This is a genomic window from Nonomuraea fuscirosea, from assembly GCF_003001935.1.
In the GTDB taxonomy this organism is placed as follows: domain Bacteria; phylum Actinomycetota; class Actinomycetes; order Streptosporangiales; family Streptosporangiaceae; genus Nonomuraea; species Nonomuraea fuscirosea.
This window is the reverse complement of sequence record NZ_PVNG01000031.1, coordinates 1-57671: the sequence shown is the minus strand read 5'-3', so window position 1 is coordinate 57671 and position 57671 is coordinate 1. Positions and strand designations below refer to the sequence as shown.

Annotated in this window: 40 protein-coding genes (1 of these 40 running past the window's edge); 14 read left to right on the top strand and 26 right to left on the bottom strand. The window is 64.7% G+C overall.

Annotation, left to right across the window (positions count from 1 at the left end; genetic code table 11):
* A protein-coding gene (locus tag B0I32_RS49415) for a PQQ-dependent sugar dehydrogenase (protein ID WP_106251654.1) crosses the window boundary here: on the top strand, positions 1-86 show its 3' portion. It extends 1036 nt beyond the left edge of the window; 86 of the gene's 1122 nt are visible here — the last part of the coding sequence; its start codon lies beyond the left edge, outside the window; the stop codon is at positions 84-86.
* 85 nt (positions 87-171) lie between these two features.
* Here the strand turns inward: B0I32_RS49415 and B0I32_RS49410 are convergent, their stop codons facing one another.
* Positions 172-1131, bottom strand: a complete 960-nt coding sequence (locus tag B0I32_RS49410; protein WP_106251653.1) for a fructosamine kinase family protein — start codon at positions 1129-1131, stop codon at positions 172-174.
* Positions 1132-1205: 74 nt separating this feature from the next.
* Positions 1206-2102, bottom strand: a complete 897-nt coding sequence (locus B0I32_RS49405; protein WP_106251651.1) for a helix-turn-helix domain-containing protein — start codon at positions 2100-2102, stop codon at positions 1206-1208.
* Positions 2103-2202: 100 nt separating this feature from the next.
* Here B0I32_RS49405 and B0I32_RS49400 point away from each other — a divergent pair, with 100 nt between their 5' ends.
* Entirely contained in the window at positions 2203-2985 is a 783-nt protein-coding gene (locus tag B0I32_RS49400) for a phytanoyl-CoA dioxygenase family protein (protein ID WP_106251649.1), read from the top strand.
* A 31-nt stretch (positions 2986-3016) separates the two neighbouring features.
* Here B0I32_RS49400 and B0I32_RS49395 read toward each other — a convergent pair whose 3' ends face one another.
* From B0I32_RS49395 to B0I32_RS59250, 6 genes are read right to left on the bottom strand one after another with little or no spacing between them, the layout of a single operon-like run.
* A complete protein-coding gene (locus B0I32_RS49395) occupies positions 3017-4948 on the bottom strand; it encodes a hypothetical protein (protein WP_106251648.1) in 1932 nt (643 codons plus the stop codon).
* Positions 4945-6066: a VWA domain-containing protein gene (locus tag B0I32_RS49390; RefSeq protein WP_106251646.1), complete on the bottom strand. Its 1122-nt coding sequence runs from the start codon at positions 6064-6066 to the stop codon at positions 4945-4947. The genes B0I32_RS49395 and B0I32_RS49390 overlap by 4 nt, the downstream gene beginning before the upstream one ends.
* Complete coding sequence (locus B0I32_RS49385) at positions 6063-8297, bottom strand: DUF5682 family protein (RefSeq protein ID WP_106251644.1); 2235 nt, start codon at positions 8295-8297, stop codon at positions 6063-6065. The genes B0I32_RS49390 and B0I32_RS49385 overlap by 4 nt, the downstream gene beginning before the upstream one ends.
* A gap of 3 nt (positions 8298-8300) precedes the next feature.
* Positions 8301-9377, bottom strand: coding sequence for an ATP-binding protein (locus B0I32_RS49380; RefSeq protein WP_106251642.1), 1077 nt, complete (start codon positions 9375-9377; stop codon positions 8301-8303).
* Complete coding sequence (locus tag B0I32_RS49375; RefSeq protein WP_219912420.1) at positions 9374-12106, bottom strand: DUF4132 domain-containing protein; 2733 nt, start codon at positions 12104-12106, stop codon at positions 9374-9376. The genes B0I32_RS49380 and B0I32_RS49375 overlap by 4 nt, the downstream gene beginning before the upstream one ends.
* Positions 12049-12843: a WGR domain-containing protein gene (locus B0I32_RS59250; protein ID WP_219912419.1), complete on the bottom strand. Its 795-nt coding sequence runs from the start codon at positions 12841-12843 to the stop codon at positions 12049-12051. The genes B0I32_RS49375 and B0I32_RS59250 overlap by 58 nt, the downstream gene beginning before the upstream one ends.
* 179 nt (positions 12844-13022) lie before the next feature.
* On the opposite strand from B0I32_RS59250, the gene B0I32_RS49370 reads away from it, so the two are divergent.
* Positions 13023-13316 carry a hypothetical protein gene (locus B0I32_RS49370; RefSeq protein WP_106251641.1) on the top strand — a complete coding sequence of 98 codons (294 nt, stop codon included), beginning with the start codon at positions 13023-13025 and terminating at the stop codon, positions 13314-13316.
* A 300-nt stretch (positions 13317-13616) separates the two neighbouring features.
* Positions 13617-14237: a hypothetical protein gene (locus B0I32_RS49360; protein ID WP_245956638.1), complete on the top strand. Its 621-nt coding sequence runs from the start codon at positions 13617-13619 to the stop codon at positions 14235-14237.
* A gap of 165 nt (positions 14238-14402) precedes the next feature.
* Here B0I32_RS49360 and B0I32_RS49355 read toward each other — a convergent pair whose 3' ends face one another.
* On the bottom strand, positions 14403-15374 hold the full coding sequence (locus tag B0I32_RS49355) for a hypothetical protein (RefSeq protein ID WP_106251636.1): 972 nt from the start codon (positions 15372-15374) through the stop codon (positions 14403-14405).
* Between the two features lie 501 nt (positions 15375-15875).
* On the opposite strand from B0I32_RS49355, the gene B0I32_RS58425 reads away from it, so the two are divergent.
* Positions 15876-16052 (top strand): hypothetical protein, encoded by a 177-nt coding sequence (locus B0I32_RS58425; protein ID WP_181308646.1) that lies wholly within the window; start codon positions 15876-15878, stop codon positions 16050-16052.
* Positions 16049-16981: a hypothetical protein gene (locus B0I32_RS49350; protein WP_146178598.1), complete on the top strand. Its 933-nt coding sequence runs from the start codon at positions 16049-16051 to the stop codon at positions 16979-16981. Before B0I32_RS58425 ends, B0I32_RS49350 begins: the two co-directional genes overlap by 4 nt.
* 36 nt (positions 16982-17017) lie before the next feature.
* On the opposite strand, the gene B0I32_RS58420 is transcribed toward B0I32_RS49350, so the two are convergent.
* The 5 genes from B0I32_RS58420 to B0I32_RS49330 all read right to left on the bottom strand — a co-directional run bounded on the left by B0I32_RS58420 (position 17018) and on the right by B0I32_RS49330 (position 22708).
* Positions 17018-17194 (bottom strand): hypothetical protein, encoded by a 177-nt coding sequence (locus tag B0I32_RS58420; protein ID WP_181308644.1) that lies wholly within the window; start codon positions 17192-17194, stop codon positions 17018-17020.
* 211 nt (positions 17195-17405) lie between these two features.
* Positions 17406-18179 carry a maleylpyruvate isomerase family mycothiol-dependent enzyme gene (locus B0I32_RS49345; protein ID WP_106251633.1) on the bottom strand — a complete coding sequence of 258 codons (774 nt, stop codon included), beginning with the start codon at positions 18177-18179 and terminating at the stop codon, positions 17406-17408.
* A gap of 208 nt (positions 18180-18387) precedes the next feature.
* Positions 18388-19257 carry an alpha/beta fold hydrolase gene (locus B0I32_RS49340; protein ID WP_106251631.1) on the bottom strand — a complete coding sequence of 290 codons (870 nt, stop codon included), beginning with the start codon at positions 19255-19257 and terminating at the stop codon, positions 18388-18390.
* Between the two features lie 180 nt (positions 19258-19437).
* On the bottom strand, positions 19438-19746 hold the full coding sequence (locus B0I32_RS49335) for a YciI family protein (protein WP_219912418.1): 309 nt from the start codon (positions 19744-19746) through the stop codon (positions 19438-19440).
* A complete protein-coding gene (locus B0I32_RS49330) occupies positions 19682-22708 on the bottom strand; it encodes an ATP-binding protein (RefSeq protein ID WP_219912417.1) in 3027 nt (1008 codons plus the stop codon). Before B0I32_RS49330 ends, B0I32_RS49335 begins: the two co-directional genes overlap by 65 nt.
* Positions 22709-23187: 479 nt before the next feature.
* Here B0I32_RS49330 and B0I32_RS57010 point away from each other — a divergent pair, with 479 nt between their 5' ends.
* A complete protein-coding gene (locus B0I32_RS57010) occupies positions 23188-23826 on the top strand; it encodes a hypothetical protein (RefSeq protein ID WP_146178597.1) in 639 nt (212 codons plus the stop codon).
* 130 nt (positions 23827-23956) lie between these two features.
* Here B0I32_RS57010 and B0I32_RS49320 read toward each other — a convergent pair whose 3' ends face one another.
* From B0I32_RS49320 to B0I32_RS49295, 5 genes are all read right to left on the bottom strand, one after another.
* A complete protein-coding gene (locus B0I32_RS49320) occupies positions 23957-24802 on the bottom strand; it encodes a hypothetical protein (RefSeq protein WP_219912416.1) in 846 nt (281 codons plus the stop codon).
* Positions 24802-29073, bottom strand: coding sequence for a P-loop domain-containing protein (locus tag B0I32_RS57005; protein WP_146178596.1), 4272 nt, complete (start codon positions 29071-29073; stop codon positions 24802-24804). The genes B0I32_RS49320 and B0I32_RS57005 overlap by 1 nt, the downstream gene beginning before the upstream one ends.
* Before the next feature lie 600 nt (positions 29074-29673).
* Positions 29674-31434 (bottom strand): hypothetical protein, encoded by a 1761-nt coding sequence (locus tag B0I32_RS57000; RefSeq protein ID WP_146178595.1) that lies wholly within the window; start codon positions 31432-31434, stop codon positions 29674-29676.
* A gap of 160 nt (positions 31435-31594) precedes the next feature.
* The gene (locus tag B0I32_RS49305; RefSeq protein ID WP_146178594.1) at positions 31595-32491 is read right to left on the bottom strand and encodes a hypothetical protein; all 897 of its coding nucleotides are present in this window, start codon (positions 32489-32491) and stop codon (positions 31595-31597) included.
* 883 nt (positions 32492-33374) lie between these two features.
* The gene (locus tag B0I32_RS49295) at positions 33375-37061 is read right to left on the bottom strand and encodes an nSTAND1 domain-containing NTPase (RefSeq protein ID WP_181308642.1); all 3687 of its coding nucleotides are present in this window, start codon (positions 37059-37061) and stop codon (positions 33375-33377) included.
* A 1001-nt stretch (positions 37062-38062) separates the two neighbouring features.
* Here B0I32_RS49295 and B0I32_RS49290 point away from each other — a divergent pair.
* Positions 38063-38704: an abortive infection system antitoxin AbiGi family protein gene (locus B0I32_RS49290; RefSeq protein ID WP_181308640.1), complete on the top strand. Its 642-nt coding sequence runs from the start codon at positions 38063-38065 to the stop codon at positions 38702-38704.
* Between the two features lie 531 nt (positions 38705-39235).
* On the opposite strand, the gene B0I32_RS49285 is transcribed toward B0I32_RS49290, so the two are convergent.
* A complete protein-coding gene (locus tag B0I32_RS49285; protein WP_106251614.1) occupies positions 39236-39577 on the bottom strand; it encodes a nucleoside triphosphate pyrophosphohydrolase in 342 nt (113 codons plus the stop codon).
* A 30-nt stretch (positions 39578-39607) separates the two neighbouring features.
* Here B0I32_RS49285 and B0I32_RS49280 point away from each other — a divergent pair, with 30 nt between their 5' ends.
* Positions 39608-40624: an HNH endonuclease gene (locus B0I32_RS49280; protein ID WP_106251613.1), complete on the top strand. Its 1017-nt coding sequence runs from the start codon at positions 39608-39610 to the stop codon at positions 40622-40624.
* A gap of 243 nt (positions 40625-40867) precedes the next feature.
* Here B0I32_RS49280 and B0I32_RS49275 read toward each other — a convergent pair whose 3' ends face one another.
* From B0I32_RS49275 to B0I32_RS56995, 3 genes are all read right to left on the bottom strand, one after another.
* Entirely contained in the window at positions 40868-42730 is a 1863-nt protein-coding gene (locus B0I32_RS49275; protein ID WP_245956637.1) for a DUF2075 domain-containing protein, read from the bottom strand.
* Between the two features lie 191 nt (positions 42731-42921).
* Positions 42922-44823: a DUF2075 domain-containing protein gene (locus tag B0I32_RS49270; RefSeq protein ID WP_106251784.1), complete on the bottom strand. Its 1902-nt coding sequence runs from the start codon at positions 44821-44823 to the stop codon at positions 42922-42924.
* 81 nt (positions 44824-44904) lie between these two features.
* Positions 44905-45891, bottom strand: coding sequence for a hypothetical protein (locus B0I32_RS56995; RefSeq protein WP_146178592.1), 987 nt, complete (start codon positions 45889-45891; stop codon positions 44905-44907).
* 291 nt (positions 45892-46182) lie between these two features.
* On the opposite strand from B0I32_RS56995, the gene B0I32_RS49265 reads away from it, so the two are divergent.
* Positions 46183-46728 (top strand): GIY-YIG nuclease family protein, encoded by a 546-nt coding sequence (locus tag B0I32_RS49265; protein WP_106251611.1) that lies wholly within the window; start codon positions 46183-46185, stop codon positions 46726-46728.
* A gap of 315 nt (positions 46729-47043) precedes the next feature.
* Complete coding sequence (locus tag B0I32_RS49260) at positions 47044-48345, top strand: EVE domain-containing protein (protein ID WP_219912415.1); 1302 nt, start codon at positions 47044-47046, stop codon at positions 48343-48345.
* Between the two features lie 173 nt (positions 48346-48518).
* On the opposite strand, the gene B0I32_RS49255 is transcribed toward B0I32_RS49260, so the two are convergent.
* Complete coding sequence (locus B0I32_RS49255) at positions 48519-50123, bottom strand: exonuclease domain-containing protein (protein ID WP_106251608.1); 1605 nt, start codon at positions 50121-50123, stop codon at positions 48519-48521.
* Positions 50124-50811: 688 nt separating this feature from the next.
* On the opposite strand from B0I32_RS49255, the gene B0I32_RS49250 reads away from it, so the two are divergent.
* From B0I32_RS49250 to B0I32_RS61880, 3 genes are all read left to right on the top strand, one after another.
* The gene (locus B0I32_RS49250) at positions 50812-51747 is read left to right on the top strand and encodes an SRA domain-containing endonuclease (protein ID WP_106251606.1); all 936 of its coding nucleotides are present in this window, start codon (positions 50812-50814) and stop codon (positions 51745-51747) included.
* A 1015-nt stretch (positions 51748-52762) separates the two neighbouring features.
* Positions 52763-53287 carry a hypothetical protein gene (locus tag B0I32_RS49240; protein WP_219912414.1) on the top strand — a complete coding sequence of 175 codons (525 nt, stop codon included), beginning with the start codon at positions 52763-52765 and terminating at the stop codon, positions 53285-53287.
* A gap of 711 nt (positions 53288-53998) precedes the next feature.
* Positions 53999-55003, top strand: a complete 1005-nt coding sequence (locus tag B0I32_RS61880) for an HNH endonuclease (RefSeq protein WP_106251603.1) — start codon at positions 53999-54001, stop codon at positions 55001-55003.
* A gap of 56 nt (positions 55004-55059) precedes the next feature.
* On the opposite strand, the gene B0I32_RS56990 is transcribed toward B0I32_RS61880, so the two are convergent.
* A complete protein-coding gene (locus B0I32_RS56990) occupies positions 55060-55734 on the bottom strand; it encodes a GxxExxY protein (protein WP_146178591.1) in 675 nt (224 codons plus the stop codon).
* Positions 55731-57341, bottom strand: coding sequence for an RNA-directed DNA polymerase (locus tag B0I32_RS49230; RefSeq protein WP_181308637.1), 1611 nt, complete (start codon positions 57339-57341; stop codon positions 55731-55733). Before B0I32_RS49230 ends, B0I32_RS56990 begins: the two co-directional genes overlap by 4 nt.
* Positions 57342-57671: the final 330 nt, after the last annotated feature.

Here is a 57671-nt window from a genome sequence, read left to right as displayed (position 1 = left end):
CGAACACCGACCGCGCGACCTGGGGCGGCACGGACCCGCGCCCGGGCGACGACCGGATTCTCCGGGTAGAGGTGAACAAGGCCTGACACCGTTCCGAAGAGCGCCGACACACTGTTCGTGACCGAATCGCGACGACAGGCCCCCGAGCAGGCCACGCTCGACGCCAGATGGCTAAGTTGCCGGCTTGTGGAGCCTTTCGGGCGCTGATTCCGCAGGTGGTGTCGTGTGGCGTCTGCTCGGCCGGTCTTTGGGCCGCTGCCGGAAGGGGGCGAGCGTGGCGCGCACGATGTCGGCGGCTCCCCAGTCGGGGTCGAACTGGGCGATCACTGCCAGGTGCTGGCGCAGTTGGAGGATGGGCATGCGTTCGCGCCAGCCGCGGTCGAGCCCGGTCAGTTCGGCGTACAGCTCGAAGAGCACGTGCGCCTCGGGCGGCGGTGCCGTCGTCCACAAGTGGGCCAGGTCGACCTCGGCCCATGTGTACGAAACGGCCGGATCGATCAGCGCGGGCCGCCCGCCGGGGGTGGCCATGACATTCTGCGCCCACAGGTCGCCGTGCGTCAGGCACGCGGGCCTGACCGGCAGGAGCTCGGGCAGCCGGTCGCACAGCCGTTCGAGTGCCGCTCGGTCCGCGGCGTCGAGCGTTTCCCAGACGCGCGGCTCGCTGAGCCAGCGCAGGAGGCGACGCTGGGCGAAGAACTCGTATCCGTCGCCGTTCCAGGTGTTGACCTGCCGGCGACGGCCGAGCCAGTTGTCGCGGTGCCATCCGAATCGGGGGTGCCGCGTGCTGGTGTGCAGGTGGGCGAGCGCGTGAGCGAACTGCTCCCAGAAGGCCTCGGTCGCCGGCCGGGGTTGCAGCGTGGACAGCACGAGCAGGTCGCGGTCGGCGAGGATGACTTCGGGCGTGACGACGCCGCCCGCCTCGCGCAGTACGGTGAGCCCTTCGGCCTCCGCGGCGAAGACATCGTCCGACGGCGGCTCGCCGAACGCCTTGACGAACACCGACGTGCCGTCGCCGCGGCGCGCGAGCCCTGCGGTCGCGGCGAGGCCTCCAGCGACTGGTTCGACTGCGGCGATGTCGGTCAGACCGATCGCGTGCAGGCGTTCGAGCAAGAAGGACGTCGCGTCAATCACGGGTGCGCTCTTTTCTGCTGGTCACGTGTCCTGGGTATCAGTGCCGAGCCGGCGGTGGCACGCTGCCGGGGCGATCACCGGGTTTCCGGCCGGCCGATTCGGCTCCGGTGGGTCGCTGATCGGGTGCGTCGCCGGTATTCGGTGGGGGTCAGGCCGACCAGGGTACGGAAGCGGCGGGCGAAGTACGTCGGGTCGGGCCAGCCGACGGCGGCGCCCACCCGGGCGGTCGGCAAGGTCGTGTGGGCCAGGAGTGTGGCGGCGCGTTCGGCTCGCAGGCGGGCCAGGTAGCGCAGCGGCGTCAGGCCGACGTGCCGGACGAACAGCCGGCCGAGGTGGTCGGGGTCCAGGTTGACCGCTCGGGCGAGATCGTCCAACCGCCACGGATGGGCGGGTTCCGCCTCGAAGCGGGCGATGGTGGCGGCGACCGCGGGGGAGACGGCGGGTTCGGGCGCCTCCTGCACGAGGTCGCGGCCGTCGGCCAGGATGCCGAGGACGGTGACCAGCCGGCCCAGCACCCGGCCAGGGCGGCCCCGATCAGCCCCGAGGTCCCGTTCGAGCAGGGCGATCTCGGCGATGGCCTCCTCGGCGGCAGCGGGGTCGACGGTCGTGACCGCGACGCCGTGCGTACCGGATGCCACCGGATCGGTCCACAACATCGCGCGCAGCATCGGGATGCCGTACAGGAGCGCCAGTTCGGCCCGCAACGCCTGGGCGGACAGGCAGCAGTTGGCGACGGTCAGGCCGGCGCAGTCCCGGAACCCGTGCCAGGCACCGGGGCGCAGCACGATGACCTGCCCGAGCCGCAGCGGGCGTTCGCCCTGGCTGGTCAGGTGCCGCCCGTCGCCGGGTCCGATCACGGCGATCTCGAGGAAGTCGTGCGCGTGCGGCTCGATGCCGAGGTCCAGGTGGTGGACGCCGGCCAGGACGGGGCTTCCGGCGAACAGCGCGTGCTCGTGCAGGGTGGCGGGCATGTCGGGATCGTACGACTACGCGTCGGGATCGGCCTAGCCCCGCGCGGCCTGCCACGACGACGCTTGGAGTGTTCGACGGCGACAACCTTGGAGGTCAGTGATGACGATCGAGCACTCCGTCAGCGACGTCGACGCGGACGGCCGGGTGCCGGAGGAGCTGGTGGCGGCCTACCGTGAGTATGGTTTCGTCCGAGTACGCGGCGTCCTCGAACCCGGCCGGATCGAGCGCTTCCGAGCCGGCGCGGCGGCGTTCCTGGCGGCGCATCGCACGGAGAGCCTGGAGCGGCAGGGCGTCTTCAGCCAGCTCGTCAACGTCTGGCAACGCGACCGGACGCTGCGCGAGCTCACGTTCGACCACCGGCTCGGCCGGATCGCCGAACAGCTCGCCGGGTTCCCGCTCCGGCTCTGGCACGACCAGATGCTGGTCAAGGAGCCGCACAACAACGCCGCCACGGAGTTTCACCAGGACCGCCCGTACTGGCCGCACGCGGCTGACCGACTGCCGCTGTCGGCGTGGATCGCGCTGGTCGACGTGCCGCCGGAGCGGGGCTGCATGACCTTCCTGCCCAGCACCCAGGATCGCACCGGCCTGCGCCCGCAGGACCTCCACCACGAGGAGGACCTGTTCGAGACGGACCCGTCGCTGCGCTGGATCCCGCGCGTCACCGTGCCGCTCCGGGCCGGAGACTGCACCTTCCACAGCGGCTACACCGGCCACATGGCGCTGCCCAACCGCACCGACCAGGCCCGGTTCGCGCACGTCGTCATCTACATGGACGAGGAGACCCGCTATGGCGGGACCTCGCATGTCGTGACCGATCCGCTCGGACTCGCCGTGGGCGATCGGCTGGACGGTGCCACCTTTCCCCGTCCCTGGGCTTAGATCCTCCATCACATGAGCAGGGCAGGTCAGGTCAGGTCAGTTCCAGGGCCACCTCCAGGCGCAGGTACGCGTCGATCCAGGTCTGCTCGACCGCCGAGTCCAGGTCCTTGGACCGCGACGTCGCGAACGCCGTGACGGCCTGGGCGATGCGATGGAGCCCGAGCGTGGTCAGCCGGCGCGCGGCGGTGCCGAGGCGGGCGTCGTAGGTCGGCGGCAGGTGGGACAGGCCGTGGTGGGCCGCTTCCGCGAGCAGTGCGCGGGTGTCGATCAGTACGGCCGTCAGCGGGTCGTGCCGGTCGTCCTCGGCGACCGCGAGCGGGCCGCCGCCGACGGCGGGACGCAGGTCGGGTACGACGACCCGGCCGCCGGCGGCCAGGCCGATGGGGTCGATGACGACACCACCGGCGGTACGGCCCACCACTCCGCTGACGAAACGCAGCTCGCCCTCCTCCCCGGCGAGCACGGCGGCCAGCGCGTCGAGTCGGCCGGGAGCGGCAGCGGTGTGGGTGGCGGTGACGGTGGCGAAGTTGCCCGCCTGGTCGGCGACGAGGGCGTCGAGCCGCTGGTCGCCGGCCGCGTACGTCATGGACACCACCTCGGAGACGGCGACGACGCGTACCAGCTCCGCCTCGACGCGCGGGCGGATGGGCCGCAGCGTGAGAGCGTCGAGTTCGCGGCCGAGCGCGGCGAGGTCGGTCACCACCAGGGACGGCGAGAGCTCACCCCACTCGCCCCGCGACGCGCTGACCGTCGTCCTGGAGATCCGCCCGGTGGCCAGCCGCACGGTACGGCTGGCGCTGCGGACGGCGGATTCCGTGACGAGGTTGCCCGTGGCCAGGGCGGCCAGCGTGGAGCCGGCGACGCGTCGCCGTGCCAAGGCGTCGTCGCCGTCGCCGTCCCATTCGCGGCGGAGCACCAGGACCATCGCGCTGTCGCTGTGGGCCAGGTAGATCTCGGCGATCCGCCGGTCGCCGAGGCCGCGGATCCGGCAGCCGAGGCTGTCCAGCCGGGCCCGGCGCAGCGGGGTCTCGGCGGCCTCGGCGGTGCCGAGCACGCTGCTGCGGAGGGTGGCGCCGGGGCGGGTCACGGCCCGGTGCCGGGCGTGCAGCTCGGCGAGGTGGCTCGCGAGTTGCTCGGGACGGTAGTGGGCGCCGCGCTCGCGGTAGGCGGCGAGCTGCTCGGCGAGGTCGCCGACGGCCAGCAGCGGCCAGCGCGATCCGGCGGCGTCGAGCTGTCGCTGTACGTCGGCGATGGTGACGTCGAATCCCTGACCGAGGTGCGCCGCGCCTTCGCGCAGGACCGTGCCGGCCAGCCCCAGGGCCCGCTCCAGCCCGGATCCGGTGGCCGTTCCCGCTTCGCCGCCGACGTCGACCCGTACCTCCCGTACCCCCGGATGCAGCTCGTCGGCCACCCGGAACGCCCACACGGCGAGCGCGATGACGTCGTCGCGGCTGCCCGCGACGGCGTCGGTGTGGACGAAGCCGAGGTCGCCGGGGATCAGGAACCGTACGGTCGCGGTGGCGAGCTCGACCTGCGGCGCGGGATCGGTGGGGGTGGCGCGGCGGACCCGGGCGGTATATCCGGCTTCTTCGGTACGGCGGGCGGCGGTCATCAGGCGGGCGCCGATCCTGGCGGTCAGCTCGTCGTCGCTCACCCGCCCAGGCGACCATTCGCCGACCTCAGCAGACGGTCCAGCGTCGGTCTCGGCGTGCCGACGTTGGTACGCGAGCACGACCCCGACGACATGCCGGCACACCCCGGCAGCACCGCACGTGCACCGCGCCGATTCGAGCCCGCCGACCGGCAGACTCGCGCTCGGTCCGCCCGCGAAGTCCCCGTGCACGGTCCCATCAGCGTCGGTACGCAGCTCCGGTGCGGCCTCCTTGCCCGCTCGCTTCACCAGCCCCCGGTTGGTGAGCGCGGCGAGAGCATCCGTGGTGAGCCCGAGCAGATCCGTCCTCATCGGCCCACATGCTCCGCGACGAAGGACGCCAGCTCCCCGGGAGTCATAGCCCCCACGTACGCCCCGACATCGGCCAGGCGCTGCCCGAGCTCCCGGTCATAGGCGGGATCGGCCTGCTCGTCGAGGGCGGCCAGGCCGAGCACCTTGCTGCCCTGCTCGACCAGGTCACGCACGATCCGTACCAGCCGATGCGCATCACCCCCCTCGTAGAAGTCCGAGATCAGCACGACGATGGCCCGCCGCGGCCGGTCCACCAGCCCGGCGCCGTACGAAGCCGCGCGGGCGATGTCGGTGCCGCCGCCGAGCTGGACCTTCATCAGCAGTTCCACGGGATCGTCCACGTCGGAGGTCAGGTCCACCACGTCGGTGTCGAAGGCGACCAGGTGGGTGCGTACGCCGGGCAGGCCCCACAGGCAGGCCGCGGTGACCGCCGAGTGGATCACCGAGTCGGTCATCGAGCCGGACTGGTCGACGAGCAGGATCACCTGCCACTGTTCTAGGTGGCGGCGGGTGCGGGTGAAGAACAGCGGGTTCTCGATCACGACCTTGCCGGTGTCCGGCTGGTAGTGGCCGAGGTTGGCGCGCAGGGTCCTGACCATGTCGAAGTTGCGCGCCAGCCGCAGCCGGCCCGGCCGCCGTACCTTGGCGCCCGAGAAGGCGCTGCGCACCTCGGTGGCGAGCTTGTCCATGAGCTGCCGGACGACCTGCTCCACGATGCGCCTGGCCAGCCGCAGCACCTGCGGGTTCATCAGGTGTTTGGTGTGCAGGACCGCCTTGAGCAGGGCCGGGTTGGGCTCGATGCGCGCGAGCACGTCGGGGTCGGTGACGAGGTCATGGATCTCGTAGCGTTCGATCGCGTCGCGTTGCAGGCGTTCGATGGTCTCCTTGGGGAACAGGCGGGTGATGTCGTCGAGCCAGTCGAAGGTGGTCAGGCTCGACGGGTCGCTCCCTGCCTGGCGCCGTACGCCGCGTTTGCGCAGGTCCTCGTCGCGGCCGTACAGCCACTCCATGGCGGCGTCGCGGCCGGCGGCCTCCTCGCCGAGCTGCCCGCCGCCGAGGCAGGGGCCGCCGGCCTCGCCGAGCAGCAGGCGCCACCGTACGAGGGTGGGGTCGGTCATATCAGTCCTTCCCGGCGCAGTGCCGCGTCGACGCGGCTGTCCAGTGCCATCCCCGCGGCCACCAGTTCCGGCGCCGCCTCCAGGCGGGTCAGGTCCCACGCGGACCCGCCGGAGCGCAGCTCGACCAGGCGGGTGGCGATGAGGTGCCGCTCGCGCGGCGGGAAGTAGCCGAACGCCTGGCGCAACGCCGGCAGGGCCACCAGGAAGTCCTGGTCGCTCATCGCCGCGACCAGCTCGTCGAGCAGCTCCAGCATGCCGCCGGTGTGCAGGACCTCCTCCCGGGCGAGCGCGAACAGCCCGGCCAGCCAGTCGCCGGCCGACGCGGGGACGAACGCGCCGCGTACCGCCCAGGCCGGGTCCGTGGCGGCGGCACCGCGCAGGGACCAGCCCAGCCCGAGTGAGGCTCCGCGCAGGTCGGGCGGCGCGTCCTGGCAGGCGGCGACACGGTCGGCGACGCCCAGCGCCGCGTCCACGTCGAGGCCGAGCGGCGGGCCGGCGTGCCTGAGCGCGTCGCGTACGGCGGCCATGGCGCCGATGCGCCGCGGATCGGCGGGTACGGCCCCGCCACGCACGCCTTCGGCCAGCCACAACGCCCGCAGGGTGGCGGCCCGGACGACGGCGCCCGAAGTGGTGCTGCCCCTGGTGCCGAACAGGTCGTCGTGACGCCACATCGCCAGGGTGACGGCGAGGGTGCGGCCCAGCGCGCCCAGGTCGGCCGCCGCGGCGACCACCCGCGCGAGGTCGTCCAGCACCCGCCCCGCCAGCTCGCCGATGCCGCACAGCGCGGCGTCGAACAGCACGTCGGCGAGCTGGTCCAGGCCGGCGGCCCTGATCCGCCCGGCGAGGACGGAGGCCGCCGCCTCCTGCGGGTCCACGCCGTACCCGCCGGCCTCGATCAGGGCGGGCAGGCGGTCGTCGGTCTCGGTCAGGGTCCACTCCTCGACCAGCTCGGCGCCGCCCTCGGGGCGGGGCCCCGAGGTGCGGACCACGCCCGGGATGCCCAGGACGCGCAGCCGGTGCAGGAAACGGCTGCGCTCGCGACCGGTCTGCCCGCCGAGGTCGAGCCGTTCGTCGCCGGGGCCGCCCAGCTCGGCGAGCACCGCGTGGACCAGCGGCGGCAGCGGGGTCGAAGGGTGCAGACGGCCGGTCTGGTCACCGCTGAGCGCCGCGATCATCTCCACGACGACCGGATGGGAGCCCGCCTGGAGACGTCCGCGGGACGCCCAGGGCAGTGGGGTCTCGATCGCCTCGCTGACCAGTGCCGTGGCCAGGCCGTCGAGCACGTCGACCCGGGCCGGATGCGGGTGGCCGCGCATCAGCGCGATCCCGTCGGCGGCGGCGCGCGCGGCGATCAGGTCGGCGGTGGACACCGGCTGGCGCCTGGCGCGCAGCCTGGCCGTCCCCGCCTCGGTGAGCCTGCGGGCGGCGCCGTCGGGGCCGTGCTCCCACAGGTCCTGGTAGTAGCCGGGTGACGGCATGCCCGACTGGTAACCGTCGAAGGCGTCCAGCCGGCGGAACGAGTACGGCACCAGGTAGCTACCGACCACCGCCCCCTCGGGCGGTCGCGGCACCTCAGGCCAGCTCCGCTCGCCCCGCGAGGCCAGCCGGATCAGCGCGGGACGGTGGAAGCCGCCCGTGACCACGACCACCGGCCGCTCGCCCGCCTCCCAGGCGGCCGCGCGGATCCATCCAGCCATGTACGCCTCGCGCGCCGCGTCGTCAGGACCGGTCTCGGTGTCGCCGCGGACCAGGTCGAAGTAGGTGTTCAGCCGTTCGGCCAGCCCGGCGGCCGGTTCGATCTCGAACAGGTGGTCCCACAACGCGTCCACGTTGTCCACGGCGAAGGCGCGGCAGAGCCGTCCGGTCACCTCGTCGTAGCGGGCCTCGGCGTCGGCGTACCGGTTGCTGAGGTCCGCCAGCGCGGGATGCCAGGCGGGCAGGTCGATGAAGCGCAGCTCGGCGCCGGTCTCGCGGCCCGCGGTCAGCGCCGCCCACTCAGGGGAGTAGTCGCACAGCGGTGTCCACGAACCGTGGCGCCGCTCGTCGTCGCGGTAGCTGGTGTGGACGGCGATCGGCAGCTCGTGGCCGAGCAGGAGCTCGTCCATCCGGTGGTTCATGTCCGAAGGGCCTTCGACCAGCACGTACGCGGGCCGTACGGCATGGATGGTGTCGGCGACCAGCCGGGCGCAGGCGGGACTGTGGTGCCGCACGCCGAGGAAGACGACCGTCATCGCTCAGCCCGGCAGCAGGTGGCGGGCCTCGTACAGGGCCTGCCACTGGTCGCCGTGCCGCCTGCGCTCCAGGTACCTGCGCAGTTTGGCCAGATCCTCCGGGTTGTCCTTGGCGGCCGTACCGGCGAGGCAGGAGACCAGGTCGGCCGCGGTGCCCGGCTCGCCGCGCAGGAACCAGCCGCGCAGCCCGACGGCGTGGGCGACCGAGACGGCCTCCGCGGTGCTCATCACCCCCGACAGCCGGTCGGTGGCGTCGCCGCGCGCCGTCTGCCCCTGGCGCAGCTCGCGGAAGGCGGTGACCAGCACCTCCAGCACGTCGCGGCGCGGCGGCGCGCTGACGCCCGAGCGTTGGAGCAGCGCCCCCGCCTCCGCCTCCACCAGCGCCAGCTCGGTGTCGAAGTCGGCGATCGGGAAGACGGTCTCGAAGTTGAAGCGGCGCTTGAGCGCGGCGCTCATCTCGTTGACACCGCGGTCGCGGGTGTTGGCGGTGGCGATGACGGTGAAACCCTCCTGCGCGAACACCATCGACTCGGGACCGCTCAGCTCCGGTACGGCGAGCACCCGGTCCGACAGCGGTGACAGCAGGCAGTCCTGCACCTCCAGCGGGCACCGGGTGATCTCCTCGAAACGCACCACCTTGCCCTCGGCCATGCCGCGCAGCAGCGGCGCGGCCACCAGCGACCGGGTGGAGGGGCCCTCGGCCACCAGCAGCGCGTAGTTCCAGGAGTACTTGATCTGGTCTTCGGTGGTGGCCGCGCCGCCCTGGATGGTGAGCGTCGATGCGCCGCTCACGGCCGCGGCGAGCAGCTCGGACAGCAGCGACTTCGCCGTGCCCGGCTCGCCCACCAGCATCAGGCCGCGGTTGGTCGCGAGCGTCACCAGGGACCGGTCGATCAGCGAGGGATCACCCACGAACTTGCGGCTGATGCCCAGCGTCTCGTCCCCGAGGACGAAACGGCGGGCGGCCCGCAGGCTGAGCGCCCAGCCGGGCGGCCGGTCGTCGGTGTCGTGCTCGCGCAGCCTGGCCAGCTCGCCGGCGTAGCGGATCTCGGCCGGGGGCCGCTGGGCGTGTTCGTTCATCGGGCGATGTCCCTCAGCTCACGCAGGATCTCGGAGGTGGTGATCGGATCGAGGCCGTCGAGCCCCAGCTCCACCAGGGTCTGCTCGTCGGCGAAGTCGGGGTCGCCGATCACGATGCCCGGATCGAGCCCGATCGTGATGGTCCTGCCGCCGGGCACGTCCCGCTCGATCCAGCCCTGCCAGCCGGCGTCCTGCGGCGTGCCGCGCCGCCAGCCGCGCCGCTCCAGGCCGATCACCGCCCGGGTGGGGATCTTCGCGGCCTCGATCTCGGCCACCAGCGCCGGGTCCGGCTCGTACGTCTCCCTGCCGAGCTGCGGGAACGGCTGCAGGATCTCGTAGTCGGCGAACACCTCGGACCAGGCGGCCAGCTCCTCGCCCAGCTCCAGCGGATGCACCACGCCGACGAGGGCGTTCTCCGGCAACGTCAGGGTCTCGTCCTCGGCGTCGGCGAAGCTGCGGTCCTCGGCCACCCGCAGGGTGCCCGTGAGCTTGCCCGACGGGTCGTACAGGCCCCAGACGAGCCGCCGTACGATGTGCCAGAGCAGCGGATGACCGGCCAGCAGCCTGGCGAAGTCGCCGACGCTCCAGCGACGCCGGTTCACCATGGCCTGCTCCAGGCGGTGGATGGCGTCCCCCGCCACGGAGCGCACGTCCTTCTTCAGCCCGGCGAAGCGCCGGTGGGCGGCGGGCGCGAGCTCAGGATCGTCGTTGACGCCCGGCTTGGGCAGGTTCTTCAGCCGCTTGCCCGAGGCGTCGGCCACGTACGGCTTGAGCTGCTCGTCGAAGCCCACCACGAACCGCCTGCGGCCGTAGTCGAGGGTCAGGCTGCCGTCGGCGGACAGCCCGAAGTCGGGCACCAGCCGGTCGGCCAGCTCCTGCGGCGTCAGGCCGAGCCCGGCGGCGACCTCGTCCATCTTCAGCCTGGCCTGGTTCTTCAGCCCGCTGAACTTGACCTTCTCGGCGATGCCGTACAGGTGCATCAGCGCGACCTCGGAACCGATGGAGGCCAGCAGGTCCAGCCCGGCGACCGCGCGCGCGTGCCCGCCCTCGCCCGGCCAGGTCCTGATCAGCGGGGTCAGCCGCCGTACGGTCTCGTCGTCGCCGAGCAGCGCCTGCGCGTCCATCACCCAGCGCTCCTTCGACGGGTAGCCGGCCGCCTGCCAGCGCTGGAACAGCGTCCAGGCGAAGTCGGCCAGGCTGCGCCCGTCGCAGGCCTCCTTTACCAGGGCGAGCCCGGCGTAGGGGGCGCCCGGCTTGGAGATCGCCAGCATCGTCATCACGTGGCGATGCGCCTCGGGAGGCAGCGCGCCCGCGTCGCCGCGCAGGTGGATCGGGGTCATGATCGCGACCTCCGTCCACTCGGGCAGTACGGGGATCTTCGCGGGCGTCACGTCGAGCGGATCGGCCACGAGCAGGCCGGCGACCGCGGCCTCGGCGGCGGCTCCGTACCCGGCGGCGGCCTCCGCCACGGCGTCGCGATGGCCGCCCGCGACCAGCGCCGCCAGCGCCTGCTCGGCCCGGAGCCTGGCCGTGCCGGGCTGCCCGAGAGCCGCCGGGATCAGCGCCCTGGCGGCCGCTCCCGGGTGGCGGTTCAGCCAGGCCAGCGCGGTGGCGCGGACGGACTTCAGCCGGCTCAGCCAGTCGGCCATCAGCACGGCGACCTCCGGCGCCGCGACCGGCAGCAGCGACGCGGCGACCGAGCTGGGACCGCGCCGGGCGCTGTCGAGCACCATGGGCAGCGCCGCCAGTTCGAACCTGGCCAATACCCTCGGCATCCAGTCGCCCGCCCCCCACAGATCGCCAGGACGCCACTCCCCGAGCAGCGGCGCGGCCAGGTCGTCGGGCCCGGCGACGAACAGGGCGATCTCGTCGGACCAGTAGCCGTCGCGGCCCTCGGCGATCTGGCGGGCGATGTCCTTCCAGCTCCGGCGCCAGGACCGATCCCACGAACCGTCATCCGCCCGCGAACGCCAGTTGTCCTGCTCGCCCGGCGCCCACACGAGGGCCGGTGCGTCGGCGCACACCAGGCCGTTCACCACGACCGTCTTGCGCTCCTTGTGCTCACGGGTCCAGGGCGGGCTGACCAGCACCTCGGGCAGGGCCTCCGGCGGAGCGACGGCGACGGTCGCGGCGGTCGCGATCTCCTTGATGCGCTCGCCGGCCTCGCCCACCAGGTCGGGATGGGCCGCCACGTGGGTGCGTAGCAGCAGGTCCACGATCTTGCCGCCGTACTCGGGCAGGAGCCGCATCGCGCGGCGGGGGAAGCGGGCGGCCGCGCGCAGGAAGGCCGGCTGCACGTACTTCTGCTCGATGCGGTCGAGCAGCGCCCGCATCGCCGTCTCGTACGGCAGGTCGGCGAGCAGGTCCAGCAGCCGCTTCCTGCCGTCCGCACCGGAGGCCTGGTCCACCCAAACGGTCAGCAGCGGCACGGCCGCCTCGCCCATGGCGTCGACGACCGTGGCGGGCAGGGCGACGGAGTCCCCGATGTAGTGACCCCGCACCTGGCCCATGATCGGCTCGGCGTGCTCCGGCGCGCTGATGGCGGCGATCAGGCGGTGGCCGAGCTGGGGGAGGACCTGACTCACCTCGGCGCAGTCGGCCGCGACCCAGCCGGTCTCGGTGGGCGCCAGGTAGGAGGCCGCCACACGGTGGTGCAGCCCGCGTTCGCGGCTCACCGCCAGCGCCGCGACGACCTCGGCGTACGCGGCGTCGGACGCGACGGCCAGCACGGCGCGGACCCGGCGTCGATCTGCCCCGTGGGACTCCAGTGGTCGGGGACCTCGCCGTCGTCCAGCCGCCGGACCACCCAGGCGTCCTCGTCGTAGACGTGATTCAGCGAGGCCAGCTCGGTCACGGCCACCGCCGCGAACACGGGGCCGCGTTCGATCAGCCAGGTGTCGGCGAACAGGTCCAGGATCGCGCTCTCGTTCCACGGCAGCAGCCCGGCCACCGCCATGGCGACCACCGCCGCGCCCAGGGGCGTGCTGTCGGGCTCTCCTGCCAGGTACGCCTCAGCCCCGGCCGCCAGCTCCCTTTCCCGGCACTTCGCCACCGTGTCGGCGAGCACTTTCCGGCGATTGTCCAGCTCGGCGGCCAGTTTCGCCGGCGCGCTCGCGTCCGGCGGCGGCACGGAGACCTTCGCTCCGCCTCGGCGGGGGTGGAGCACACGCAACCAGGCGGGCGGAAACGTCAGCCGGTTTTCGTCCTCGGCGCTACCGGCGACGACGGGTGACTTCGCCACCTGTGGCGAGGAGGTCGTCTCCGTGTAGCCCTTGCGTAACTTCTCCGCCACCAGCTTCTCCGCGGCCGTCGTCGCGGCGGCATCCGAGCCGAACGACTTGACCTGCGCCTGACCGGCCGCCCCCAGCCGCCCATACCGGATATGCAGCTCCGCGCCGTCCTGACGCACTTCCCAGAACTTGGCCGAACCTCCGCCGACGAACGTCAACGCACGCTCCACGCCCATCCCGATACCTCCACCCTGCATCCCGCCAGCTCTTGATCGACAGCGGCGAGTATGGCGCGACCGACCGACAAACTTGCACAGAACCAGATCAGGGATCGTTCGCCGGGAGCGGCCTCGGGCGGCACGAACCAAACGTCGCGACCGCCTGTCCAACAGGGCATGGCGAGGGGAGGGCCTCCATGACCGTCGGAGTGCTGATCACCGGGTTCATGGCCGTGGCGCTGACGATGACCGGCGTCCAACCGGCGAGCGCGAAGGAGCCGGACACGCTCACCACGAACGTGCGGGCCGCGGAGCCGAAACAGTGGCCGACCGTGTTCCCCGGCTGGTCAAAGCAGGACCTCGCCACACCATCACCCACTGGTCGGATCGCCGTCTACGACCTGCTGGGAAAGCTACGCAGGTACTACACCGGGGTCGGTCTGGTCAGTGGGTCGAGACTTTACCTGCGACTACTTTTCGATTGCGATTAATTACAATTAGTGACATGATGCGGCGTAGTGATCGGAAGGGAGAAGCGACGTTGCGCTGTGTGACCGCCTCGATGATGCGAACAAGGTGGCCGTGGAGTGCCGGACGACGATCGGCCGGACGATTCTCCCGCAGGCCGGGCCGAAGCGTGGATGCGTACTCGATTCGGTGTTCTTCGGCTTCATTGAGCGGGCCACATTCTGCTACGGCCCGGACGTCGACCCTGAGGGCGGCTCGCTGCGCTGGTGTAATTCGGCACGCGTTTTCTGAGCCCCAGGCCCTTTCGTGGAGGAGGTGCGGGTGTGCTGACGGGAGCCGCTTCCCGTGGACTGCCGCAGTGGTCGCGCCGGCGCAGCCCGGGGCTTGCGGCGCTCGCTGTGCTGCTGGTGCTCGGGGGTGCGCTGGCCACGGCTCTGTTGGTGAAGCGGGCGGAGGAGCGTACGTCTGTCGTCCGTGTTAGCGGGCGGGTCGGCGCCGGTCAGCCTTTCGGCAGTGGCGTGTTGCAGGAGGCGCGGATCGCCGATGATGGGGCCGCGTATTGGCCGTGGTCGCAGCGTGATCAGGTGGCGAGGGGCGTGGCGACGGTGACGGTGCTGCCGGGGACGTTGCTCACCCGTCCGATGGTGGCGGGTGGAGCGGTCGCAGGGAGGCCGGTCAGGGTAGGGCTGTCACTCAGGCCGGGCCAGGCCCCTTATGACCTGCAACGAGGGGAACGGGTGCAACTCATCCACGTCCCCGGCCGCAGGAACGGTTCCGACGGGCCGGTGGTCGTCGCGGAGGAGGCGGTGATCGACAGCGTGAGCTACAGATCCGGATCAGCCGACCAGGCCACGGTCATCGTCGACAGCGTCGTGGCGCCCATGGTCGCTGCCCACGCCGTCAGCGGCGAGATCGCCATCGCCGCCATACGCGCCCAACCCTGATAACGGAGAGTCCGAGGAGCGCCGTCGCGATGTGGTGACACCGACGACTACGCCGTCCAGGACAGTCCACCCCCGCTCTGGACTCGCGTACGGAAGATGAGCAAGGGCTTCACCGAGGACCCGTGCCGTCAGCAAGGCATGACCGCGGTCGGGTCACCGAGCGAATCACCCGGTGCGGCCCGGCGAACCGCCCGCGACGACAACCGCCCAGCCCGCCGCCGTCGTGGCGGCGATGAGCAGAGCCAGTGCGCCCAGCGTCTGTCCGTCGGGGTGAATCAGCGCCTGACCACGCACCGCCTGCCACGTCACCAGCACGATCAGCCCCGCGTACGCCGCTGCGGCCACGATCATCAGACCCGCCCGGATCCGCTCGTCACGCAGCCGGGCGACCCGGCCGGCCAGGAGCCCGAGTACCAGCGCCACGACCAGCATGACCTGCAGTCCATGCAGGCCGACGAAGTGCGGGATGCGCAGGTCGCCGCCGACCGTGCTCCAGCCGGTCAGCGGCAGCCCGGGACCGCCGTCCGGGACGCCCACGTTGTGCCGAGCGCCCAGGGGGATCGCATGCCCGGCCGCGTCCACCGCCGTCCACACCTCGCTGGACCGCGCCGGTATCCAGAACCCGAGTCCGATCCCCGCGACGACGAAAGCCAGCCCCGCGCGAATCGCCCACGTGAGCACCCGATCGCCGACCCGCTGGAAGATCAGCAGCCCGGCGAGAACGAAGTTCGCCAGCATGAGTAGTTGCACACCCACGCCGAAGATCAACGAGATGCCGTCGGTGAACGGGTCGTCCGCCTGGTTGAAATGGCTGAACGTGCCACGCGCCGCCTGCACCACGACGACGCCGACGTCGACCATCCCGGTGACGGCCAGCAACGTCGCCATCCACCAGGTCCAGCGACTCGCCCGGTGCGGCAGCGTCAGCATCCAGGCCAGGGTGAGGCCGTACACGATGAACGACACCGCGAACTTCAGCGGCTTCCCCCAGACCGGCGCGCCGAGCAGCACCCGGTCGTCGACGACCATGCCCACGGCCGAGACGACCAGCAGCAGCACCATCGAGGCGACCATCAGCAGGAGCGGGCGGTGCAGGCGCCGGACCGGCGTACGCACGGGCTCGAGAACCTCGGACATCGGCACGCCCTTTCCAGCGAAAGCCGCCACGGAGGAACAGCCCCAACGGTAGAAATCGACCCGCTTCCGCCCCACCCCGACGACCCCCCCAACCAGGGGACGGCCAGCCCTCCCACAGGCGGTAGGGCCAGCCGTACCAAGAGGTCCGGTTGATAGATCGAGCAGGTGCCCGACGGCGCTGACGGCCTGATGGCGAGACGGTGACCCTGGAGGATGGGACGCTTGGAGCGCGCGTACCTGGTTCGGGCCCGATGAGGCCGAGGAGTTCGAGGCCGCTAAGGATCTGCTGGTTCGGCGGTGGGTCGCCTGGGCGGAGGAGCGCGGGCAGTCGGTCGCCAACGCCCTTGAGGTGTCGGCCCTGCTGGGCACCGGCGAGGACCGCCTGACCGTCCGCAGCGCCACCGATCTGCCGCAGCTCAACTTGCTGCTCGCCGGGGCCAGGAAGCTGCGCCTGACCCGCATCAGCAAGGGCCGGCTCCTCCGCGTGCCAAAGCGGCGCCGTTGCTGCGCGACCCGGAGGCGCTGTGGCGGCGCGCGTTCGAGGTGCTGCCGGAGCTGGGCCAGGTGGTCACCATGCCCGTCGCGACGTGGCGGCCCGAGCCCGTTCCGGCAGAGGTCTTCGACGAGATCCTGCCGGACGTGCTCACACCATTGGCGGGCTGGACGAGATGCCGGTGATCCGGCTTGAAGAGACGGTGTGGCTGGCCTGCCAGGAGTACTTCGTCCTCGACCAGGAGGACGACCGCCTGCGCGATTTCTGGCGCCGCGAGGCCGCCCGGGACCTGGCGCGCATGTTCGAGGTCCTGTCCGACCTCGGAGCCGTGGAGCTCACCCGCGGCCCCGCCGACCCCCTCTACACGAGCGACCTCGACCACGACGACCAGCTCTTGCCGCCGGACGCGGTCGAACGCCTGCGCACCGCCCTCGCCGAACCCGACCTCCCGCTGGTCCGCCTCACCCCGCTCGGCGTGCGCGGCGTCCGCGAACGCCTCCTCGCCGAGGGCCGCGACGCTCCCCTCCTCGGCGAACTGGCCACCGCCCCGCTGGCCGAGCTGCTGGGGGTGCTCGCCCAGCACTATCCGCCGGAGGACGCCGTCGCGGAGCTCCGGGGGTGGCTGGCCCGGCCGGGGCAGGACCTCGAGAGGCTGCTGCAGGCCGTGCGGGACTGCCCGTTCCGTACGTGGGCCGGGGCGATGCTGCGCGTGCTGGCCGACGCCCTTCCCCCCGAACGGCGGCTGCTGCACGACCTGCGTCACGACCCGGTCCTCGGCCCCGTCGTGTGGACGCAGCTCATCGAGGCCGGGAAGCTGGAGCCCGGGCCGTTGAGTGAGCGGGAGAACCTGCTGATGGGGGCGGAGAGCTTCCTGTCGGTGCTGGAGCTCACGGGGCCTGAGGGGCTGGTCGAGCAGCTCAAGAGGATGGGGGGCGGAGACCCGTCCGAGTTCGTCGAGGCGATCCTGGCCTCGGGGCACCCTGATGTCGTGGGATTGCGGGAGCTACGCGAGCTGGTGGCCGAGCCGCTCCGCAGGACCGCCCGCCATCCCCTCCGCCTCGTCCCCACCCGGCCGCCGGGAGCCCGGGGCCGCCGGAAGAAGCGCAAGCGCTGAAGCGTGCTCGGCCGGGCGTGGGGCCCTCCCGATCTTCTAGGCCGCAGGCCGGAACCGGGCTTTCAGCAGGGTGACGCCGACGATGTCCGGAGTGAAGTCCTCGTGGGCCAGCGCCTTGCGATGGATGCTCACCCGCCAGAGCGTGTCCCGCCGGCCCAGGTCGAACTCCTCGCCGTAGGTCGTGTCGCCGTCGTAGTCGCTCAGGGCGCACACTCTTCCGGACGCGAAACGTACGTCTCCGGACCAGGTACGGTCCCAGGCATCGAGTGGTGGCGGCTGCCCGTTCCAGAGCTCGTACTTGATCAGACAGCGCTCGCTTCGCCGCTCGTTGATCGCGATCGCGTTCTCGCCCGCGTTGATCCACCCTCCAGGGTCGATGTCGTCAACGCCGGGCCCAGCGGCACCCGCAGAACCGAGTGCGCGTTTAGGCGTTCGGGTCCCAATCTGCGAGCAGTTTCATCGGCTCGGGGTCGCCGATGGTCTCCAGATCGTCGAGCGGGACACGTGCGTAGAAGTAGAGGACCAGTTCGCTCGCCGCACCTCGCATCACCATGTCGCCCGGCTCCGCGTCGGCGGTGAGGTCGTCACAGCGGACGCCGAAGGCGTTCAGGGTCAGGCGCCAGGAGCGGCCCTCGGTCGCGTGCAGGTCGATGGTCGCCGGCTTGAACGGCCAGGGGACGGTCGTCGCCGCGACGGTCGTCAGGAACTCGTCGACGCCCTCGACCGCGACGTCCGCCGGCAGCGGCTGCTCGGTCCCCTGAGCGAGCTGGGCGTCATACGTGTGGACGGCGATCTCCTGGATCTGGTGCCGGGCCACGGCTCCGCTGGTCTCCGGGGCCTGCGAGCGGCCCCACCAGGTCCAGCAGCCGCGGTCCGGGCCGGCCTCGCGCATCGCGTCGAGCATGAGCTCGGTCGACTCGGCGAGCCAGGCGTCCAGGGCTTCGCGATCGCGCGGCGCGGTCGGGGCCCCCTTCGGGTCAGTCTTCGCCGGGGGTTGAGCGCCCGGGCCCGCCGCGACGATGGCGGCCTGGCGGCGGCGCCCGTCACCGAGGTGCTGCGCCAGCTCGCGGAGCGTCCAACCCGGGCAGGTCGGAACCTGGACGTCAAGGTCGGAGGCGGACGCGATCGCGGCGCGGAACGCGGCCGAGCGGTCCTCGATCAGCCGCAGGACCTCGGGGAGCTCCAAGATGTTTCGCACCTCGGTTGTCTATCACGGTGCTCGGGGCACCATGCACCTGGCCAGGGCGTTACGCGCCACGCCCAGGCTGTTGGCGATCTCTCTGACCGGAAAGGCCTGCATACCCGGCTCAACTCCATGATCAAGGCGCTATCGTCCAGGTCGAATCGGCAAAGTCGGTCATGCCTTGGGGGCTCGAAAACGTGATCGCTGCCAGTCGTGTCGCCTGTTATCGGGTGTCAGCCTTTTCGGTGTGGTCGACGATTGCCGCGATGGCCAGGTCCCAGAGTTCTCGTGGCGGTTGTTGATGCCCGGCGCCGGGGAGGGGGACCAGCCGCGCGCCGGGGATCTCGGCGGCGAGGGCTCGGCCATGCTCCAGGGGGAACATCGGGTCGGTGGTGCCGTGCAGGACCAGGGTGGGGGCGGTGATCTGGTCGAGCCGGAAACCAGTCGGGGTGTCGTCGTCGAGGACGAAATGGTTGGTCATCGAGGCGGCCATGTCCCGGGTTCGATCGACCTCCTGGGCGGCGAGCCGCCGGTAGCGCGGCTCGTCGAACCCGAGGCTTCCCGCGTACGGCCGTTCCACTTCGACCCGATAAGCCACCACCGCGTCCCGGTCGGTCCAGTCGGGCTCGGGTCCAGGGTCGGTGAACGTGGCCATCACCTGTGGCCTCGGCGGTGGGAGCCCGCGATCGTGCGCGGCCGGGACGACGGGGCTGGTCGAGGCCAGGCACAAGGTGCTCACCCGTTCGGCGTGTTCAAGCGCGATGCGCTGGGCGATGCCGCCTCCCATCGACAGCCCGACCACGTGCGCGCGGCCCACTCCCAGGGCGTCCAGGATGCGCAGCGGGTCGGTGGTCAGATCGTAGGCGGTGTACGACGGCCGTCCTGGCGGCGAGCCGGCCGACCGGCCGGTGTCGCGGTGGTCGTAACGCACGACCTGGCGACCCGCCTCGGCGAGCCTGGTGCAGAACTCCTCTTCCCACCAGATCATCGACTGTGCTCCGCCGGCGATCAGCAACACGGTGGCATCGGCCGGGACGCCGAACGCCTCGTAGCACAGGTCTGTCCCGTCGATGGTGATCGTCTGCTCGGTCATGGTGCGATTCTCCTGGTCATGGTGGGCCGGGCGCTGGTGGGTGGGCCGCCGCCGACGACCTGGCTCACCATGAGGAGGATCAGGCCCCACCTCCGCACCCTTCGGAGGTTCGACGGGAGCGTCATGACGTTGACCTTTCAGAGGGACCGGAGTGGGCCGGAGCGGGAAGGGGCCGGATCGTCAGGAAGCGGGTTCCTCCTGGAAGGCACGTACCTCGACCCTGCTGCGCAGCGCCCGCGAGACCTGCTTGGCCCATTCGATCGCGACGTCGTCGTTCTCGGCCTCTATGATCCAGAAACCGCCGAGGTACTCCTTGGCCTCGATGGAGGGGCCCGGTGTGAGGACGGGGCCGTCGCCGGAGTAGTCCACCGTGATCGCCGTCGACGGCGGCTGCAGGCCTCCAGCGGACACGAACGCGCCCGCCTCATGAAGCGCGGTGTTGAACGCTTCGACCGCGGCGATCACTTCCGCCAGCTCCGCGGGATCCATGCCCTCCATCGTCGGCTCCTCGGCGGAGTCGTGGGGGAGGCTCAGAAAGTAGTTCGTCATGGTTGTCTCCTCGTTCATGCTCTGGATGGTGACTTCGAGCGTCGCGGCCGGCGACCGCTGTCTGAACGTTAGAAGGGCGCTTCTCGGCGACGCATCGGTCATCGTTACCGGCGTCCGGGAGACCGATGACTGGCGTCGGCCACCACGCGGCTACTTGCCCGGCTCGCCGGCAGCGGGCTCGACGAGGTCGGTCAGCTCGGCGCGGCCGGTGACGCCGAGTTTCGGGTACGCCTTGTAGAGGTGGTGGCCGACGGTCCGTGGGCTGAGGAACAGCTGCGCGGCGATCTCCTTGTTCGTGTGACCGGTGGCGGCCAGCCGTACGACCTGCAGTTCCTGCGGGGTCAGCAGGGTGAGCGGACCGCCGCGCCGAGGCTCGTCGCCCCGCTCGCCGAAGGCGGCCAACTCGCCGCGTGCACGCTCGGCCCAGAGCCCCGCGCCGAGGCGCTCGAACACGGTCACCGCCGCCTAGATGGGCGCGGGCCTCGGTACGGCGGCGCCGGCGGCGCAGCCACTCGCCGTACACCAGCTGGGTACGGGCGCGCTCATAGGAGCCGCCGTGCCGCTCATGGAGCCGCAGCGCCTCGGTGTACAGCGCGTCGGCGTCGCCGTCGCCGGCCAGCAAGGCCCGGCAGCGCAGGGCGAGCCCGGTGGCGACCGGGCGGTCGACGTGCTCCGCCCAATGGCAGAACGCCGCCAGCGGCCCCTCGGCGCGATCCGGCATGCCGCCGCGTACGGCTGCTTCCACCAGATCCGGCACCGCCCTGATCAGCAGGTCGCGGCTCGCAGGACCCTGGGACACTCGTTCGAGCCGTTCGAACGCCTCCCCGAACCGCCGGGCGGAGAGGTCGAGCATGCCGAGACCCCAGGCCGCGATCTCGGCGTTGACCCGGTGCCGGACCCGGGCGCGCGGGAGCACCTCCTCGGCGAGAGCCCGGCAGCGTGCCTCGTCACCCGCCACGGCGTGCAACCACACCTCCACCGACCGGTGCGCCAGGCTCTCGGTCGTGTTCCCGAGTTCGTCGCTCACGGACGCGCCTTCCGCCACGCACGCGCGGGCGTCCGCGAACTCGCCGCGGAACAGCCGCGCCACCGCGAGCACGTTCAGGGTGTACGGGATCCACCCCAGCGCCCCGCCGGCCCGTACCTCGGCCAGCATGTCCTCGGCCTCGGCGATGACTTCGTCGTCGTCCGCGATCATGAGCCCGCCGAACCCGGCCGTGATGCGATGAGTCAGGTGGTTCGCGCCGCCGCGGGTGGCGGTGTACAGATCGCGCATCGGGCCGACGGCCAGCTCCGGACGTCCGGCGAAGAGCTCCGCCCACCCGAGCAGGGCGGCGACGACAGGCGGCCAATCGTCCGGCGGGGTGAACCCGCGCATCAGATCCGCCGCACGCCGCAGGACATCGTGTGCGGCTCCGTGCCGGGCGGCGTGCGCGGCCTCGTACAGGGTGAGCGCGGCGCGCTCCGGATCGGTGTCGCACACCAACGCGGCGGCTTCGATCGTCAGCTCCGCATCGGCCCGTGGTGAGGTGCGTTCGTACTCCACGGCGCCACGGGTGTAGATGGCCGCGGCCCGGACGCCGGGGTCGGTGGTGAGCGAGAGCGCTTCCGCCGCCAGCCGGGCGGCGCGGTCGGCCTTGCCGGCATCGAACGCGGCCTGGCCGGCCCGGGCGATCCGCCGGGCCTTCAGCTCCCGGTCGGGACTGAGCCGGCCGGCTCGGTCGTAGGCGGCGGACATCGCCATCGCGCCGCCCCGGTGCCAGGCCCGCTCCGCCGCCCCTTCCAGTTCCGCGGCCACGGCCTCGTCAGGGGCAGTCGTGGCGGCGGCGAGGTGCCAGGCCCGGCGGTCGGCATCAGCGTCCGAGCGCAGCGCCTCGGCGTACGCGCGATGCACCTCGATCCGCCGCTGCAGCGGCGCGTCCTGGTAGGCGGCCGCCCTGACCAGAGGGTGGCGGAACGTGATCCGATCGTCGATCCAGACCAGGCGGTCGCGTTCGGCGGGAGCCAGGTCGCCCGCGGTGCCACCGAGGGATTCGATCACCTGCAGGATCGTCGTCAGCGGCGCCGCCATGTCGGCCGCCGCCACCACAAGCGCACGTTGGGTGGGGTCGGGAAGCCCTGCGATCTGGTGGCGGAACGTCTCCTGTACGCGGCGGGGCACCGGCAGCGGGCCGACCTGCTCGGCCGGACCGGCTCCGTCGGCATCGTTCGCCGCGAGCCGCGACGACCCGAGCTCGATGATCGCCAGGGGATTTCCGCCGGACTCCGCGAGGACCCGGGCCCGCACCGGTTCGACGAGTTCCGGCGCGTGGTCGCCGAGCAGCCGGGCGGCATCGGGCGCGCCGAGGCCTGACAGGTCCATGACCTCGACGCCGGCGATGTCGAACGGCATCGACGTCTCGCGTACCGCGAAAAGCATCGCGATCGGGTCGGCCACGAAGCGACGGGCCGCGAACAGCAGCGCCTCCACGGAACCCTGGTCGAGCCACTGCAGGTCATCGACCACGCACAGCAGCGGGCCACCATCGGCCAGATCAGCGAGCAACGACAGGGTGCCGGCGGAGATCAGGAATCGGTTGGCCTCATCCCCCTCTGACAGGCCGAAGGCGCGACGCAGCGCCCTGGCCTGGGGCGCGGGGAGGGCGTCCAACCGATCAAGGTGCGGGAACAAGAGCTGGTGCAGGCCGCCGTAAGCCAGCTCGGAGTCGGACTCGACCCCTGCCCCGCGGACCACGCGCATGCCACCTTCGGCTTCGGCGATCGACACGGCGTGGTCGAGAAGAACCGATTTCCCGATGCCCGCCGCGCCCCGCAGAGCCAGGGCGCCGCTGCGTTCTTGGCGCGCATCTGCCAGCAGGCCTTGAATCCGCGCTCGCTCGACCTCCCTGCCCACCAGTGACATTCGTCGCTCCTACGTCAAGCCGCTGCCGCGAGTGTGGTGCAGAAAGGTCATCAGGTGTGGGCGCTCGTCCCGGGTGGGAGGCGTATCGGTTCGTCGCGTCATCGCGAGGAGTTTCTCGCAGCTCGGAAGGGGTGTCGAGTCAGTAATGAGCGGGACTTTCTGTCGGTAACGTCCCGCGGAGTGGTCTGGTTCGGCTCTCTGTGTGCGGCTCTGACGGTTCCGACTGTGCCGTCATCAGTTCGCTTAACGTGTCCTGTCTCGCTTGATGGTTGACGCTCCGGCCTCGATGCAGTCGTACAACAGCCGGCCCCGTCAGGCCCCTCCGAGTAGGCGTCGTACGTTGCGTCCAGCATCGGCGGGCCGTGGCACTCGTCGGGAGTGCCACAGCCGATGCAGGTTGTCTGCATCAGGCGCTACCTCCGACGGCGGTAGCTAAGATCTTCTGTTGTGAGCGAGAGGCCTTAGATGAGCGCACTCGCGTGGGCAGCGGCCTGGAAGTCGTGATCGACTCGACAGCGGGGACTGTTGACCTTCATCCGGCCTTTGGGCATGCTCTCGACCTGTTGAGCACGCTGAACGAGGTCATCAGAGCGGTGAGAATCGCTCAGCAAATCAAGGAGCGTGTGGGAGCACTCGAAGAACTCCCCGCCGAGGTGGACACCTTCAGCAGGGAGGTGATCGAACTTCTTGAGCTGATGGTCTATCGGGAGTCGGTCGGAGTGGTTTCCCGGGGAAACGTCCACCTGCGCTCCATCTCCATGAACTCTCCGCTCACGCTGGAGCTGGTAACCACGGGTGCCGGGAGCGCCGGCGTGATCTCCGCGGTTGTGTATCTGTTCAGGAACCCGGACAAGATCGGCTCGTGTGATAGAAAGCAGTGGCTCGATCGCGACAGTCGGTGCTTGTTATCTGGGGCTTACCTCGGGAAAACGCCTTCAAGGTCCTCCCCCGTATGTCCCCAAGACGCTGTCCTACGGCTGCATACGGGTGCCTTCGGCGACCTATCAAGGGTCTGGAAAGCAGAAAACCTGCGGCAGAGAAACCGCAGGTCAGAAGCCAAAACACCTGGTCGAGATGTGTGCCCCCGGCAGGATTCGAACCTGCGGCACCCGCTTTAGGAGAGTGGTGGCGACTCCGTTCGTTCTAGTGGTTTGACCTGCATGGATAGTCAGACCTGCCCGTCCATGGTCCAAGATCATCCCTCGTATGTCCCCGACTCGCCGAAGGAGCCATTGCTGAGAAGATCTGTCAGCAGCCTCGAAGAAAGGGTGCAAGAACGTTAATGACTTGCCCAGATGATAGATAACTTCCCATCGTGTGGAAGTCCAGTGGGCTGATTCTGACCTCGGCGTGGTGATCGACCGGAAATCGGTCGCCTAGCCGGCGTGGCACGGCCACCAGATCGCCAACGTCGGCAAGGTTGATCCACTGACTAACGCCAGAGGGCTTGTCGCCGAGCTGATCGATCGGTTGTGGCTCCAGGAGATCGAAGATAGCGCCGGGAAGTCCCAGCGGAGAACCAAGCGTGACAAGGCAGTCGACCTTGAGATCGTCGTGGTGGTGTAGAGCCTCGTACGCGACGACCGAGCCCAAGGAATGCGCGAGGAGAACCGAGGGGCGATGGGTGCGTACGGCCTCTGCCACGGCGGTGCGGGCCGCTTCACGAGAGGCCGGGACATGCAAGTAGCTGTGCGCCTCACGCGCGAGCGCGATGGCGATGCGGAAGAGCACAGTGGAATTCACTCTGCGTCGGCGGGCGATCCAGTCCAGCATCTGCCGGATGGGCATGGTCGCGAGACCCTGCAGTTCGGGCGGCGTCGGTGCCGCCAGCACAATGAGCCAGGCGGTGACGACAGCCTGCTCTCCAGCACTGAGGTCCTCCAGCCTCCCGGGATCACCCTGGGCATCGGCTCTTGTAAGCCTGTCCGCATAGTAGGCGACTTGCAGGTGCGGCACCTCCGCGGTTGACAGCCCTGCCGAGGAGAACCCCGCCTGCAGTTTCGGCTGCCAGATCTGGGCGAGCTCGTCTGCAGCCTCCTCGCGGGACCTGCCGGCACGCAGGTTGAAGATTCCATGGACCACGACGATGTTCATCAGCCTGACCTTCCGATGCCCGGACGTTCCTTGAGGGTGAAGACGTGGTAGAGCGGGAGCTTCCGCCAGCGGCCGCCATCGATGTCTGGGACACTAATCTCGAACTCGCCAGGCTCCAGATCGATGAGGTCGAATCCCTCGGGCTCAAGCCTCTGGGCGACCAGATGCCGCAGATGGCGTGGCGACTCGTGCATGTCGGCCGAGGGGATGCTCATCTCCCAATTGGCTGGCTCTCCTGCCATCCAGGATTCCCAAGTCTGCAGGTCCCAGGCATTAGCCTCCGGACCTGAACTAAGAATCTCACCTGGGAACCAAGAAAGGACATGCGTCAAGCTAACCCCGCCGGTCGCCGCGTCAGGAGATACCCGGTCGCTCCAGTCCAGCGCAGCCACATCCGACCAAGAGCTCGCGATGATGCCCGTGCTGTGAGCTACAACCCGCGATGGCGTGTAGGGAAGGTGCACAGGCGGACCGATTTCCTCTCCCGTTTCGGCATCCCAGACATGAACGGTGTGGGCCGCATGACCGTTAGTCACGAGGCGAATCTTGCCATCGACAATTGAGACACCTGCCGTGGTCAATCCTCTGGGCGCATCATCGATGTGACCTCTGAGAATGCCCTCCACTGGGTCCCAAACCTCGATTCGTCCGGTCTCATCCTGAGTGATCACGGAAAGTTCGGGACCGTCATCGGAACAAGTAAGGACTCTGCGATCAGGATCATTTTCGAATAGGATCTGGTGTGGGGCGGTCAAATCATCGAGGGACCAGACCCGCACGACGGAATCAGCAAATGTCGCGAGGAGCATGAGCGGAGAACTGCCCCTGGTAAAGCTGAAACCGGTGGCCTCCCGGGCATTGCCTTCCAGAAATCCTAGATGACGCCATTCACCGTCTGCGATAAGCCAGAGGTCGATGTTGCCATCAGCGCTGCCCACGACAGCCAGCGCTCCAGAGTCGTACGCTGCGAGACCCAGCGCCGTGACCGAGAGCTGAGGATCGATGGAGGCAAGATGGTACCCGCCCACGACGTCATAAAGATCCAGCCCCTCCTCAGCCGTGGCGGTGAGGGCCAAGAGCTCACTGCCGACCACTGCGACTGCGGTGTGAGAGGCCTGTCCTAGACCGAGGAGCTCGGCCAACTCGGCACCCGTCTCGATATCCCAGGCCTTGACGGTCACGGGACGAGTCGAAACAGCGACGGCCACCTCACGATCCAAGAAGCACGTGATGAACAGGGTGGTGCCGCGGCCCAAGAGCCCGGGCCAGGGGACGAGGTCGAGGTCCCACACTCGGACGTATCCGTCCTCGTGGGCGGTCACCGCCATACGGACGTCGCCGACTCGGACGATGTCCGCCTCCACGAGATCTCGCTTGGGTGCCGGGATAACGTCAGATGCAGCTGCCCCACCGGTTCCTTCGCCGCGTGATGCCAAGGCGTTGCGAGCTCGACTAACCCCCTCGACGACTCGGACGAACTCCCCGAGTACTGGCACGACTCGAAAGCCTCTATCGTACGGTTCTAGTCGGTAGAGCAACTTATCCTCTTCACTGATTCGAACGGATCCGTTCCAACCTCCTTCGATGATGATCGGCCTGGTGTCCAGAATCCCCAAGGAAGGGGGAGTATCTTCATCGTTCTGGACGTCCTCCGGTGCGCCGAAAACACACCTCAGTTGCACGTATTCGTCATTGACTGGCGCTGAACAGGCCAGAGAAGTGACTGGAGCCCTCTCACCGGATTCCTGGACATCGAGCCGGTCAAAGCTGTTACTGGTCACTCCGATCACGCTGATTGTGCCATCCATGTGCCCAGCGAGAAACACGGATGAATCAAGCTCGCGGGCCGGCGCCAGTGCCGTCACATCCGTGCCCGGGAGCGGCGCGCGAGCTCCGATGCTTCCTGTACCAACGTCGATCATTACGGCCAGGCGGTCCGCTCCGTATGAGATGACCTTGGCTTCTCCTTGGACCTCGACGACCACGAGGTGTTGGACACCGCCTTCGTGAACGTCCGGCAAAAGATATCTTTGTCGGCCGTCGTCGTGCAGGGAATCCCAAGCTTGAATGGAGCCGTCCGCGCCACCGATGAGCGCGATCGCGGTGTCGTCGCACTCCGCAATTGCGACGGTGGTCGGCCGGGTGTCGAGCTTCCCGAGACAAGCTGTCATGCCCGTGGGCGTGTTGTCAGTTGACCACCGGATGGAGAGCACAGGGGCCTCATCGCGGAGGACGGCGTCCAAATGGCGCGCCACCGCAAGCCCACCACAGCGCACCAAATCTAGTTGCAGGGACTGGTCGTGGATCTTGGAGGGGACATGCCTAACGAAGGGACGTAGCGCGCGGGCGACCCGACGAGCGCTTCGGGATGTTGCCTTGGGGAGTTGTTCAAGTGTGCCTGTCGCGACCTGAAGGAACCGGGGATCCAGGAGAAGCCTGTCGATTGTGCCTGAGTTGCCTGTCGCGACAGCATGATCGAGCGCATGAGCCTGAAGGTATGGGGGTGCTACGTCCCACCTGTAGACGAAGCCATCCGCCTCCCTCTCTGTGGGGACTGTGGACATGAGCTGAGCAAACAATCGGGCGAGCGACGAGTCATCTCGGAAGTAATCGGTGAGGCTTTGGTGGAAGAAGTTGTAGAGCCGTCGTCCTCCGGCATCAACGTGTGTTCGCAGATAGAATGCGGCGGACTCCAGCGCGTCACGTACGTCTTCCAGCGTAGGCCCATGGAACGAATTGACGGGTATGAACGCTTTCGTGGCAACGTGCACTAGGTCTAGGGGCATGCCCTGCCCCATTCCACTGGCCACCGCGGTCATGATGAGACGCAACCATGGTTGTCTCGCTTCCAGCGGTTCCAACTGAAGGTTAAGCATGGCGGGGAGGTCGCGTGGGATCTGTATAACTGCGGTAGCCGCGTCCAGAGGCGACCGCATGCCAAGATGGCTCGCATAAAGGGTGGCTAGGAGGTGGCCCCCCGTGTAACGGCCGGTAACAAGCTCGGCCGCCACAGCATGCGCGACCGATTCTCTGCTGTCCTCAATCGAGTAGCCGGGCGACAGAGCCAGGACGTTCGAAAAGTATTGAGCAAGGTCTTTGGCTCGGGAACTCCTGACGCTCGCGGCAGAGCCCTCGGCCAGGTCCAGACAGAGGAGAGCCGCGCCCGCCCAGCGCGCGAGTTCGCCGAACTGGTCCCACCAAGGGCGGACACCCGCCATAATGCGGAACGCCGGACGCCCATCCTCTCGTTCCGCTCGAAGCAGTCGCGCTAGTACTCGGTTGACCAGCGTCTCGCCATCGATCGACTCGTCGATGGCATCTATCACGACGATGACCGGCTCGGCCAAACCAGTTGCCTTCTCGATGAGCCGCTCGAGAGAGTCGTTTGATTGCAACCCGGCGGATCCTTTCCTTATCCGGTCAAGTTGCGAGTGGAGCGAGTCTACGACCTGTTCTGCCGTCCGTTGGCGGGCGTGAACGCCGACGAGAGTGGGATACCTCCGCCGCGGATGCAGCTCGGAGGGCACTCGGCTCAGTACGGGAAGACTCAACGGCTGCAGACTCGGATGAGCCAACCAGACTGTCACACCGATCAGCGCGGATTTCCCGGCGCCGGGCTCTCCGGTTACGACCAGCACGCGCTCTTCGCTCTCCAGCCAGTCTCGGATACGGGTCAGCTCGCTGGCCCGGCCAGTGAAGAAGCAGCCAGACAGACCCGTCCCCCAGGACGGGACTCCCGCAGCCTTGGTGAGGAAATGTTCCAGATCGAACGCGGCGTCGAACTCCGAGGCAATGTCTGTCAGGGCTATGTTGAGTCGCGGACGCAGACGGCCGGCCGGGTTAGCGCTGTACGCGGGGTTCACAAAGAACGGAGGAGGCGTGACCGAGGCCGCGAGCTTTGGGCTGTGAATGACGGTCGGCACATAGCCTTGGTTATCGTCCAGGCGTGCAAGTTCCTGAGATATCTGCTGAGCCACCGTCTCCAGGGGGATGTTACGCACTGCAGGAGATAGGTCCCAGTGCCCTCTCCGCAGAAGGTCGATCGCCCGTCCAGCCGCTCGGGTGAAGCGCGCGCCGTAAGTTCTCTCGTCGTCCGCGCAGGCAGCGATGATCCACGCTCGTCGCTCCTGCTCCCGGATTCCCTGAACCAGCTGATAGGCCGCAGCTTGGCCTCCTCCGCACACGTCGAGCATAAACAGCACGGGAGGGGCACCTGAGGTGTGCTCTACCTCGTCGAGCCAGCTGTTGAGGTGGATCGTTGTGGCTGGCACCGATCCGGACCTACTGTCCCAAACGGGTAGATATAACGTGGAACCCATCCGGAGGCCATGACCAGCAAAGTGGAAGACTACTGGCTCGTCTGAAGGGCCTGAGAGAAGAGTTCGCCAGCAGGCCTCAAGCTGCCCCTTCGTGGCATTGAGGAGAACGGTTTCCACACGTACTCCGTCAAGTCTCTCGAACGACGCGGAGAGCTGACGCAGGGCAGGGTCGATGGACGACAATGCGCCAAACCCTTGGTTCGCGGTTGGATCACCTTCCTCCCGAGGAGACTCTTCGAATGAACTAGCACCTGCCAGCACTACTCGGACCATTGGAGCTCCAGATCCCAGGACATCGTCCCAGCGCGTGCCCCCCGCATGGGACGCCTCTGAGACTAAGGAAAATTAAGCCCCGCGCATACGTGAAGCAAGGCAGCAGAAAGAGTTCTCCCAACGCCCGCTGTAGGAGAGCGTGGACAATGTGGCGTGACCAACGGCTTTGAGCTGCAGGGATGTCAGAAGCGGTCGTAGCATCTCACTTGATCACCCGTGTATGTCCCCCATTCGTGACGCTGACTTGATCGACTCCGTGAGACCTGTGGATCACCCGGATCAGTCGAGTCCGTGAACCAGGCGCGCGCGAATATGGACGTCGTAGGCAAGCCGATGGAGCGAGAGCGAATGATCACGGGCCTCCTGGCTGCCGGCAGACAGGAAGGTGGCTGAGATCCCGATGAGATGGGCGCTGCCCAGGCAAGCCGCATCAAGAGCCAGCCCCAGCATCTCGGGGGAGATCTCATTTGCGTGAAGAGTACCTCCCTGGAAGCGGGCCATGTGGAGGTGGCCAATCGGCGTACTGTGCGTGACTTGGCTCAACAGTGAGTACGCCACGTTCAGCCAGCCTGGCTCGGGATAGGGCTCCCCCATGATCTCTAGCATCTTCTCGATGGGAGGCATCGGCTTGCGGCCTCTGGAGATGCTGTCGTACGGAGTGATTACGGTGACGTTGGACGGGAGGGCTAGAAGCCTCTCAGCTTTAGCGCGTGCGACACCGTCCCCGGAGAGCTCATCAAGAACCTTCTTGCGCCTGGCCCGTTGCTCCTCGAAGAATTGGGTGAAGTGGTGCCTGATTTCGTCCTCTGTCCTACCTTCGACCATCCATTTGAATCGTGCGGCCTCTTCGAGGAGCATGCGTGCGGCGAAGACCGCGATTACTGCGCTCCCTGGCTGGTCGTATGTCGACATGACCGCTTGCAGGGAGGAGTGAGCACCACCATAGGTTAGGATGCTGGCCACGTTAACTGGCCGGTCCTCTTGCCATGGGTCGGCTGCCCAGCTTCTCGCTGCATCGTAGTACTGTTCCGCTGCCTCGATCACCTTGTCGGCTGAGTTGACGTCGGGTAGAAGATCGTCGGGAGACAGCAAGGCGGTGGGCCGAAGAAGGGGGGCAGGCCGTGGGCTGCTACTTTGGCGGCGCGCCGCTGCCCTGGGCTTTTTGGGGGCACGCAGACCATGAATGACGGTAGCCGCATTGACGATTTCGGTGGTTAACCGCAAGGTCTCCATAAGGAAGGAGCGTTGTGGCACCTCATCTGGGCAGCTCTCGGGTATAGCTCGGCTGACCCCTATCAACGTAAGCGTGACCCCAACGGCTGCAACCTGCATGTAGAGCGCTTCGTGGTCAGGACGTAGATCGTGACCTATGCCGCCTCTTTCCGTGAAGCTGCTCTGCGTGCCGAGGAGATTGCCATGGCCGGCATGCGCGAGGACCATGACGGCTCCACGCAATCCGGCGAGGTCGATAAGGCCGCGAGCCGCGTCCAGTAGTTCGTCCTGAGCCACATGGATGGGGCGGACACCGCTGAGGAAGGCATTTAGAAGCGTCGCCTGGTCCGGAACGGCAGGCGCGCGAAGCCACATCTCGGATGAACCGGTCAAATCTGTCACGCCAAGTATCGGCGCGAACCAGCGTGGCAGAATGGGGCAAGAAGCGTGGTTCCACTCGAGCGTCACGCACACGCGGTTGCGCTCTTCGAGCATGCTGCCTAGCAGAGCGAAGCGCCTATTCGCTGGATCGTCACCGATCCAGAGCCATCGCAACCCGTCGTCGAAAAAGCTACGTGCAAGGGAGCCGAGTACGGTTCCACCGAATCCGGCACCGATCATTGACTCAGCGCAGTCGTACCGCTGCCGTGCAAACGGAAACGCGCATTCCGCAAGGAACTGGTCGCTGGGTCCCCAGAAGTGGAAATCGACCGGTAGCTCGTCGAGGTGCAATCGAAGGGCGCGAGTGGCGGCGCGCAGATGGAGTGTCTCGGGACTGGATATCCGTCCATCCGGACGCGAGGCATCGCTGGTGTCGTCCTTGCGCAACTGCCATCACCCACCTCAACACTGATGCGCTGTATGCATTCAGTCTGCACACCCGTTCGCCAACAACCACCTATCCGGCAGCCACGGAGTCTGTAGTCGCGGATCCCAAAGAGAGAACCGGCCGCAGCCTTCTGAGGGGCTTTGCAGGTACATCTCTCCCCTAGGTGCTGGTCATCATGAAGTCGGTCATAAAGGTAGGGAATACCCACGGCTGCTCCAGGTTCTGCACCTCAGCATCAGGGACCGCTGCCAAGACCCGTCGAAGAGCTTCCCGCTGGAACAGCAGTATCAAAGCATCGATGGCAGTCTTTCGCGGGCTCTGTCCGGCGTTACGGGCTGCGGTCACCAGCAGACCTCGGGTAGGCCCGAACATAGTCTGGATCCACTCGTTCAGCGTCTCCACAGAGTTGCGTGCGGCTAGAGCAGCTTCGACACGGTCGCACAGGTCCACTGCCCATACAGGCAGATGAGCGGCGATCTGCCATGCTTGGAGAAGATCGGGGAGAGACGTCGCCTCTGCGAGTTGAAGAAAGATCTCGTTCAAGCTGCCAGCAGGGAGGAAAGCGAGACCATTCTCAGGCGTCAACAGCTGTGCTGCCTCCTGCTCGCTGCCTGGCCAGCAGAGCTCCAAGTCTTCCGCGACCGGTGCTGGCACCCCCAGGGGAGCCAGACTCCGAGCCAACGTCCCCATATAGCCCACGTCCAGACTCTCGGCGCCGTCGATCGCCGCTATCGTGCTGGCGTACACCCAATCCCGCCGCGTCACGCGCTCCGCCTGCACGAGCGGGGCCTGGCGGTCGAACTGAGCGAGAACGGCCTGTGTCACTTCGTCGACGCTGACTCCCGCAGCCTCCAAGAGCGCCGTTAGAGCGGCGTCGATGCGCCTAATTCGCGCTGGTACGGGGTCGCTACGATCGTGCTTAGCTGCATAGGCATCCGCTACGTCCTCCGCGGACCCTCCAGGTAGGACGTTTTCGGGAGATAGAAGCTTACCGGCTTCAGCGAACGCCTTCCGGACAACTGCCTCTGGCACTGGCAGTCCCTCACCGAATGCCATGAGCGCCAGATCACCAGGCCGCTTACCTGGGCCAGCGTGCCGGCCAAGCCAGACCACCATCTCATGCGCACCTGGCGAGGGCGCGGACGTCCTTCCACGGCCCCGGCCCAGCGAACGCACCTCATTTGGCTGCAGGAGTCCATCGGCCCGCCAGCGTTCCAATTGGCGGGCAGACACGGCAACTCCTTGGGCGGCGGCGTGGTTGACGAGCTCGCGGTCGGCTGAGGAAGGCGGGGTACGTGGCATGTGGTCAGGGTAGAGATTGAACCCCCCGAGCTTGACGGCAACGTGGGAAACGCCTGGTGCTCCACTTGGTCCATCGCGCCGCCCATGACGGCGGAGCCTCATCAGAAACGGAGCACTTGTATGTTTTGCCCTGCTAGGTCCGACCGTCTCGACCTTCCCTCCATGCCCATGGCGATCGTTGTTGTCATCGAGACGCTACCGCTACTGCTCCTGGTCGTCGTCCTCTCCCCGGCGTTGCTGATCGGCCCCCTCCTCCCAGGGAGGCAGGAGTTCACACTTCGACTATTGGCCGCTATGCAGCGATGGAACTGCCGCCGGCTCGCGTCCGGCAAAAGGCCCAAGTAACGCCTGTCCCTTTCCTCGACAGATAGCCGCAGCGTCGTCACCGATCGGCTCCCCGCACGAGACACCTCGTGGAGGGGGCCGATCCGCTCCCGCGCAAGCCAAACGAGTGTGGAAGCCGGTCGGGTCGCATCACGCGTTGCCAGGAGAGTAATGGCGCCCCATCCGGCAGAACCGAGGAAGTCCAGCTGCCCAAGGAGTATCACCGACTAAGGGATGAAGAGGGTCAGCCCAGGAGGTACGAGGGGTGCTGGCTATTGAGTTGGAATTCCCTCGAAGCATGAGAAAGCAATAGTCACGGAAGGCCGTAGCGACTGCGGTCTTGAGGGGTGAGCGGCGGCAAGGGGAAACCGCTGGCTTGGTGCATAAGCGGCTCAGCGTCATCGGGCAATGTCCATGTGCGGATGGTGTTGTCTCCGGCGATGAGGGTGAGCTGTCGTTCGTCGGCGGACCAGGTCAGATCGAGAAGGCTACTGTCGGTGGCGTCCAAGACCGCCACTGCCTTTCCCGTGACCGGAGACCACAGACGGACGGTGTTGTCGGCGGCGGAGGCAAGAAAGGTGCCTGTGGATGACCAGGCGAGCAGTTGTACGGCGGCTTCGTGACCGAGGCAGCTGTGCGTGAGGTCGCCGGTCTGCGTATCCCAGAGGCGGACCTGCCCGTCTTCGGTGCCGACGGCGAGAAGCCCGCCGGCTGGCGACCATGCCAGGGCGGTTGTGCGCTGCCGAGGGTATTCGATCGATAGTGCGATGTCGCCTGTATGAGCGGCCCAGATGCGCATGGTATTGGCGCCGTCGCTGGCTGCGATCTTTGAGCCATCCGGTGACCAGGCGACCGGGCCGGAATGGGGGTCGATTCGCGCCATCGTTGCCGCAGGACGCCCCGTGTCCATGTCCCAGACCAGGAGCTGACTGTCTTCCGCCAGCCACCAGTCATGACTCGAGGTCGCTAAGTAGCGTCCATCAGGCGACCAGGCCATTTCGCTCAACATCGACTGCTCATAGTGCAGGCGGCGCTCGCAGAGCGCGGTGTAGCTGTTCCAGATCTCGACGCTGTCTCGGGCCAGCGCCACCCTCTGGGAGTCGGAGGCCCAGGTTACCTGTCGGTGGTCGACGTCCTCGTCGCCGGTGAGTTGCCGCACATCCAGGGACTCTTGGTCGGGAGAGCCGAGTGCGAGGTAGACCTGGCCCGGGTCGAATCCCCAGGCGACGATTGCTCGGGAGTGGTCGGGCGACCATGACGCTGCCCTTATTCGGGCGCTCAAGGTGGGGAAGATCTCGTCATTGTCGATATCCCAGATGAATGCCTTGCTTCCGAACTCTGCGCAGAAAGCAAGAAAACGGCTATCAGGAGACCAGGAGAGAGACGTGAAATGCTCATCTTCCATGGGCTTGCGCCGGAGGACGTTGCCTTGGTCGTCCCAGAGCTCAATGAGGCCCTCCATGAGCCGACCGGTATCGTCGTCGGACATGCGCTCGAATTCCGCCATCGACAGGTTCAAGTGGCGTGGCTGTATGGCGACTGCGAGGAAGCGGCCGTCAGGTGACCAGGCGACAGCGCTCGCCGGTTTGGACCACCACGAGTGGACGTCGTGGCCGGTGTCCGCCTTGATGATCCTGACGCGCATGTTGCGGCGTCTCTTGGGGCGCTCCGCCACGAGAAGTGATCGGCTGTCCGGGCTCCATGCGACGATGTCGCAGGGCCGGTCCACGCTGATGCTCAGCGTCCCCTGGTCGGTAGAGAGATCGATCACCAGAAGCTGCTCGTCGCCGAGAACGGCGAGTCTTGACTGGTCTGGAGCCCAGGAGAGGCGCTGGGCGTATGGAGCCGGGATGGTCCGACCCGGTAGCTTGCCGTCTTCGGAGGCGGTGGTGCGGAGATTCCATATGAGGATGTCCTTGTACTCGACCTGACCGGCGAGGAGATTCCCGTCAGCGGACCACTCGCACTTCTCCAAGTCCATCGACGTGAGTGGGTCTGGAGCGCTATGACCGAGTTCGCGGATGTTCTCCATGTCCCAGAGCGACGAAGAACTGTCCCTATTCTCGGTGATGGCCCGTGAACCGTTGATGGACAATTTGGCGCCTTGGAGCCGTCCGCCCGCTTTGTCGTGCGGAAGTGTTTTGTACTTGATGCGGTTTCCGTGAAGGTCCCATGTGCATATGGATGCATCGCGAGAAATGGACATCAGCCCTGATCCGTCAGGGAGCCATGCGAGCGAGAGGATGCGGTCGCTGTGGCCGATCGGGAAACGGGTGAGGGCGGGGCGGGCCATCAGGCCCCACAAGGCCAGCACTGCTTCCTCCGACGGGGACAACTCCTCCACGGCTGCCTTGGCCAGTGCGATGGCGAGCGGGCGGTCCTGGTCCCGAATGGTCTGAGCTCGTTCGGCGACGGCGCTCGCCTGCAGAGATACGTCGATCTTCGCGTCGTCATGTGAGGCTTCGAGGTATGCCTGGACCGTTTCCGACTCGGGAAAGATGCTGAGGAGCTCGGTAGCCTCGCGCAGCACTTGTCCGCGGAGGAGATCGTCCTGCGATCTTCCTGACGCCGCCCACTCTTCTGCTCGGAGCCTGAGGATCTTCAAGCGTCGCAGCTCGTCGGCGGAATCTGCGATGAGGCGCTGGAAACGGTCCCACTGCCGGATAAGGGCATCGTGCGCCAGCTCGAGGCGGTTGCCGTTGTCGACGTCCACGATCAGGCGGGCAGCGCGGAACTCCTCTGCCATGGTCTGGGATGTCTCGCTGAGGTCTTGGCGTGCCACCGACTGGCGTACAGGCTCGCGGTCGCCCCAGATGACGAAGCGAAGCAACGTCCTGTTTATCTCCTCGTTGCTGTAGACGACACGAAGTCCTTGGTGCACCTCTTCGGCGTGCCTGGTGATGGCGCCGACCACTCGTCCGGCTCGGTTGAACGCATCGGCCGTGATGACGCCGTCCTGCCCGAAATCTGTATGGAGGCGCTCAAGAAGATGGCTCAGCAGTGGCAGGGCGTCGCCGACCGTGGCCTCAGCGAGCATCTGATCGAGCACCTGATCCTCGATCACCAATCCGGCCGCGGCGGCAGGCTTGACGACGATGTCGCGAAGCTTCTGATCATCCAGTGGATTGATGCTGAACGGTCGGGCGAAGAGAGGACCGTGCTCGTGCTGGTCGAACTCCGAGAGCGCCTCCGGCCTGAGGGCTGCCACGACGTGAAGTGCCGGGTCGGAAGACAAGGCCGCATGGAGCAGGCTCAAGAAGAGGCTTCGTTCTGGCGGGGAGGTGAGCGTCACCAGCTCTTCGAACTGGTCGATCACAAGGAGGGTCCGATCACCCCCGCGGCGGGAGGCCGCGAGGGCGGAGAGAAGAGCGTCGAGCCGGGGCTCGGCCGTCAGCTTGTCGTCAAGCCGGCTCGCCTCTTCGCGCAGTAGCCGGGCCGTACGAGCGACGACCTGGGCGTGGGGAAGTCCGGACGTGGGCTCTCTTCGCGTCAGGCATTCGGCGAGTGCCGTGAACGGGCTGGAACCGGGGTGGATCGACCCGAGGACGGACCAACGGGATGAAAGGCTCGGTATGAGGCCCGCATGGATCAGGGAAGACTTTCCGCTGCCGGAGGGACCCACCACCGGTATGAAGCGCAGCGACGGATTCACGCCCGATTTGGTGAGTCTCGCGACGATGCGGGCAACCTCGGTGTCGCGGCCAAAGAATACCTTGGCGCGGTCGGCCGTGAAAGGGGAAAGGCCGGCATATGGGCTGCCCGGTCCTTGCCACAGGATGCGCCGTTTCTCCCGCAGGCGCCCGATCGCCTCATGGGCAAGAGCAGCAGAAACGCCTAGGACCAGCCATACAGGCGCATAGCGATCGATGAGAGGTAAGGGTTCCGGCCAAGTTTCCGGGTTGGCGGTGACCAAGTTCGTGCCAAATCCGAAGACCAGCCCTAGGAAGAGGGATCGTACCTCCAGCCGCGTACGTGATTTCCCACCCACGGTGTCCTCCACTGCCTTCCCGTATATGCAACGTACCAGCTCAGTCTCGCTCGACCAGTGCTCGTGGCGTTCTCTGGTTCTGTCCGCTCGTCGGCCGAGTCCGCACGCGGGATATTCCTTCACCTTTGGCCTGGCCAAAGTGGCGGCGCGTCGTGCAGGGACTATAGCCATCGGGTGACGCTGAAGGCCCGCCGCTCGCCACGGACCTTGGTCAGCACGCCTACGATCGGTTGCGCCAAGCAGGCAACGAGGACGACAAGGCCCGCGAGCTGGCCGGAAGGTAGTGACAGCCGCGATGTATTGGCTGGTTTGCTTGTCCCTGAGAGCGGCAACGGAGTCGGGTTTGTGATCGGAAGTTTCCAGGAGTACTGGCGCAACCATTGGTCACTCGCGTCCGGACGGCTGCTTATCGACAGCGAAGGGCTCCGAGAACATCCTGAGCTTGCTCAGGAGTAAGCGGATTTGCCCACTTGGCTGTTGGGCGTCTGGTCAGCGCTGAAGTGCGGTCTGGTCAACCTTGCTCCCCGTGACGCCGACCACCTCGCCGCATTGATCAAAACAAAGCTAAAAAGATGCAATACCGTCACGGCCTGCTGAACGGCTTCACCGCCGCCACCGTTCCGACGCTCGATAACCCCTAATTTTCGCCTTGCACCTCGGAGCACTCGCTGGGTTTCGTAGGAAAGCGACCTGCTCAGCCACCATTCTAGTCGTTTCCGGATAGTGAATTTTCCTATGCGAACTAGATTGCTCAATGTAGCGCTTAAGTAAGACGCGCCAGAGGCAATGGTACGGCCATGGCGATACATCGAACCTATATTCGATAAGCTCTGCTATTTGTGAGGCTTGTGTGCCTTGTATGGAAACTGAGGAGTTGAGACCGCTTCTCTCGTGCATCTTGCGACGACTTCGCCTGCCGATAAGAGTGGTTGCAGAACGGATGGGCTTTGGGTAAAACCGAGATGGCGAACATGGCTAGCATCACCACTTGGCCCAACAAGGAGAGGTCAACTATGGCCCTCGGGTTCAGGGGTAATAACCATTGGCGCGACATGTCTGAGTATCTTGTTCATATTACACAGCGCCAGTCGTTCTTTCGAATTATTGAAGACGGCATGCTTTTGGCTGTGAGACCCTTTGGGGCTGCTCGGAACATAAAAGGCTTGGGTGACAGTCAAAGATCGGTTTGTATGAGCGAAATTCCACTTGACTACCTGTATCGTCTTATTGGACGACGTGGCGAGTATGGCATCGGCTTCAAGAAGCACGTAGTGACCAGGAGCGGTGGAGCTCCAGTTTGGTATCTGCGGAAAGAGGGTGCCGTTGCCAACAATTTCCGAAAGCTTGTCGAGCGGGCAACGCGAGAAAGAACGGCAATTGATCCAAATGATCCCATATGGCTGGCGACTCCCTATGTTGACTATCCGGGAGACTATGGAGATAGAAGATATGAATTTGAATGGGAGCGCGAATGGCGCGTGTCTGGAGGGGTGCCACTTGAAGTAGCGCCCGGCTTAGTTTCCTTCCTGTTTGCGCCAGAGGCCGATCATGCACGTCTTGCTCAATCGTGGGCCGATGATGGTCTGCCGGCACTGATAGACGCTAAATGGCCGATGGGAAAGATACAGCGTGTACTGGCCGACAGCGAGCTGTAGATCGCCTCTTACTCGCTCGACAGCGCTGTCCTGAGCGTGGGGAAGCTGACCGGCCAGCTGCCCCGTCGTAACATGCAGACTTCCGCGAGGTTCTGATGGCCGAAATCAAGGGCGACCTTTCGGGCAGGGCCAAGACCGAACGGCACGCCGCCGCCCGGCTGTCCTAGGTGGCCGAGCGACAGCTGTTGCACCCCAACTTCATCCCGCTGTCTGAGGTTCGCCGTCTGCGGGCTGACCTGCTACCGGGGGTGGACGTGGGCGCCTCCTGCTCAGCCGAGAAGCAACGCGCTGATTGCTGTCGATCAGTCCGTTATCGGCCAGGAACGGGCGGTCCATGGGTGAACCCATACGGTCGCTACTACAGACGGGCTTCGTTCGACTCGGCGGAGCGCCGCCAGCACGTCAAGCCTGATACTGGAGCCCAGCTGTTGTGGTAGTTGGGCAGGGGGTCCCGCCCGACATGCCGAACAATCGAAACGCTCTGCCGGGCCTAGCTGGCGCGCGGGTAGGCTGCTGCATTTCAGACAGCGGTCACTGAGCTGACGTCACCTCGTCAAGCCACAGCCGACGGCTGAACCCGCCGCGCTTGTCCCGCTTGTGACGTGCCGCCTCCTGGACCTGCTCGTCGGAGAATCCAAGTGTTTCAGTGAGGGCCGCCAGCACCTCATAGATGTCAGCCAGTTCCCCTAGACGATCACCTGACTCTGCTTCACGCAGCTCTTCGGCCTCTTCCACAAGCTTGGCTGTCAGAGCGGGGACCAGCTCCGACTCACCAAGGACGCGAACTTTGGCCGTCCGACCCTCTGCCTCGATGATCTCCGGGATCCGATTACGGACCAGCTTGCCGTAGGTGATCGTCTGTTGCTGGTCCAAAATGTCGCCCTCCTGGTCAATACTGCTCGTATGGATTACCGACGCGGCGTGGTCACCGGTGAAAGCGTATGGCGTGCCATTGTTTTGTACGGCGTCAACTCGGCAACCTACAAGTTCGCCTTCGGTGCGACACTGCTTGAAATCGCCGCCACCGGTCGTAACCATGTCACGCTCGAGGATCTCGCGCCACAGTACGCGGAGCTGCTGTGCCGAGCGCTGCAACGGCAACCCCGGCAGGGTACCGCCGTACGCAGCAAGTTCCTGGATGCCTGCCGCGCATTCAACGCCGGCGAACTCGACCGTGACACGCTGCACCGGCGAACCGCCCAGCTGGGCTTCAACAACGTTATCGACGCGTTTCCGCAGCTCGGTGGCCAACAGGCGCCGGTCCGCTACTACGAAGACCAGCGAAAGCACTCCGCCACTCCAGGCCTCGTGCTGCGTGACGAGCTGCTTGAACTCGCCAGTTCGGTACATGCTCAGGACCTCGACGCCGAGACCACTGCACGCTGGCGGCTGGTGGAGACGGCTTGGGCGACCGGCATATCCAACGCCGTACTCGCCCCCTCCCTGGTCTACGACTCTGTAACCCAGCACCTGGTGCTTAAGACCAAGCAGCGCCGTAAAAGCGTCACCGGGGTTGTTGCTGCTCTCAGCGGATATCAAGACGGCCGATGCGCCTACTGCAACGAGGGCATGGCGCAGGGGGACAGTGCCGGGCCGATTGTTGAGCACGTTCTGCCATGGAAGCTGCTTACCCGCCGTTGGCGCGGGCCTGATGTCGACGCTATCTGGAACCTTGTTCTGTCATGCTGGCCCTGCAACCAGGCGAAGCGGGACCGAGCACCCCACGAGACGTGGATGCCGTGGCTGGAACAGCGTAACAACGACCTCATCGAATCGCGTCATCCGCTGCGCGAAGTACTCATGGCCCAGACCGGCGAAACCGCGGCTGCCCGACACGCCACTCTCAAGCTCGCCTACCAAAGGGCGACAGAACTACTTCCGGCTGTTTGGGCACCACCAGCAGGCGCCCACATCACGTAGGCCCAGTCCACACGTAAGTCAGGCGATCCACGTATGCGATTGGGCCTGCCTATGACGTACTGACGGTGTGTCGCTACATCCGGCCCTGTCCTGCATTGACCGAGTTAGTCGATGTGGTGGCACGTTTCCGTTTGCGGGCAGCGCACAGGCCGCCCAGGGGGAATCCACTACTGGGCGTGCGGCCGCGGATCACAGGTTCGCAACCATGCGGGTGGCGAGCGCATCACTGATCGACGGGCAGCGCTAGGTCTCGCTGGGGATCAGAGATGAGAGGAACTCGCGGAGCTTTGGGTCTACTGCGTAGAGCATGGTGCCCCGCATGCCACGAGTGAGCAGGACCTTGTACACGTTGCGGACCAGCTGATCGAAGTCTGCGTCTGACACAGTTCGCTTGCTCTTGAACGCAGGATCCCGGTTGTACTCGCGTACCGTGACCAGTCGTCCGTCCTGAACGCTGAGGTCTGGACCGAGGATTACGCCGGACCAGTCGTACTCGAATCCTTGAGCGGTGTAAACGCATCCGACCTGATCGAAGCCGTTTGGTTCAGTGGCCCACAACATGCTGGGCGGGGCATCTCCGACGGCGCGGTCCTTCTTGACGTTCCATGGCCGTGACCAATCGCCGATGACGACGTCGTACACTAGGGAGTCGTCGGGACGCGGATCGCTCCATGGCCAGCAGTAGCCGGCGGTCAGGCGGGCTGTCCCTGGCTTGACGCGCAAGGCGGTCTCGAGCTCCTGGGGTGAGTGCACGAGCCGGACGTCGAAGTCGTCGCCACCCCACGGTGTCGGGTCGCCGTCTGTAAGACCGAGTAGGCGAAGAACCCACTGCTCGTAGATGCGGCTGCCGCCGCACCTGAACTGCTCGTCCAGAGACACCCGGCTAATCTCGTAGCCCTGCGATCGAGCATAGGTCTCGATGGCGTGTACTGTCCCGATCTCACCGGGCCGTACGACCTGATGCTCGTCGAGGAGGAACACTGGGACGCGGGCGGCGGCCATGAGTTCGTCCAACTGGCTGCGGCCGGTGCGCTTGGCTGCCGGAGTGAAGCGATTGGTCGAATTTACACGTATCCGGTGCGCCTCATCACAAATCAGCACGTCAAGGCCATTCCGCTCAGCCTCGGTGAAACTGTTGAAGTACATGAAGAGGTTCTTGATCCGGGTACTCCCACGTCCGGGGTAGCGGCGCATGGTCTGAGTAAAGGATTGGGAGCCGGTCGCGTGCAGCGCAGTTCTGCCTTGGCGGTAGAGCTCGCCCAGCAGAGAAAGGGCGATCACGCTCTTGCCGCTACCCGGGCCACCCGTGACGATGACCACTTGCTTGAAGTCGGACCTCCGGGCTTTCTCGATCGCACGCATGACGAGTTCGTAGGCAACCTGCTGCTCGTCCAGCAGAGTGAACTGCTCCTGCTCGCGGATCTCGCTGGCCGCATGCGCCATGAGCTGCTTGCTCGGAGCGACTGAACTCTCCAAAAGCCGATCAGCGGCTTCGGCGCCTGGCTTGTCAGCCAACCGCTCACGCAGGTATCGATGAAAGTCGCCACGGCGCTGCTTGGTGAAGAGCCGGCCGTGTTCGTCAGGCACCTGGTTACGTAGGCCATCTATGTCGAGCTCCATGGCGTTGTGGAGGTAGGCGACGCCATGGACAGCCAGTGGTTTGTCCCGGAGCACGCCGAGGAAGTCGCACATGTACTCGCAGTACCTGCGAACCTGCTCCGCGGGGTGGAGGATCTCACGGCCCGGCATACCTTCGACGAGGACGAGGTGCTCGCCCTGCTCGGATGGCTCGGCACGGCTCCACTGTTTGAGTTCCACGACCACGTAGGAGTCGTCCCCGGTCTTAGGGTGAACGCCAGCCAGTACTACGTCCACTCGTTTGCTGGTCAGAGGCAGCTTGTACTCAACCAGCATCTCGACTTTCGTCAGACCGGCATCGGCTAGATCCCGGGCAAGCGCCGGAACGCTACGTTCCCACGCTCGAACCTCGGACGGGGAGGGGCCCCGCCCAGTGGTCATCCGCACATGTTCGGCGATCACCTGAGCCAGCACAGTCTCGTTGGGTGAGGCCAGCAGACTCTCAACCGACAGCCGTAACGCCGTCACAGACTTCCCCCAGGCAGCACGACGCGAGACAGGTCGTGCGGGTGGGGGCGTATCCGTCCTGGCGCTTCGCCAGTGAATGCGGAAGCCCGTCGGGCCGCAACAGAAGGTCGTGAAGAGGTTACAACAATACAGCCGAGACTGGAGAACTGCGCTGATGACCGGACGCGCACCTAATGAGCATGGCCATGCCCCTACTCGTTGGGCAGTAGAGGTACACCTAGTTCGGCGAATAGACGGTTGGTGTTGAGGTCCTCTGAGAACAGTACAGCTCCGCGCATGCCACGCGTAGCGAGCACCCTATAGGTATTGCGGACAAGCTCCGCAAAATGCGGAGCACGGTTGACCATAGGATCTTTGTTGGCCTGGTCGTCAGCCCGCCAGCCCTGTGGTGTCCAAGTGAGATCTCGGCCGAAGATCACACCGGCGTAGTCGTACTCGAATCCTTGTGCGGTGTATATACACCCTATCTGTTCAAATCCTGCAGGATCGGTGGCCCATAGACTCGAAGACGGAATGCCGTTAACCTTACGTTCCGCTGAGGAATTCCAAGGCCTTCTCCATGAACCGATTGTGATGTCGTTAACCAGGGTGCCGTCCGAGCGTGGCTTGCTCCATGGCCAGCAGTATCCAGCCGCGATCCTTGCGCTCTTGCCTGCGGAGATCTTGTGTCGTAGGTAGTTCTCCATCGCATCGGGAGTGCGAGCTACATACAATTCAAAGGTGTCGAGCGGTTCCCAGCGTTGAGGGCCCTGGTCGGTACCTAGACCGAGGAGTTGTTCGATCCAGGTGACGTATTCGGGACAGCCGCCGCATCGAAATTGATGCCGAAGGTCGATCTGGTGCACGTTCAGTTTCATATATCGAGCTGCCTTTTTGATCAGCTCTGTTGATCCTACCTCTCCTCGGCGTACCACCTGATGTTCGTCTAGCAAGAAGACCGGGACATGCGCCGCGTTAATCAGTTCTGCTACTTGTGGTCTATCTGCCGGACGGGCTTGGGGATCGTCATGAAGGCTTCTTTTTCGAGATGTGTGGCGGATTCTGTGTGCTTCGTCGCAAATCAATACGTCTATGTCGTTAGGTGTGGCATGGGTATAGCTGTTGAAGTAGGAGAAGCTATGGCGAGCCCTCCGATCCAGCCGCTCAACGTTGTCACGCAGTGTCTGCGTGAAGGATCTACTCCCGGTGGCATGAACTGCGCGTACTCCCTGCCGGTTGAGGGCACCGAGCAGCTCCACTGCTATTACGCTCTTTCCAGTCCCCGGTCCACCTACGATTAGAACGACTTCCTTCGGAGCGCCTTGTTTGCTCGCTGCCACGGCCCTGCGTACGTAGTCGTAAGCTTCGCGCTGTTCGTCTAGCAAGGTGAATACAGAGCGACGACAGACGCTTTCGCTCACCACTGCCATCAGCCCTCCGGTTGGACTGACCGGGGCTTCAAGGAGCTCGGCAGCGTATACGTCAGCTCGCTCAGGGGATAGGATTGTATGCAAATCTCTTTTGAAAGCCGCTCGGTGATCTGCTCCGTACCACCGGATGTAACTCTGATCGTAGGAAATATTAAGGAGGGAGGGTCTGATTTCATAGAGGGTTTCAGTGGAAGCCTCGTGCATATTCACTATGGAATGCACCTGAGCTGATTGGGCTACCAAAGATATGTAGTCGAGCAAGACCTGACGATAGCCCCAGGCTTGAGTGATTGGATGTAATCGCGGATTGGAGCCCGGCGCACCAGCTACGTTAACCATGTCGGAGTATTTGTCGCGATAGATGCGTGACCATTGCTTGTTTTCTACTACCACTATCGACATTTGACCGCTCTGTGGATAGGAGCCGACCAGCAAAAGGTCCATACGTACATCTGTGATGGGCGCCTTGAATTCAATCAGAACCTGAACGTCTGCCAGGTTGGCTTCGGCTAAAAGGCTGATTACATTAGGTATACTATTTCTCCATGATCGCACTTCGCTGTCGCTAGGTTTGCCTCCAAACAGATCTCTGAAGCGTCCTGTGAGCTCTTGGATGAGCTGATTGTTGGCTATAAGCTCAGCGATATGGCCGGCGGTCCCCTGATACAAGCAGTGAGAAGTCATTCGACTTGCCCTCGTTCAAAAAGGTAAGGTTTTTAGCAGCGGGGCCTGTGACTGGTGTGTAGAGGGAAACTCGTGTCCCTGTTAAGCGGGTAGGTCGCTTCGGTATGCGTGGGATCTGTGCCAGGAGTAGTAGCGCTCACGCTCATGGTTCCACCAGGTAGTGACGCGGCCTTTTAGGTGTCGTTCAACGTGCTCTCTAACGCTTTGGCCGTTGAGTGCCGCTTTGCTGATCCAAATATCTCCGCCTGGGCCCACCGTGACGTACCCATGTTCGTACAGGGCGTCACATCCGAGGATGCAATTGAGCATTGCGATATTTCCAAGGTCTCGCCGCTCTTCTTCTGAGCATGCGGCGCGCTTCTTGATGTGTGCAGCCACCAGAAAGCGCCTTTCGAACGTCCGCCCGCAGAGAGCGCATTGACCAGTTAGGCCAGGTAGTAGCAGCCGCTTGAGCTTCGCTTGCTCACGACGACTAGCGCTAGAAACCATTCGGTCCAGCTCGCCGGTGAACGGTATCCCCTCTGGCGCTAGGTCTGTATGTTCTAGCTTACTGTTTACAGGTACATCTCCGATGTCTACCTGAGCAATATCAATGAGTCTTTCCGCGTCTGCACCCTCGACAATGTAGGGATTCTGGACGAAAAATTTTGGTCCAAGAGCTGTGACGCAATCTCTTACCTCTTCGATTGTGATATGGCAGCCTTTGAGGTCGTCGAGAGAATACATGTACTCCCATGTTTGCCCGTCGTCGTCATTTCCCCATAGTAGGCTAGCCAATTGTGCGTTGCGAAAGAGGTGAGTTATTAGTCCGCCGAGATAGAGGCGCTTCTGGCCATAGAAGAACACGTAGTCGCCGGGCCGCAACTTGCTATACTTGCCGACATTCACGTTTCTCTTGCCCGGAGTGACGCCCCACATGGGAGCAGCGCCGGTGGGGTAGAGGGGAAGAAGGAGGTCCAGATTCGAACCGAGTAGGGAGCTGTAGGTAGCGAGGTCGACAGGGCGCTGGATGGTGTCTTCATAGTGTCGGCGTACGGAGGCTGTCGCTAAGCTGGCTGGCTGCATCATGACTCGCATACATCCTGCTTTCTATACACAAACTGGACATAAGGTGCACACGTGAAATAGTGCTTGAATCTTAGCGATCAAACTGAAGGGTACAAAACATCCGCAAGCGATGCGTACCATCGCTGCTGACTCTGGGCATGCCACGAGGGCGTATGTCGCGTATCGAACTGCAGAGCTGGGGGTAGCTGGACTGTTAGAGCTGCTCATCGTCAGTAGAGCGATGCGCGCACTGGATGAGAAACGAGTCACGGTGGAGGCTGTTACCTATGAGCTGCACCGCCGGAGGCAACGATGAACGCCGTTGAACTGTTAGAGCCCACCAAGCTGTGGCGAGCCTCTGAGGTGCTAACGCAACCAAGTCCGGTGCCGGCGGCGCCTGGCGTTTACGGCTGGTACTTCGAGCAAGCGCCTGACCCACGTCTGCCCCGCAACCAGCTGCTTTATGTTGGCATGGCCCCCCGTCGTATGACGGTCCGGGCCAGCAAGCAGAACCTTCGCAGTAGGGTGCGCTACCACTACCGTGGCAACGCCGAGGGGTCGACCTTGCGGCTCACCTTGGGCTGTCTGCTGGGGCTCGAGCTGCGACGAGTTGGCAGCGGAAAACGGCTGACCTTCGGACTAGTCGGCGAGCGAGAGCTCACTGCATGGATGGCAGAATATGCCCGGGTGTGCTGGATGCAGCACGACGAGCCCTGGGCAGCAGAATCAGAGCTGATTGCCCAGCTAGATCTGCCTCTCAATCTTGACCAGAACCGGCATCACACCTTTTATCCATATCTGAGGAATCTTCGATCCTCCGCGCGGGCGCGAGCCCGGAGTCTGCCCGTCGGCTCCTGACGATTCCAAAGCGTGGCCGCCGCACTACACCTCCGCGGCGGCATTCGCTTCTACTTGCCGGTAAGACCAGGGAGGAGCCTCGAAGCAGGCAACGCACTCGGGGCCGTTGGCAGTACTTGTGCTGGCCATCCGGGCCGTCGAGGCAGTCGCGAGACCTGTGGCATGTGCCAGTGAGTACAGCCCCACCCGAACACCTCAAGCCTTTTTGACGGTAGGGGTTGATAGATATGGTGCGAGATCAACTGCTAGAGAGGGTCGAACAGGATGCCTGCATGGGTGTTGGTGTGTAACCCGGCGAAGTTTGATCTTGTGGGCATGCGAAGAGATGGCAAGAAACCTCAGGACTGGACGATCGGCCGGTACCGCGGCGAGATTTCTCCGGGAGAACCCTTCGCGCTGTGGCTGACAGGCTCCTCCGGAGGGATTGCCGCCATCGGGGAGATCGCAGGCGCTCCATACGAAGCGAACGACTCGGCTGATGCTGACTACTGGACTGATCCCCCAACTGGACAGCGATGGGTCGTTCCCATTCTCATCACTAGCTGGGTAGAGCCTGTCCTGCCGCGCGATACGGTCAGGGGCGACGGTCTGCTAGCCGGCGCTACGCTGCTCACCCAACCGTTTGCCTCCAACCCGCATCGCCTATCTGAGACTCAGTGGCACCGTCTCATGACCTTGGTGACCCAATCCGGACAGTCTCTCGTGACGAAGGACTCAGACCAGTGGCAGCTGGAGCCAGGCCATAAGATCCGCCGCGTTGAGCTGCACGAACGCTATGGAGGGAGCGGGCAAGGTGGCATCTCACCCTCTCGCAGCACCCCCAACATCCTCATCTTCACGGACCCTAGTTCTGGCCATGAGCACGGGTACTACGACGAGTGGGCTGAAGACGGCACCTTCCACTACACGGGAGAAGGGCAAGCTGGCGACCAGGCCTTCGTCCGCGGTAACAAGGCCATTCGTGACCATGTCCAGGACGGGCGCGCTCTACGACTGTTCGAGGGGTCACGAGGAGAGGTTCGCTATGTGGGCGAGTTCGTACTTGATCCGACCACACCATGGTCGTATGGACGAGCTCCCGAAACAGGTGGCGGCCCTGAACGTCAGGTCATCCGCTTCCACATGCTCCGCATTGGCACCCCCGTCCTGCGGCCGGAAGTCCCTGTAGGAGTTGGGTATCGCGAAGCAGATGAAGATGTCGTCCCCGTACCCACTACGCCGGTGCCCAACACTGAGCTCAACGGCCGTAACCTTCGCGCACACCGACGACTGCAGAACTTACTTGCGTCCGAACTACGGGCTCGTGGCATAGAGCCACTATCCCCGGGGCCAGCTGATCCCGATTTCGACCTTGCTTGGCACCCCGATGCCAACTGCCTCACGGTGTGCGAGATCAAGTCGCTGACACGCGCCAATGAGATCAACCAGCTAAGGCTAGGCCTTGGTCAGGTCCTCGACTATGTCGACCAACTAGGACACCGCGCCGAAAGGGTTCTGGGGGTCTTGTGGATCGAGCGCGAGCCATCCGACGATCGCTGGATCGCACTGTGCCAGAGGGCCGGTATCCGCCTCGCGTGGCCGGGCTTGGAGCAAGAGATCACGCGCCTGAAGAAGTGAGTTTCACGTCGTTCCCGCTGCGGGCTGGTCCCGAGTCGCAGATGAACCCGTCAGGGATTGATAGAGAGGCTCTGCCCCCTCTAGGAGGGGTACTGAAAGTAGGCGACCGCTAAGGCTGCACGTCGGCAGCAAACTGCAGCAGGTGCCGCGGCTCCCTTTGTGTCCTGCCTGGGTTAGGCAAGGAGCTGTCGAAACGCCTCGGTGAGCACTGCAGCGGCACTTGCGAGGACAACCAAAGCACCAGCACAGCCACTGGTTCGCTTGCCAGCGGCCCGATGTGGCTGTCGAGCAGAAGCCGAGCTCTGAGGCTGGAGCGTGACGCGAGTGGTGTGATCGGTACGCCGGGACTCGTCCCAGTCCTGGTAACGATCGACGAACAGAGCTCGATATTCGGCCGTGCTGAGCTCTCGGGGCCGCCAAGCCTCATGCCACTCCGGGCGCTGCCTCAAGTCCTGTTGACGTTGCTCTGCGCTGAGCTGCTCGGCCAGCTCCTGACCACGCGCGTTAGCGAACAGGCCAGCGCGGGTCGTCTCGACTTCCTTCTCGAGGAGCTGCATCGCTTCGCCAGACGAGAGAATCGTTATCCTGGCGGCTGTCGCCTTCTGGAGCCGAGGGTCGTCACCCGCAGGCGAGTCTGCTACCACTAGGCTTACGGTCTTGGTCACGTTCGCCGCCACAGTGGCGCCGTGAGTAGAGGCGAAGTCCATGACCTCCGCAACTCCTGGGGCGTCTCCTACCGGAAGCAGTCGCCACCCCTTGAGCGGTCCGTTTCTGCGCGCGCGATCGGCTGCTGCGGCCTGCTCGAGGTCTCCGATCAAATGCGTCGCCGCTAGCTCCCTGGCAGCGCGCTGGAGTTCCTTAAGTTCGGCGGTGGTGACAACACCATCGGCCTCTGCCCTAGTTCGGACGTTCGCCAGGAAACTTTCATGGACTTGACGAGCAGTTAGCTGAGTGAGACCAGCACGAGCAGCCAGAAGGGCCAGTTGCTGAGCCTCTTCTCCGACAATGCGGCCATCGGCAAGAGCGTGCCCCAGCATCGCCTGGTAGTCAGTGACACCCTGGGGCTGCGGTGCAGGTGGTTGTGCCATCAGTGGAAGCCGGGCTGTGAGTGAGGCCAGCCAACCTTCTGTCCCCTTACGCAGGCCCGCAGCGCGTGGAGCAATCACGCCGGTACGAGGATATGGCGGTAATGCCACCGGCGTCGGTCCTCTCCAGGACAGGCGCTGCGGAGCTTGGGTGATGACCCTGGCGAGCATGTTGGCCAGTGTGCGGGCGTCGCCCAGTGCAGAATGAGATGCAGCAGGCCACTCGCCGGTGATCAGGTTGGCAACATCGTCGAGGCGATAGCCGTACCGATCCAATTGGACCCTCGTCATGACAAGCGTGCACAGGCCAGGGATGTCGCGCAGGTTGATGCCTAACCGCCCATATTCTGCGGTGAGGAACTTGTCTTCGTAGTCGAGGTTATGGCTGACTATGATTGCGTTGCTCAGATATGCGAGTACGTCGCCGGCGATCTGTTGGAAGGTGGGGGCGCCCTTGACGACAGCGTTCGTGATGCCGTGATACTCGTCGTTGGCGATGCGTATCCCCGGGTCGACGAGGGTGGAGTACTCGTCCAGGACTACGCCGTCGCCGCGCATGCGTACGATCCCGATCTCGCAGACGCGTGATCCCTTGTTTGGGTAGAGACCGGTCGTTTCGAGGTCGATCGCGGCGAACGTGAGGTTCCGCGGATCGATTCCTTGGTTCCGTGTGAGTTGCCCATGAACGAACATGACAGAACCTCCAGAGAATCGCCCTGCGAGCGAGCAGAATGACATCTCTTTCCAATTGATGCAATGCATCTCCCGGGATTGCAGCAAGCTCGTTGTTCTCGTGCAAGGCAAAGCGGCTGAAAGTCGGACACCGTGTGGCCTGTGTCTCGACGATGCCAGACAGTCCACACCGAGCTGTGCTGGGGCGTCAGGTCGACGTCGGCCATGGGGTCGTGGAGGACGAGCACGAAGTAGCTCACTCTTTGGTCGACCACGAAATGATGACTGACTGACTAACCCGCAATCGTGTCATCCAGGGTCTAGAAGGCATTCCCCGTCGTGAGCCCTAAGGCCGCACGCCACTGTGCTTCGGGGGCGCCGCAATGAAGTCTCTGCAGGTCAGAGAAGGTACGAGGGCGTCCAAGGTCATACAGGTTGCATCATGCCCATCGCCAGTATAGCATGCTTATACCCATACGGGGTATTGGTATAAGGGCTCAAGGGGTGAGAGTGCCATGGATTAGTTAGTTAGTTAGTAGGCGGTTAATTGCTGGTTGGCGTACGCAGCGGCCACCTCGGCAAGCAGGGGGCTAGCCGTGCCGGCTCGACTGCGGTTGTGGGTCGCCGCTGTAGCGTCCGGACTGCTGGCGGTTGAGTGAGGGAAGCTGATATTTTACCCTTCGATGGACACCTAAAATATGGAGGTAACGTGGAGGGCGACTGGGAACTTCGTCCTGGCGACACCTGCGTTCGTCGAGACCTACACGAGAAGTACGGCGGTCGCCGGCAGGGGGGCATCGGCCCCTCACGGGTTACGCCGAACGTGCTTCTCTTCACTGATCCCCATAAGGGACATCAGCACGGCTACTACGACGGCTGGGGTGACGACGGTTGCTACCACTACGCAGGCGAAGGCCAGATCGGTGATCAGAAGATGACCCAGGGCAATCTGGCTGTCCTCAATCATCGACACGACGGTCGCGCTCTGCGCCTCTTCCGTGCTGTTCCCCAAGGAGTGCAGTACATCGGGCGCTTCGAGGTCGATGAACAGCACCCCTTCTACGTGACCGACGCCCCTGAGACCAACGACGGGCCTATCCGCAGCGTGTTCATGTTTCGCCTGCGCCCGGTAGACGCTGCGCTGACGGACGGCGCCCGCATCCCCCGCACGCCATCGGCAGCGCCCACCGTCAGAGAAGTGCCCCCCGAAGAGCAGCGCAGCGAACAGTCCGTTATCGACCCCGGTCGCGCCCCCTACGAAGCGGAGCGGCGGGAAGCCACGCTGGTTCGCGCGTACGTCGACTACATGGGCTCACAAGGCCACGCTCTGCACCGCCACCAGATCACCCCCGCAGAGGAGAACAAGCCGCTCTACACCGACCTTTACGACCCTGATCGCAAGGAGCTCATCGAAGCGAAGGGGACTGTCGCCCGCGAAGCCGTAAGAATGGCCATCGGCCAACTCCTGGACTACCGCCGCTACGTGGACGTCGAATGCATGGCACTGCTCGTGCCCTCCCGTCCCAGAGTGGACCTCATGGACCTCTGCCGTTCTCTGGACATCGACGTCATCTGGCCTGAGGACACGATATGGCGCCGCGCATCCACCTACGAGCCCGACAAGACACACGCTTCGAACCCATGACATAGCCCGAGGTCGGCGCCTACCCGCGCCCTCGCAACGTCCGTCACACCTGGCAACAGCCTTGTTGGCCGATGCTCCCCGCGGGGATCGACCAACCTCGGCCCGCGGTCGATCCCCTCGACCACAACAACCCGGGCCGGAGAAAGGACATCGTGGCTGCCAACAGGCGACGACGGCGCCGGGATCTGCCGGGTCGCTACGAGTGGGGGCCGCTCATCTTCCGAGCGATCCTCATCGTGGTGGACTGGTTCGTGAACGGCAACGGGTCCAAGTAGGCACCGCCTCCTTGGACCCGTGATCCAGCAAGAGCCCCCGTCAGGTTTGGCCATCCGCCGGGGGCTTCTTGTTGCCCTCCACTCTACGAAGTGCACCCCAAAACCGCACCTCAGGCGAACCGCGACCGTCCGCTTTTCAGGCGGACCGATCACCCTGCTCGGTAGATCGAGACAGTGGTCAGGCGCGTGTAGACGGTGGCGCGGATGAGTCGGTGTGTGAGGACGTTGCTGTCAGCGCTGCTGTCACCTCAGCCATGGGCACCCGGTGGCAAGGCCCGACGAAGGAGGGCCTTGCCGGCGATCGCCCCAGCCTGTACGACGGGTACCGGAGTCCGCGATCGTCACGGCCTCAGCCACCGTGCCGCCTTCTGAATCGTAGCCAGTTCGAGATCGTCCGCGGGAGTCCACCGGTGCAACAAGCACCTGGTCAGCGGTCCCTCTGCCTCGACCAGCTTCCAATGAGGTACAGCGGTGTCCAGGGACGTGTTACGTAGCGAGGTGGTTAGCAGAGCGCTGTTCGGTGCCTGCTCGTCGCTGGAACGTCGGAATTTCAAGCGATAAGGCAGGACCGCTGATCTCGAGCCACGAACCCGCGCGAGCCCGCAGACCTTGTTGCGAGTCGTAGGGTGTGTTGGCCGTCGAGAGGTCAGTCGGGTGCGGGCCCTAGAAGTGTCGCACTCAGCCGTAACCTAGTAGGCGACAGACCTCTAAGGAGGAAAACCTTGACCCCGAGGACCAAGGTGACGATCAACAAGCAGGGCATCGCGAGGATGGCGCGCGAAATCCAGAAGGAATTCGACAAACACCCGATCACGGTAGCGATCAACGTTGATGAACCAGACCTGCCGACCGGCTTCGCTGTACAAGGTCACACCACAATCAACTACGGGCCTGTGATCCACGGGAGCGCTGACAGCGCCCAGTTGGCCTGGAACAACAGCGGCACGGTCAACCAAGCGCAAAACTTCGGCGAGCAGCAGATTGCCCCAGGGTTCGAGCTGCTGGCGCAGGCGCTGATCAGTACCCGCGAAGGACTGACGGGCCTTGGTCTTGCCGACGAGGACTTGGCGGACGCGCAAACCGCGGCAGATGATGCGCTGGCCGAGGTCACCCAGTCTGAACCGGATCGTGGCAAGCTGCGCCGCGCGGTGGCTGCACTGAAGGGTCTGCTCGCCCCCATCGCGACCGGACTAACGGCTGGCGCAAGCGAGGGCGCGCAAGGCTTCGCGCGTACAGCAATTGAACAGCTCGGGAGTCACATCTGAATCGACACCTGTCGGCATGTCTATGACGGGGCGGCACGCTGGCATGCCCCAGAAGAGCGAACCTGGCCCCGGCTGAAGCCGGGGCCAGGTCAGGGAGAGCCCTTCCGACTACCTGCTTGCAAACGGGAGCCAGTCACCAGCTGGACAGGCATCCGCCCTGCTCAGGCGTGTGGTGGCGGGCGTCAGCATGAGGCGCTGTGCGGCCCTGTTGCTGTAATGCTCTGCTGTACAGCAAACCACCTCGTCAGCGGTCCTCATTTTTCGCCCGATGCCCGCGATCCGGTAGAACTGCTGGCCTTCCGCTTTCAGGCGGAACAAGCACCCTGCTCGGCTGATGGCGGCCGTGGTCAGGCGCATGGTAACGATGGCACGGATGTGTCCGGATGTGGGACGCTGCTGTCACCTCAGCCCTCGTCACTCGGTGGCAAGGTCCGACGGAGGAGGGCCTTGCCGGCGATCGCCCCAGCCCTTACGACGGGCACCGAAGTCCGCGATCGTCACGGCCTCAGCCCTCTGCGACAGGGGTGTGCCCTCACCGCATAGCGTTGATGTGCAGCACAGGCCCCGGCTCCGTCCGGCTCATGCCACGACGGGAAGAAAAGCCAAGAGGTTCAGGGCGAGTGAAGAGAGTACATGCCGGCAACCAGGGCTGTGGATCTGCCTAGCCCGTTTAGTTGATGAACTGCTATCAAAATTTCTATTATCACAAGCATGAGACACTCACCCCATGTTGATGTTGGCCAACGATACGGTCACTGGCTAGTACTCCGCCACATCAGGGGAGCCGTCTGGCTATGTCAATGTCGCTGCGGAACCGAAAGAAGACAATACGCCTCCAGTCTTCTGCACCTTAAAACACTGTCATGCGGCTGCTGGAGAAAACGAAATGTCCCGAAACCAGGAGATCAAATTGGGGAGTGGCTCATCCTTTCCTATGACGGACCCCCAAACCGTATGGCATGGTGTCGCTGCAGTTGTGGAGTAGAAAAATCGGTCGATATCTATACACTAGGAAAAGACAGTATGTCATGCGGTCATGCACGTCGCATCACATACACTGGAAATCCCGACACCAAACGGTGCTCTAAGTGCCTGGAAGAAAAGCTGAGGGTAGAGTTCAATCGAGACAGTTCTTCGGGCGACGGCCTAAAGGTTTGGTGTAAGAACTGCTCAAGTGCCTACTATCGGGCGAACCGAGAGAGAATCCTAAGTCGCGGCCGTCTCCTATACAGGTTCGATCGTGAGCGGAAAATCGCCAAGACTCGTGCCTATCATCTGGCTAATAGGGATTGGAGTCGTCGAGTCCATCGTGATTACCACCAGAAGCACCGCGCAGAGGCGTACCGCAGATATGTGGAACGGGGTAAGGATCCTGAAATCCGTGCCAGGCGAAGGGAGGCTTCTCGACGTTCGGAGTCCCGTCGTAGGGCTCTGAAGAAACTCGGTGCAGCAGACTTCATCACACGCACGGCGATAGAAAAGCTCAACGTTATGCAGTCCGGTTGCTGCTGGGTCTGTGAGCGGAGGTTCGAAGAACACAGGCTGAAGATACATCTCGACCACTTCAAGCCACTTGCAGCCGGTGGCCCGCATCGCTTAAGCAATCTCGTATTGATGTGCTCTACCTGTAATATCAGGAAGAACTCGCGTTGGCCATTCACTGAAGAGATGCGCTTGCAGCTTCGGCACGAGGTCTTAGCCGCGGCTATCGAATAGTATAAAAAGCTGAGCACTAGACAAAGGGCGTCATTGCATACGCACGCTTACACGTTTCATCCAGATACTTGCAACCCGATCATGCTGTTGACCAGGTCCTGCATCAGTTCAGGCGCCGACCGACCGGATGCTGCCATTGATAATTCGTCCAAGGACCCCGTGACATAGCGTGCACGCCTCGGATTAAGAAGAGTGATCCTTCTTATCTGAGATTTCGAGGCATATAGCATGGCTGAATAGGTCAGGACTTGCCGGAAATCCAGAGCGCGAAACTGTCTCGTTACTGCCTTGACTTCAACGAGGTTGTCTTCTATCAAGATATCCGCACGCGCAGAATCAACTATCCCGCAACCGGGTATCGCCGGAAAGAAGACGAGTGTTGCTTGTTGTCCGAGATACTTATTGATGACAACGCTCAGATTCTTGACGTCTTGCCATTCGATCGGAGTTAGCGCGTAGCTCTCGACATGTCCTCGTGGGAGCATAGAGATAAAAGAGCGCGCATCATCCTCAAGACTATAGGAGTTGAACGACTGCGGCGAGTACCCAGCAGCGGTCAGTCGGAAGGCAGTTTCTGATATCAAAGCTCTTCGAGCCGGCCTGCCCGTGCTTGCTGGAGCGCTACCGAGGGAATTCTGTTGGGAGTTCGACCAGCGCACCACCTGCTCAAGCGTGGGTGCTACATGGCGCCACAGTGAGGCATGATTAGCGAAATCATTGACGGAGATCAAATTGGCACCTTCCAATCCCCGGCGCCATTTCGCTTCGATGCTGCCCAGTCTCGAACCACTAGGTCGAATGGCCGTAGCGCTGACTTGTTTCCATCGCGCCAATGCTTTCCTTCATCTCCAAGGTAATACGAACCGATTACGAACGCTCGTTTGACCCAGGGGTGAAAGTTGTGGAAGTAGTTTTTCTGATCACTGAGCCAATACGCCGCTTGCCAGCGCGCCATAGTCAGCATGATATCGCGTTGAATAATTGGAGCAATGCCGCTTCCGTAGCCATGTTGTGCGCCGTAGAGGCGAACTAGCGTGTGCTCGTTTTCTGTGGAGCGCGAGCTAGCCAGCACTCTGATGATATATGAAAGATTAAGCTCGATTCTCGCAATGTGAGACTCGTCAATAAGCTGGCGAACTTTGCGGTGGACCTGGAGAGTGAAATCCTGATTGGATGTGCTGTCTAGAGCGTCTCGGATTGCCAGCATGACTTGTGGCACAACAGGAGCAAGAGTTTCTATATTCTCCAGCAGAGACAGAATTGCTTGCTCGCGAGGCTCTTCATCCATGAACTTGAGAGCATTTACGAGTCGACGTGTCAGCGCTGCATGGATGCGGCCCTTTGTCAACTCCGATCGTAATAGGCCCAGGATGTCAAACTGACTAAGCTGCGCTTTGAGCTTCTCGTAGTCTTCTACAGCTGTCGTCGAGTACGGATCGAAGTGTATGTGAAGGCCTAGAAATCGTACTGCACTTCCGGGAGGTGGATTAGGCGGATCAAGAACCGATAGGTACTCGGTTGACGTCATGATCCTTGTCTTGCTCTTCTGGAGCGACAATCCTTCATTGCGGAGCAGCTTCTCAGACAAGAATCCCAGAATTCTATATGCCTTCTGCAAGTCGTTTACGAAGAACCGGTAGTCGTCCGCGTATCTGCAGAAAGGTCCGATTTCTGGAGAAGCCATCAGGAGATAGTCGACCCGACTCAGGACAAGCTCGGCCAACAGTCGTGCTGCTGGACCTCCTACTGGCAGCCCATAAGACGTGCCGTTTGAGATCGTACCCAGAATATGCATAACCTGTGGAGCTTTATTTTTCCCCGGGTCGGCGTTCTGTAGCGCGTTTTCTAGGCGGTGATGATAAATGCGCGAATAGAAGTCTGCGATGTCGACAGTCACAACATATCCGTGAGACTCGGCTAGACTTCTAGTGCGATCCTGAAAGTTCTTCCAACCATCTTTACTGAACAAACTGGAACTTCTCGGCCGATAGCGATAAGAGAATACTGTCTTTGCGTCTTCGGGTATTCTCTGCTGTTCGATGTCACTCGCCATGGATATGACCAGGCTGAGAAGATAGGCGTTCCACATTGGATCGATTTGTGTTGCCCAGCGGAATCCCGTGTAGCCGACTGGGGCAAGTGTCGAGTAGCTATGAAGCCCGTCGGTATTTATGTATTCACGAAACTTCGGGGGAATTTGCTTCAGTAGCGTAATGACATCGTCGGTTCGGTCATGCATTACGTGGTTCTCGATAGGAAACGGAAACACATCTGTGTCTCCCCACTTCCCGATATTCTCCACTGCTCGCCGGAACGAACCGTCATCTACCAGAGCCACTGCGTACCTCCGGTGAGAGATGATACGGGCTTGGACGCCTTTCGGGACAGGAGTTTCCATGCCGAAGAAGACTTCTCGCGCGTTGGCTCATGCCTCATGGGCGGGCAGCACTGGCCGCGACCGGCCGAAGAGCCGCAGCGCGGCCAGTGACTGCCCGCCGCGTGGCAGGTCGCCGCAGGCGGGCTGCCCTTGAAGTCGTAGAGAAAGTTCTCATCCGTCGGGTCATGATGGCCATTGTGTTGTCCCGGGACATGCTTGACGGATGAGTCCCAGGACATGGGCGACAGGTGCTGTTTTCGGCCAGTCTGTCGTGCGTCGTTGCGGCGTCGT

What these genes read in the sequence shown, in the direction of transcription:
- B0I32_RS49405 (WP_106251651.1), bottom strand. Translation starts at nt 2,102, where the DNA reads ATGCCCGCCACCCTGCACGAGCACGCGCTGTTCGCCGGAAGCCCCGTC.
- B0I32_RS49400 (WP_106251649.1), top strand. Translation starts at nt 2,203, where the DNA reads ATGACGATCGAGCACTCCGTCAGCGACGTCGACGCGGACGGCCGGGTG.
- B0I32_RS49395 (WP_106251648.1), bottom strand. Translation starts at nt 4,948, where the DNA reads ATGAGGACGGATCTGCTCGGGCTCACCACGGATGCTCTCGCCGCGCTC.
- B0I32_RS49390 (WP_106251646.1), bottom strand. Translation starts at nt 6,066, where the DNA reads ATGACCGACCCCACCCTCGTACGGTGGCGCCTGCTGCTCGGCGAGGCC.
- B0I32_RS49385 (WP_106251644.1), bottom strand. Translation starts at nt 8,297, where the DNA reads ATGACGGTCGTCTTCCTCGGCGTGCGGCACCACAGTCCCGCCTGCGCC.
- B0I32_RS49380 (WP_106251642.1), bottom strand. Translation starts at nt 9,377, where the DNA reads ATGAACGAACACGCCCAGCGGCCCCCGGCCGAGATCCGCTACGCCGGC.
- B0I32_RS59250 (WP_219912419.1), bottom strand. Translation starts at nt 12,843, where the DNA reads ATGGGCGTGGAGCGTGCGTTGACGTTCGTCGGCGGAGGTTCGGCCAAG.
- B0I32_RS49370 (WP_106251641.1), top strand. Translation starts at nt 13,023, where the DNA reads ATGACCGTCGGAGTGCTGATCACCGGGTTCATGGCCGTGGCGCTGACG.
- B0I32_RS49355 (WP_106251636.1), bottom strand. Translation starts at nt 15,374, where the DNA reads ATGTCCGAGGTTCTCGAGCCCGTGCGTACGCCGGTCCGGCGCCTGCAC.
- B0I32_RS49340 (WP_106251631.1), bottom strand. Translation starts at nt 19,257, where the DNA reads ATGACCGAGCAGACGATCACCATCGACGGGACAGACCTGTGCTACGAG.
- B0I32_RS49335 (WP_219912418.1), bottom strand. Translation starts at nt 19,746, where the DNA reads ATGGATCCCGCGGAGCTGGCGGAAGTGATCGCCGCGGTCGAAGCGTTC.
- B0I32_RS49330 (WP_219912417.1), bottom strand. Translation starts at nt 22,708, where the DNA reads ATGTCACTGGTGGGCAGGGAGGTCGAGCGAGCGCGGATTCAAGGCCTG.
- B0I32_RS49320 (WP_219912416.1), bottom strand. Translation starts at nt 24,802, where the DNA reads ATGAACATCGTCGTGGTCCATGGAATCTTCAACCTGCGTGCCGGCAGG.
- B0I32_RS49305 (WP_146178594.1), bottom strand. Translation starts at nt 32,491, where the DNA reads ATGGCATTCGGTGAGGGACTGCCAGTGCCAGAGGCAGTTGTCCGGAAG.
- B0I32_RS49290 (WP_181308640.1), top strand. Translation starts at nt 38,063, where the DNA reads ATGGCCCTCGGGTTCAGGGGTAATAACCATTGGCGCGACATGTCTGAG.
- B0I32_RS49280 (WP_106251613.1), top strand. Translation starts at nt 39,608, where the DNA reads ATGGATTACCGACGCGGCGTGGTCACCGGTGAAAGCGTATGGCGTGCC.
- B0I32_RS49270 (WP_106251784.1), bottom strand. Translation starts at nt 44,823, where the DNA reads ATGACTTCTCACTGCTTGTATCAGGGGACCGCCGGCCATATCGCTGAG.
- B0I32_RS56995 (WP_146178592.1), bottom strand. Translation starts at nt 45,891, where the DNA reads ATGATGCAGCCAGCCAGCTTAGCGACAGCCTCCGTACGCCGACACTAT.
- B0I32_RS49265 (WP_106251611.1), top strand. Translation starts at nt 46,183, where the DNA reads ATGAACGCCGTTGAACTGTTAGAGCCCACCAAGCTGTGGCGAGCCTCT.
- B0I32_RS49260 (WP_219912415.1), top strand. Translation starts at nt 47,044, where the DNA reads ATGCGAAGAGATGGCAAGAAACCTCAGGACTGGACGATCGGCCGGTAC.
- B0I32_RS49255 (WP_106251608.1), bottom strand. Translation starts at nt 50,123, where the DNA reads ATGTTCGTTCATGGGCAACTCACACGGAACCAAGGAATCGATCCGCGG.
- B0I32_RS61880 (WP_106251603.1), top strand. Translation starts at nt 53,999, where the DNA reads ATGAGACACTCACCCCATGTTGATGTTGGCCAACGATACGGTCACTGG.